Below are 54,790 nucleotides of genomic sequence, written 5' to 3'. Positions count from 1 at the left end.
GGCCGCGGCGGCCTGCTCGCGCTGGAACTTGCCGCCGCGGGGCGGTTTCGGACGCGCGTCGATGGCGGCCTTCTTCAGCCGCAGGGCGCGCTGGATCGGGGTCTCTTCGCTGGCCGGCGGGTCGTCGGGCATGGTCAATCCTTCGGATGGCCGGCGCGCAGGCTTCGGGTCAGCAGGGAAACCAGGCTGGGCGTGTCGGCGGTGTGGACGTCGCTGATCCGCCATTGCCCCTGAACGGCGACGAGATCGAGGCGCACCGTACGAGCTTCGGCGGAAATCCGGAAATGGGCGACTGCGCTGGCGCGCCCGCCGGCGCCGCCGGTGACCTCGACCGCGACGCCGCGCAGGCCGCCGGCGTCCTGGCAGTCGCAGATGGGGTCGCCGTCGAGGGCGCCCACGTCGCCCTGGGGCGTTTCGGCCGCATCGCGTCGGATCAGGGTCAAAAGCCTGGGCGCGAACACCTGCGGCGCCTGACGGCCCAGGTAGTCGGGGCCGTGGCCGTGATAGGCCGCGTAGAGGCCGACTACGAAGGCCCGCGCCCCGGCGGCGTCCTGGGCGCGCGCCGGGGCGGTCGCCAGCACGGCAAGGCCGGCAAACAGGGGGCCGAAACGGATCACAAGCCTGCGTAACACGGTTTGCAGAAGGTTAAGGTCCTGCGGCGCAGAATCGCCTCCATGGCACGCCGCCGTCAGAAGATATGGATCACCCGCGCTCAGCCCGGCGCGGCCGTCACCGCGGAGCGGGTGCGGGCGCTGGGCCATGAGGCCGTGGTGGCGCCGCTGCTGGCGGTGCAGCCGCTGGCGGATGTCCAGGTCGACCTGGTTGGGGTCGCCGCGCTCGCCTTCACCAGCGCCAATGGCGTGCGCGCCTTCGCCGACCTGTCTGCGGAGCGGGCGCTGCGGGTGTTCGCCGTCGGCGCGGCGACCGCTGAGGCGGCGCGCGCGGCGGGGTTCAAGCTGGTGCTGTCCGCCGACGGCGACGTCGAGGCGCTCGCCGCCGGCATCGGCCAGCGGCGCGGTGAGCTGCGCGGCGCGGTGCTGCATCCGGGCGCCCTTGAGCCCGCCGGCGACCTGGTCCGCGCCCTGGAGGCGCAGGGCGTGACCGCGCGGAGGCTGGTGCTCTATGAGACCCTCCCGGTGACGCTGGCGCCCGAGGCCGCCGCCCAGCTGGTGGCGAGCGACGCGGTGTTGCTGCATTCGCCGCGCGCCGCCCAGGTGCTGGCCGCGCTCCTGAAGGCCCATCCGGCGCCCGCCCTGCGCGCGCTCGGCCTGTCGAAGGCGGTGGTGCGGCCCCTGGCCCGCGCCAAGGTGGGCCCGAGGGTCTTTCCATCCATGCCCCTCGAAGGGGCCCTGCTGAATCTGATAGACCGCACCCCATGACCACGCCGCCCGACGCGCCGGAGTTCATCCCGCCGAAGGACCCGGCCGACTACCGGCCGCGCCCGCTGCTGGGCTTCACCTTCTGGGCGATGATGGTCCTGATGCTGCTCTGCGTGCTGGCCGGGGTCGTCATCGCCGAGTTCGGGCCTCGGCTGTTCAAGCCGCATCCGCCGGCCGCCAAGCCCGTGGCCGAATCGGCCGCCGCCAGCGCCGAGCCCGCCGCCGCGTCCGCCCTGCCGCCGCCCGCCGTCCCGGCGATGGCCGCCGGCCCCGGGGGGGCCTCGCCCGACGTGGCGCGGCTGAGCGCCCGGGTGACCACCCTGGAATCGGAGCAGACGCACGCCGCCCAGGCCGCCGCCGCCGCGCTCGCCGCCTCGGCGGTGGTGGAGGCGAGCCAGGGCACCGGCCCCTTCGCCGACGAACTTTCCAGCCTGCGGGGCATCTCGCCGCCTTCGCCGGAGATCCTGGCGCTCGCCCGTCTGGCGCCGCTCGGCGCGCCCAGCCGCACGGCGCTGGCGATCAGCTATCCGGACTACGCCGCCCGCGCCGCCGTGGCCGCCCGCCAGCCCGGCGGCAAGGCCGGTCTCGGCGGCAAGATCGTCTATGAGCTGTCGCGCGTCGTGACCTTGCGCCGGGTGGGCGACGTGGCCGGCGAGGGCGCCGACGCCCTCCTGACCCGCGCCCAGCGGCAGGTGGAGGACGGCGACCTCGACCGGGCGCTGCGCACCCTCGACCGCCTGCCGGCTGGCGCCCGCGACGCCATGGCCCCCTGGCGCGCCCGCGCCGAGCGGCGGGCGGAGATCGACCGCAACGCCTCGGCCCTGCGCGCCCGGGCCCTGCAGACCCTGGCCGGCGAGGCCAGGGGCGGCGCATGATCCGCGCCAGCCTGGTCATCCTGATCGTCGCGGCCGTGGCGGTCGCGGCGCTGGGCCTGAGCGGCGACGCCGGCCAGGCGAGTGTCACCTGGCTGGGCTGGCGCGCCGACCTGACCGCGGCCACGGCCATCCTGCTGATGCTGTTCGGCGCCCTCCTGGCCACGATCTTCTGGCGCACCCTCCTGTGGATCCTCGCCGCGCCGGCGCGAGCCGAGCGCAGCCGCGCCGAGATCCGCCGCCGGCAGGCCAATGAGACCCTGACCCGAGGCTTCCTGGCCGCCGCGGCCGGCGACGGCTCCGAAGCGCGCCGCCTGGCCCAGAAGGCCGCCGACCTCGCCGACGAGACGCCGGGCCTGGTGCGCGTGCTCGCCGCCCAGGCCGCCGAGGCCGCCGGCGACGTGACCGCGGCCCAGGCCGCCTATTCCGCCATGCTGGGTTTCCCGGAGATGCGGCTGGCCGGCCATCGGGGGCTGATGCAGCTCGCCCTCTCGCAAGGCGAACGCGAGACGGCGCTGCGCCACGCCCAGGAAGCCTTCAACGAGACCCGCAGCGCCCGCTGGGCCTGGCGCGTCCTGCTGGAGGCGCGCTTGGCCGCCGCCGAGTGGAGCGCGGGGCTGGAGCTGGTCCGCAGCGCCCTCGACCGCAAGATCGTGCCGCCGGTCACCGCCGAGCGGGCCCGCGCCGCCCTCCTGGCCGCGCTGGCCGCCCAGCTTGAGACCGCCGCCGAACCGAAGGCCCGCGGCCAGGCCCTGGAGAGCGCCCTGGAGGCGGCCAAGCTGCAGCCCGGCTTTCCGCCCGGCGCGGTCATGGCCGCGCGCCTCCTGGCCGCCGACGGCAAGCAGGGCCGCGCCGCCGCCCTGCTGGAAGCCGCCTGGAAGGCCCGGCCGCACCCGGCGCTGTGGCTCGCCTACCGCGACCTGCGCACCGACGAGACCCCCGCCGAGCGCGCCCGGCGGCTGGCGGAGCTGTCGGCCCAAAACCCCACTCACCGCGAAAGCCGCATCCTGGCCGTGGAGCGCGCCCTGATCGGCGGCGACGCGCCCGCCACGCGCCAGGCCCTCGAGCCGCTGGGCGCCGAGCCGGTGACCGCGCGCATCGCGGGCCTGCGCGCCCGGGTCGCCTTCGCCGCCGGCCAGCCGGACGAGGCGCGGCTCTGGCTGGCCCAGGGGATGAACGCCCCGGCTGAGCCGGACTGGTCGGACCTGGACCCCGAGGGCCGCGCCTTCGCCTATCCGCCCGCCGACTGGGCCCGGCTGGCGATCGCCTACGCCGAAACCGGCGACCTCATCCATCCGCGCTTCGAGCGGGGCGAGCGGGGCCTGAGCGAACTGCCGGAGCTGCCCATCGCCTACGCCGACGCCGCGGCCTTCCTGGGCGCGGACGGCCACGAACCCCTGCTCTATCCGTCGAGCGGCGAGGCCTACGATGAGGCCTATGACGAGGATGAACCCCCTCTCCAGACGCCTGCGCCTGCGCCCGCGCGACGCAGGGCCAGCCGCAGCCGCTTGGCGAGCGCCCCCAGAGCCGCTAAATAGGCCCGCCTTCGCGGCAGGGTTTCCTGCGGCGGAGGATTCTCAAGGCCCTTGTCCAGGGTTTAGGCCGCCATAGCTCAGCCGGTAGAGCGGCGCATTCGTAATGCGTAGGTCGGGTGTTCGAGTCACCCTGGCGGCACCACCCCTTCCCGATCCGGGTTCTCCATGCTGCGGGCGTGGTCGCGCGATCCCTGCGCGACAGGCGGCCAAAAGCGTGCCATTCGGAGCCGAATGTTCCAGTCAATTGAAGGTAGACCCATGAGGGCCTTGGCGAAATCGATGCTCGTGGCCCTGTTGATGGGGTCGGTGTCGTTGGGCTTGGCGCCGGCCGCCAGCGCTGCTCCCGCCGCGCCGGGCGCGGCTCCGGCCGCCAAACCCGCCGCCGCCAAGCCGGCCGCCGCCGGCCCGGCCAAGGTCGGCTCGCCCACCACCACCGACGATATCCGCTGCCTGCTCACCATGGCGGTGCTGGGCCGCGATCCGCAACGCCAGCAGGCTGCGCTGATCGGCGTCTACTTCTTCGCCGGCCGCCTCGCCGTCCGCGCGCCGGGCATGGACCTCGCCACGGCGATCAAGGCCGAGGAGGCCAAGATGGCGCCGACGGAACTGCCGGCCGAGGCCCAGCGCTGCGGGCCGATGGTCGAAGCGGCCGTGCACGGCCTGCAGGCGGCCTTCGAGGCGCCGGCCGGCGCCAAGCCGCCCGCCGCGCCGGGCGCCGCCGCGCCGCCCGCCGCCGCCCCGCCGGCCGGGACTCCGCCGAAGTAGGGGGCGAAGCGGGCCGCCGAAGCCGCCTCAGTTGGCCGGGGTCGCCTCGGTCATCGCCGGGCCGATCTCGTCGTGCAGCACGAGGTCGGCGTAGGCGTCGAGCTCGGTGGGCTCGCGGTTGACGATGGCCAGCGTCGCTCCGTTGCGCTTGGCCAGCAGCGGAAACCCCGCCGCCGGATAGACCACCAGGGACGAGCCCAGCACCAGGAAGACGTCGCAGTCGAGGCTGGCGGCCTCCGCGTGCGCCATGGGCCCGGCCGGCATGGCCTGGCCGAAGGAGATGGTGGCGGTCTTCACCAGCCCGCCGCAGCGGCGGCAGTAGGGGATCTCGCCGGCCTTCAGGAAGCCCTCCTTCAGGTCGGCCAGTTCGTGGCGCTCGCCGCAGTCCAGGCAGGTCGCGTAGCTGGCGTTGCCGTGCAGCTCGATCACCCGGTCGGCCGGCACGCCCGAGGCCTGGTGCAGGTTGTCGACGTTCTGGGTGATGACGTGGGTGGCCTTGCCGCTGGCGATCAGGCGGGCCACCGCATGGTGACCGGCGTTGGGCTCGCGCCCGGTCCAGCCGGCGCGGCCGGAGAAGGCGCGGCTCCAGGCCTCGCGGCGCTTGGCGGGGTCGGAGACGAACGCCTGGAAGTAGATCGGCTTCATGGTGCTCCACACCCCGCCGGGGCTGCGGAAGTCGGGGATGCCGGATTCGGTTGAGATGCCGGCGCCGGTGAACACCACCAGGCGGCGGGCGTCGGCGATCAGCCGGGCGAGATCGGCCCGTGTGGCTTTGGATGGGGCGGCGGCGGGCGGCGGCATGACGCTATCTGGCGCCAACCGGATCGCGCGGAAAGGGTGGAAAGGGGGAACCGGCCCGGCGGTTGGTCGGGGGGATGCCAGGGTGTCGCCGGGCCGGTCCGTGACCGCTCCAGCGGGGGGCAGCCGGAGGATCGCAGGGGTAACCGGCGTTGAGGCGATAGGTTCCGGCGAGGCCGCAGAAAGGTCGTGTCGCCCCTAGTGCAGGATCGAGATCAGCGGGCCGAACGCCAGCGGCAGCAGGTAGAGCCGGATGCCCTGGATGACCAAGAGGACGATGATCGGGCTGATGTCGACGCCGCCGATCGGCGGGATCACCTTCTGCACGGGCCGCAGCACCGGCCGCGTCACCGCGTCCAGGAAGCGCGCGACATTGTAGACGAACTGGTTGCGCAGGTTGATCACGTCGAAGGCGACCAGCCACGACAGGATGGCGCTGATGATGATGGCGATCACCAGGAGGCCCAGGAGGCCGTCGACGATGAAGTAGAGGAAGGATCCCATGACGCGGTTCTAGCGGGGTTTGCCGCCCTGGCAAAGTCAAGGTCGCCCGGGCTGCGGCGACGCATCCGCCGACGGCGGCTTGACAGAGGCGGCCCCAAAAGGGTTATTCCGCGCCTTCCTGGGCTCGCACCCTGGGGCCGTAGCTCAGATGGTAGAGCGCCTCGTTCGCAATGAGGAGGTCAGGGGTTCGATTCCCCTCGGCTCCACCAGGAGCCCTTTCCCGCTTCAGCTCGATGATTCCAGGGCCGCTTCCGGGCGGATCGGGCGGTAGAGGGCTTCCACGAAGGCGAAGGCGCCGAAGGCGATCAGGCCGAGGCCCAGGAGCGCCAAGACCGCGTCGCCGCCGGTCAGGCCGTGCAGGGCCCAGAGCGCGCCGCCGACCCCGCGCGCCTCGGCCGCCCGCTCGTGCCAGCCGGCGCGCAGCATGAAGAAGCCCACCGGCAGCATGGCCAGGCCGCGGCCGAAATAGCCGACGCGGGCGATCCAGCGCGCCCAGCGCCGCGTGCGGTGGTCGCACTCCAGCGTGCCGCCGAAGTCGTCGACGACCGCGCGGATGGCGTTGCCGGCCCCGCAGGCCAGGATGAAGAGCCCCAGCGCCATCACCAGGGCCGGCCCCAGCGGCCAGGCCATGACGCCGGCCACCCGCTCGCTGGTCTTCTCGAGTTCGGCGTGGCGCAGGTCGTGCAGGGTGTCGATGATCCCGAAGATCGAGACGGCCAGGGAGCCGTAGATGACGCCGCTCAGCGCCTGGCCGACGCGGCTGGCCCAGGCCTTGGGGCTCTTGCCCTGGCGGTCGGCGTCGAACACCGCCTGCAGGGCGCGCCAGCCGGCGAAGCCGTAGAGGCCGATCCCGGTCAGCCAGAGCAGGAGGACGCCCAGGCTCCAGTGCGACCAGGCCTCCAGGGCGCCGATCGGGCTCTTGGTGTGGGGCGCAAGGCCGGCGACGGCCAGCAGGGCGATGGTCCCGGTGCTGAGGTAGACCAGGCCCCGCGCCACATAGCCCATCCGCGCAGCCAGCTCGGCGCTGGCCGCCCAGGGCGCCTCGGCGAAGCGGCGGCGCACGCGTGCCACGAGCTTGCCGCCGGGCAGGGACAGGACGGTCGCGGTCGCCTCGCCGTCCATCTTGCCGTCTGCCTCCTAGTGGGCGTCGTCCCAGTTGGCCGCCGCGCGGGCGTCGACCACAAGGGGAACGGTCAAGGCGACCGCAGGCTCCGGCGCCTTCTCCATGATACGCTTGGCGACGGCGATCACCGCCTCGGCCTCGGCTTCCGGCGCCTCGAAGATCAGTTCGTCGTGCACCTGCAGCAGCATCCGGGCGGCGAGGCCGGCGTCGCGCAGGGCCTGGGGCATGCGGATCATGGCGCGCCGGATGATGTCGGCGGCCGCGCCCTGGATCGGGGCGTTGATCGCCGCGCGGTCGCCGAAGGACCGCTCGGCCTGGGATTTCCCCTGGGCGGCGGGGATGAACACCTTGCGGCCGAAGACGGTGGTGACGAAGCCCTCGGCGCGCACTTGGCGCTGCATGCGGTCCATGTAGGTGCGGATGCCGGGGAAGCGCTCGAAATAGGTCTTGATGTAGGCCCCGGCCTCCTCGCGCGGGATGGAGAGCTGGTTGGCCAGGCCGAAGGCCGAGATGCCGTAGACGATGCCGAAGTTGATCGCCTTGGCGCGCCTGCGCGTCTCCGCCGGCATGCCCTCGACCGGCACGCCGAACATTTCGGATGCGGTGAGCGCGTGGATGTCGATCCCCTCGGCGAAGGCCTTCTTGAGCTGTGGGATGTCGCCGATGTGGGCCAGCAGGCGCAGCTCGATCTGCGAATAGTCGGCGCTGATCAGTACATGGCCGGGCTCGGCGATGAAGGCCTTGCGGATCTTGCGGCCTTCCTCGGTGCGCACCGGGATGTTCTGCAGGTTGGGGTCGGAGGAGGCCAGCCGGCCCGTCGTGGCCGCGGCCAGGGAATAGGAGGTGTGCACCCGGCCGGTCTTGGGGTTGATGGCCGCCACCAGGTTGTCGGTGTAGGTGCCCTTCAGCTTCGAAAGCTGCCGCCAGTCCAAGAGGATGCGCGGCAGCTCGTGGCCCTGGGCGGCCAGGTCCTCCAGCATCGAGGCGTCGGTGGAGGCCGCGCCGGTGGCGGTGGTGCGGCCGGACGACAGGCCCATCTCGCCGAACAGCAGGTCGCCGATCTGCTTGGGGCTGCCCAGATTGAACGGCCGCCCGGCCACGCGGTGCGCCTCGGCCTCCAGCTCGCCCATGCGGATCGAGAAATCGTTGGAGAGCAGCCGCAGCCGTTCGGGGTCGACCTTGACGCCGGCCAGCTCCATCTCGACGAGCACCTGGGGCATGGGCCGCTCCAGGGTCTCATAGACCGTCAGCAGCTTTTCGTGGCTGAGGCGCGGGCGCAGATGCTGGTAGATGCGCAAGGTGACGTCGGCGTCCTCGGCGGCGTAGCAGGTCGCTGAGCCGAGCTCGACGTGCTTGAAGCTCTTTTGCGCCTTGCCGGTCCCGGCCACGGTCTTGAAGCTGATCGGCTCGTGGCCCAGCAGCCGCTTGGAGAGCTCGTCCATGCCGTAGCTCTTGTGCAGGCCGCCTTCGAGGGCGAAGGCGATCAGCATGGTGTCCTCGATGGGCCCCACCTCGATACCGTGGCGCGACAGCACCGCCAGGTCGTACTTGCCGTTCTGGGCGACCTTCAGGACGTGCGGCGCTTCGAGCAGCGGCTTCAGCCGCGCCAGGGCGTCCGCCAGCGGAATCTGGTCGAGCGCGGTGGGCGCCTCGAGTTGCAGGCCGCCCTCCTGCTCATGCTCGTGGCCGACCGGGATGTAGCAGGCCTCGCCGGGCGCCACCGCCAGGGACACGCCGCAGAGGTTGGCGGCGGAGGACGACAGCGCATCGGTTTCGGTGTCGAAGGCGACGACGCCGGCGGCGAAGGCGCGCTCGATCCAGGCGTCCAGGGTCGCAAGGTCGCGCACGCACTGATAGGCGTTGACGTCGACGGGCCCGTGGGCCGGCGCGACGGGCGCCGCGCGGCCGCCGTCGGCGGAGGGCGTGGGCGTGGCCGAGGGCGCATTGCCGCCGCCCTCGCGGGCCTCGGCGACGCGCCGGGCCAGAGTGCGGAACTCCATCTGGTCGAGGAAGGCCTGCAGGGCCTCGGCGTCCGGCTCGGCCACCGCCAGCTCGTCGATCGGCGAGGGCAGCGGCGTGTCGCAGTCCAGCCTCACCAGCTCGCGCGACAGGCGGATCTGATCGGCGAAGTCGATCAGGGTCTGGCGGCGCTTGTCCTGCTTGATCTCGCTGGCCCGCGACAGGAGCGTGTCGAGGTCGCCGTACTCGGTGATCAGGGCCGAGGCGGTCTTGATGCCAATGCCCGGCGCGCCCGGCACGTTGTCGACGCTGTCGCCGCACAGGGCCTGGACGTCGACCACCTTGTCCGGGGTCACCCCGAACTTGTCGAACACCTGCTCGGCGCGGATCACCAGGTTCGGCGTCTTCATGGTGTCGAGCATGGAGACCTGCGGCCCCACGAGCTGCATCAGGTCCTTGTCGGAGGAGACGATCACCACTTCGCCGCCGGCGTCGCGCACCTTGCAGGCATAGGCCGCGATCAGGTCGTCGGCCTCATAGCCGGGCAGCTCCAGGCAGGGCACGCCGAAGGCCCGCGTGGCGTCGCGCACCAGGGGGAATTGCGGGACCAGGTCCTCGGGCGGCGGCGGGCGGTGGGCCTTGTACTGGTCGTAGAGCTTGTTGCGGAAGGTCTCCTCGGAATGGTCGAACACCACCGCCAGATGGGTCGGGGCCTGGGCCTCCGCCTTCATGTCGACCAGCAGCTTCCACAGCATGTTGCAGAAGCCGGCCACCGCCCCCACCGGCAGGCCGTCGGACTTGCGGGTCAGGGGAGGGAGGGCGTGGAAGGCCCGGAAGATGAAGCCGGAGCCGTCCACCAGATAGAGCCGCACCTTCGGCCCGTCCTGGGTCGGCTCGCGTGGGATGTCGGCCAGGGTCTCGGGGGCGGCGTCGAGGGTGTCTGTCATGGGGAGAAGATAGGCGCGGGAAGGCCGCCGGTCATCCGTCACAAGCGCGCGAACTCGCGGGCTGCGGCTTAAATCTCATGGCGGCCAGTTTGCTTTGCGGTCTCGGCTTCTCAAGGACCGGCGAAGCCGGCCGCTCCGCGGCGCTGCCCAAGGGCAGCGTCCTTGACAAGCCGAGGCCGCAAAGCTCGCATCATCCATGAGATCCAAGGCGTGGTGGCATCTGGGAGATGGCCACACAGACCGCGCTTCCATTCCCTTCCGTGTCATCCCGGTTTCGCGGCGCGCGAAGACCGGGACCCATACGCGCCATGGCCGGTGAGGCGGCAGGGTGACCGAGCATCGAGCTTCCCCGGCATCGCAGGCGCGCATGGGTCCCGGACATCGGCTGCGCCGATTCCGGGATGACACTGCGAGTTGGCGCCACGACGGCGTTGCCTCCGCCGCGAACTTCACGCATGTCGGTCGGCGGAAACGCCAACGGAGGGACGCGACCCATGTTCTCGCACATCATGATCGGCACCAACGACCTCGACCGCGCCAAGTCGTTCTACGACAAGGTGTTGGGGACCCTGGGCGTGCCGGCGGGCTTCGTTGACCGCCACCGCGTGTTCTACCGCACGCCGACCGGCGTCTTCTCGGTGTCCCTGCCGATCGACGGCGCCCCGGCGACGGCGGGCAACGGCTCGACCATCGGCTTCGCCTGCGCCAACGCGGAGGAGGCCGAGGCTTTCCACAATGCCGGCCTCGAAGCGGGCGGCGTCTCCATCGAGGATCCCCCGGGCGTGCGCGAAGGCCCCGCCGGCAAACTCTACCTTGCCTATATCCGCGATCCGGACGGCAACAAGCTCTGCGCCCTGCACCGGATGCCGAGCTAGGCTCCGAACCGCGCGTTCAGGTTCCCAAGGCCCTCGGCGTTGAAGGCCGTGGCGTCGCCGTCGGCCAAGTAGGCGGCGATGGCCTTGGCGAGCGTGGCGTAGGCGCCCATGAACGGGGCGGCGCCGGAGCTCAGGCGCCGCACGCCCAGCGCCTGCAATTGCTCGGCCTTCGGCAGGCCGCGGACCAGCATGATGTTCAGCGGCAGCCGGATCTCGTCGGCCAGCCGGTCGATCAGGTCGGGATCGGAGGGGCCGGGCACGAAGACGCCGCTCGCGCCCGCGCCGCGGTAGAGCTCGGCCCGCTCGACCGTCGCCATATAGGCGGCGTGACCCTCGGCCAGCCGCTTCAGGAAGACGTCGGTGCGGGCGTTGATGAACAGGGGAACGCCGGCGCCGTCGGCGGCCTTGCGGGCGGCCTCGATCTTGCGGGCCTGCAGATCGGGGGCGCGATGGCCGTCCTCCAGGTTGATCCCCACCGCGCCGGCCCCGATCACCGCCTTGACCGTCTCGGCGAGCTCGGCGAGGTCGTCGGTGTAGCCGCCCTCGATGTCGGCGGTCACGGGGACCTTCACCGCCCGCGCCACCGTCTCGACCGTGGCCAGCAGCCTGGCGAGCGGCAGGGCGTCGCCGTCCGGATAGCCGTGCGCCCAGGCCACCGCCGCCGAGGAGGTCGCTACCGCCTTCGCGCCGGCGTCCTCCATCACCGCGGCGCTGGCCGCGTCCCAGGCGTTCGGCAGCACCAGGATCCGGCCGTCGTGGTGCAGGGCGTCGAACGCCTCGGCTTTCGTCTTCCCGTCCATGGTCATCCCTCCGCCGCGACTGAAGCTGAGACGTAGGGTGCGCTGCGGCTGTGACAAGCGCTCGCGGTTTCCGGACTCCGAGGCGGATCGCCCATCCGCTGTTTCGCCCCGCCGCGCGAAACCGGCTATGACCGCGCCCGTGACCGCCACGGCCCTCATCCGCCTGACCCTGACCGACTTCCGCGCCTACGCCCGGGCGGAGCTCGCCCTGGATGGCCGGCCGGTGTTCCTGGTGGGGCCGAACGGGGCGGGCAAGACCAACCTCCTGGAGGCGATCAGCCTGTTCACGCCTGGCCGCGGCTTGCGCGGCTCCAGCCTGGCCGAGGTCGGCCGCCGTCTGCCGGGCGAGGCCATGGGCCGCGCCTGGGCGGTCTCGGCCACGGTGTCGGCGGCGGGCGAGGAGACCCCGATCGGCACCGGTGTCGAGCAGGCGGGCGCCACGCGGCGTACGGTCAGGATCGCCGGCGAGACCGTGCCGCCTGGCCGCCTCGCCGACCACCTGCGCCAGGTCTGGCTGACGCCGGCCCAGGACCGGCTCTTCCTGGAGGGCGCGGCCGAGCGGCGGCGGTTCTTCGACCGGCTGGTGTTCGCCGCCATCCCGCGCCACGCCGCCCACGCCCAGGCCTATGAGCGGGCGCAGCGCGAGCGGATGCGGCTGCTCACCGACCAAGGCCAGCCGCCCGATCCGGCCTGGCTGAGCGCCCTCGAGGCGAGGCTCGCCGAGGCCGGCGCCCTGGTGGCCGAGGCGCGGGCGACCACCCTCGCCGCCCTGCAGGCTGAGATCGACAGCCGGGGCGAGCGGCCCTTCCCGCAGGCCCGGCTCGCGCTCACCGGCGAGTGGGAGCAGATGGCGGCCGCCGGGGCCGAGATCGCCGACATCGAGGCGAGGCTCGCCCGCGCGCTCGCCGAGGCGCGGCCCCGCGACGCCGCCGCCGGCCGCGCCCTGACCGGCCCGCACCGCGGGGACCTGTCGGTGATCCACGCCGAGAAGGACCGGCCGGCGGCGGAATGCTCCACCGGCGAGCAGAAGGCCCTGATCCTCAACCTGGTGCTCGCCCAGGCCGCGCGCCTGGCGCGCGCGGACTCCAGTCCCAGCCCGATCCTGTTGCTGGACGAAGTGTCCGCCCACCTGGACGCCCGCCGCCGCACGGCCCTGTTCGATGAGATCGAGGCCCTCAGCCTGCAGGCCTTCCTGACCGGCGCCGACGACCACCTGTTCGAGGGCCTCGGCGGCCGCGCTCAGGGCTTCCGGGTCGAGGGCGCGGCGCTGACCGCGCTCAGCTAGCCCTCCCAGGCCGGGGCCGCCGCGCCGCCGTAGCTGTCCACGGCCTGCAGCAGCGCGCTGATCAGCTCGCGCTCGGTCTCGCCGATCTCCGGGCGCCAGATGTCGAAGATCATCACCACCCGCAGGGCCGAGGGATTGCGGTTCCAGGCCTCGTGCTCGACGCTGTCGTCGAAGACGCAGGCCCGGCCCTCGGTCCAGGGCCTCGTCTCGGCGCCCACCCGCATGGCGCAGCCGTCGGGCACGATCAGCGGCAGGTGGCAGATGTAGCGGGCGTTGGTGAAGCCATGGTGCGGCTGGATATGCGCGCCGGGGCGCAGCAGGGAGAACAGCACCGAGGGCGTGCGGCCGGGGATCCGGCAGAGCGGCGCCTCCGCCAGCGCCTCCATCACCGAGGGACAGCGCGCCAGGTTCTCGGGCTGCGGAACGCCGCCCTTCCACAGATAGAAGGCGCTCCAGGCGGGGTTGCCCAGCATGCCGTGGGCGTCGTCGAACATCGGCCGGTTCGGTTCGGCCTCGATGTAGGGGGAAAAGGCGCCATCCTCCTCCAGCACCTGCTTCAGCTCGGCGCGGATGACGTCGGTCGCCGCCTCCACGCGGTCCAGCCAGGGGAACTGGTCGCGCTCGGCCCAAGCGATCTGCGGCAGGCCGGGGAAGTAGTAGTGCTTCGGCTCCTGCAGGTAGACCTGCGACTTGCCGAGCAGCAGGTCGAGGGACTGGCGTACGCGCCGCGCATCCGGCCGGTCCAGGGCCGGGCCGCCCAGCCGGCCGGTCAGGTGATCCTCGAACTCGCGAGTGTAGCGCTCCGCCATGCGCCGGGCGCGCTCGACTTCGGCGCGCAGGGTGGGGTCTGTGGGCGGCGCGGCGGCCGCGAGCCTCAGGGCCGCGTCGTAGTAGCTGACCGCCGCGCGGCCGTCGCCGGTCCGGCCGTGGCAGTCGCCGGTCATGATCAGGGCGCGCAGGTTGCGGGGCTCCAGCGCGAGCGCCTGCTGCAGGGCGGAAAGCTCCCCGGCGTTGTCGCCGAGCGCCTGCTGGGTCATCGCCACGCCCAGCCAGATGGCGGCGTTGACGCGCCCGCTGGCGATCACCCGGTTCAGGCAGGCGAGCGCGTCATGGGGCCGGTCCTCACGCAGCGCGCGCAGGCCGTCGCGCCAGGCGGCTTCGACCTCTGCGGGGGTGTCGGTTCGGGAGGATTCGCTCATACGTCTTGACGCCGATCGGCCTGCGGGACCAAGGACCCCATAGCGCATCCGCAAAGGGTGCGGAAAGGCCGCCTAAACCCTATATAGTCACTGAGAGATTCGGTCGCCGGCGACGCCCGGAAGACTACGGCGGGCCCCACACTCTTTTTGGGTGAGGCGGGACCCCAACTGGACGGAAAATGAGCGAACAGAACGATATCCCCGAAGGCGGCCCGGACTCGGCGCCGGAGTCGAACGGCCAGGCCGAGTACGGCGCGGAAAGCATCAAGGTTCTCAAGGGCCTGGACGCGGTGCGCAAGCGGCCGGGGATGTACATCGGCGACACCGACGACGGCTCGGGCCTGCACCACATGGTCTATGAGGTGGTCGACAACGCCATCGACGAGACCCTGGCGGGCTGGGCGACGCGGGTCGAGGTGATCCTCAACGCCGACGGGTCCTGCACGGTCACCGACGACGGGCGCGGCATCCCGGTGGACATCCACGAGGGCGAGGGCGTCTCGGCGGCCGAGGTCATCATGACCCAGCTGCACGCCGGCGGGAAATTCGACCAGAACTCCTACAAGGTCTCCGGCGGCCTGCACGGCGTGGGCGTGTCGGTGGTCAACGCGCTCTCCGACTGGCTGAGGCTGAAGATCTACCGCGGCGGCAAGGCCTATGAGATGGAGTTCCGCCGGGGCGACGCGGTCTCGCCCCTGGTGGTCACCGGCGACGCGCCGATGCGGCCGAACGGCGAGCCGCTGTCGGGCACCGAGGTCACCTTCCTGCCGTCCCTGGAGACCTTCGCCTTCATCGACTTCGACCTGAAGACGCTGGAGCACCGGCTGCGCGAGCTGGCCTTCCTGAACTCCGGCGTCACCATCTGGCTGAAGGACCATCGCGGGGCCGAGCCCACGGAAGAGGTCATGCACTACGAAGGCGGCATCGAGGCCTTCGTGCGCCACCTGGACAAGGCAAAGACGCCCTTGATCAAGGAGCCGATCGTGGTCCGCGGCAAGCGGGAGAACGTCGAGCTCGACCTCTCGCTATGGTGGAACGACAGCTACCACGAGAACGTCCTCTGCTTCACGAACAACATCCCGCAGCGCGACGGCGGCACCCACCTGGCGGCCTTCCGCTCGGCGCTGACCCGGATCATCACTGGCTATGCGGAGAGCTCCGGCGCGGCCAAGCGCGAGAAGGTCTCGGTCGGCGGCGAAGACGCCCGTGAAGGCCTGACCTGCGTCCTGTCGGTCAAGGTGCCGGACCCGAAGTTCTCCTCCCAGACCAAGGACAAGCTGGTCTCCTCCGAGGTGCGCCCGGCGGTCGAAGGGCTGGTCGGCGAGGGTCTCGGGGCCTGGTTCGAGGAACATCCCACCGAAGCCCGGATGATCGTCCAGAAGATCGCCGAGGCCGCCGCCGCCCGCGAGGCCGCGCGCAAGGCCCGCGAGCTCACCCGGCGCAAGTCGGCGCTGGATATCTCCTCCCTGCCCGGCAAGCTCGCCGACTGCGCGGAGAAGGACCCGGCCAAGTCGGAGATCTTCATCGTCGAGGGCGATAGCGCCGGCGGCTCGGCCAAGCAGGCCCGCAACCGCGACAACCAGGCGATCCTGCCCCTGCGCGGCAAGATCCTGAACGTCGAGCGCGCCCGCTTCGACAAGATGCTGGGGTCCGAGCAGATCGGCACCCTGATCACCGCGCTCGGCGCCGGCATCGGGCGCGAGGACTTCGATATCGAGAAGATCCGCTACCACAAGATTGTGCTGATGACCGACGCCGACGTCGACGGCGCCCACATCCGCACCTTGCTGCTCACCTTCTTCTACCGGCAGATGCCGCAGGTGATCGAACGCGGCTACCTCTATATCGCCCAGCCGCCGCTCTATAAGGCCGCCAAGGGCAAGTCGATCCGCTACCTGAAGGACGACGCGGAGCTGGAAATCTACCTGATCGACGAGGGCGTCGACGGGGCGACTCTGGACCTTTCCAACGGCGAGCGGATCACCGGCGGCGACCTCCTGGCCCTGGTGCAGACCGCCCGCGGGGCCAAGGCCAACGTCGAGCGCCTGGCCGCCCGCGCGCCGGCCTTCGCCATCGAGCAGGCCGCGCTCGCCGGCCTTCTGGCCGAGGGCGGCGATATCGCCCGGGCCGCGGCCCGTCTCGACCTCTACGCCGAGGAGGGCGACGGGGCCTGGTCCGGCGCCAAGGGCGATGGCGGCAGCTATGTGTTCAGCCGGGTGAAGCGCGGCGTCTCCGAGCGCATCGTACTGGACGAGCTCCTGCTGCATGCCGCCGACGCGCGGCGCCTGGCGGAGCGGTCGAAGGAGCTGGCGGAGATCTTCGCCGGCCGCGCCACCTTCACCCGCCGCGACCGCGCCACCGTGGTCCGCGGGCCGATCGACCTGGTCAATGCGGTGATGGACAACGGCCGCCGCGGCCTCTCCATCCAGCGCTACAAGGGCCTGGGCGAGATGAACGCCGACCAGCTGTGGGAGACCACCCTCGACGCCGAGGCCCGCACCCTGCTGCAGGTCAAGGTGACCCACGCCGAAGACGCCGGCGACATGTTCGCCCGCCTGATGGGCGACCTGGTCGAACCGCGCCGCGAGTTCATCCAGGAAAACGCCCTGGACGCCGAGGTGGACGTCTAACGCCGCCCGAGCTCCGGCGGATGGCGGGACTTCACATTCCGCGTCTGCGCGCTACGGTTGTCGCGCCGCGGGATCCTGGCGGGACGCGGCGGGGGCAGTTTCGTGGGCGTTCACAACCGTTTCAGGGTCTTCCTGGGGCTCGGCCTCGCTATGGCCGCGGGCGTGGTCCGCGCGGAGGAGGCGCAGCCCGACTACGGGCCGCCGCCGGCCTGGGTGAAGCCCCCGCCGCCGGACACCAGGCAGGCGCCGCCGGCCGGTGCGCTGCTCCAGGTCCTGATGCGCGACAGCCAGGCCAAGCTGGGGCCCGAGGGTGACGCCCAGTATCTTGAAACCCGTTTCAAGCTGCTGACGCCGGAAGCGTTGGACGCCGGCAACCTCAACCTGGTCTGGGACCCGCAGGTCGAGACGCTGGCGATCCACCGGCTGACCGTGACTCACGACGGCAAGGTCACGGACGTCCTCGCCGCCCAGAAGTTCACCGTCGTGCGCCGCGAGCAGGGCCTGGAGGCGGCGATGCTGGACGGCCGGCTGACCGCGACCCTGCAGATCCCCGGCCTGCAGGTGGGCGACGTCATCGACCTGGCGATCACCACGGGCAGCCACGACCCGCTGCTCGCCGGCCACAGCCAGTTCGTGGACCTCCTGCCGACGACCGCCATCGCGGGGCGGTTGCGCGAGCGTGCCACCTGGCCGGCGGCGTCCAGCATCGCCTGGCGCGCCAGCGACGACCTGCCGAAGAGCGCCGTGCGGCGCGCCGGCGGGGCCGTCGAGGCGCTGTTTGAGGCCGACGGCCTGCCCGCGCCGACCAGGGCCGACGGCGCGCCGGCCCGCTTCCGCGTGCGCCGCCTCGTGCAGGCGAGCGGCTTTGCGGACTGGCGGGAGATCTCCGCCCTCATGGCGCCGCTCTATGCCAGCGCCGCGACGCCGAAGCCGGACTCGCCCCTCAAGGCCGAGGCGGCGAAGATCCGCGCGGCCTCCGCCGACCCGGCCAAACAGGCGCTCGCCGCCCTGCAGCTGGTGCAGGACCAAGTCCGCTACGTCTATGTCGGACTGGACAGCGGCGCCTATCGTCCGGCGGCGGCGGACGAGACCTGGAGCCGCCGGTTCGGCGACTGCAAGGCCAAGACCGCTCTCCTGCTGGCCCTGCTGTCGGAGCTGGGGATCAAGGCCGAGCCGGTGCTGGCCAACGCATCGGGCCTCGACGGGCTGGACTACGCCCTGCCGCAACTGGGCGTCTTCAACCACGTGCTGGTGCGCGCCGAGGTGGGCGGCCGCACGCTCTGGCTCGACGGCACGCGCAGCGGCGACAGCAACCTCGTGGAGCTGGAGGTCTTCCCGTACGGGGTCGGCCTGCCGGTGCACGCGGGCGGCGGCGGCGACCTCGAAAAGCATCTTCCGCCCGTCCCGTTTCAGCCCGTCGAGGAGACCGTGGTGCAGATCGACGCGCGCGCCGGCCTGCATGCGCCGGCGCAGGTGACGGCGCGCTTCGTCCTGCGCGGCGACGAGGCCTTTTCCATCGACCGTGAGGTCGCTTCCGCGCCGCACGACGAGGCCGAACAGGTGCTCAAGAAGGCCGCCGTTGAGAATCTCTCCTGGTTCGAGCCGAAGTCGGTGACCTGGAGCTACGATGCGCGCCGGCGTCTGTTCCTCGAGGAGGTCCGCGGCGAGGGCAAGGTCGACTGGAGCAAGGACGCCAGCGGCGGCCACACCCTCTGGTACCAGATCCATGGCAGCGGCCTGGGGCCGATCAAACCCATCAAGCGCGACGCCGACCAGGACCAGACCGCGCCCTTCGCCGTCGCCTATCCCAGCTATTCGCGCTGGGTGACCACGATCCGGCTGCCGCAGGGGATCCAGACCGGCCGGCGCGGGGACAATGTGGCGACCACCCTGGGCGGGATGCGTTATGTCCGCCGGCTGTCCAGCCAGGGCGATACGGTGACGATGTACCATTCCCTGCGGTCCATGACGCCGGAGATCACCGCCGCCGAGGCCGCCGCGGACGAGGCGAAGCGCGCCGATTTCAAGCCCGGCGCGGCCTTCGTCTGGGCGGTCGACGCGCCGCCGAAGCCGGCTGTCACCCCTACCGCGCCGCCGCCGCCCGCGCCGCAGGACGCCAAGGCCTTGCTGGCCGCCGGCTACGCGGTGGGCGCGGAGCGCCGCTATGACGAAGCCCTGGCGCTCGCGGACCGTGCGCTCGCCGCCCAGCCGGGGTGGGCTGACGCCCAACGGCTGCGGGCCTTGGTACTGGTGGAGCTGAAGCGCTGGCCCGAGGCGGCGGACGCCTATGCAGCGGCCGTCAGCGTATCCGAGAAGCCCAACGCCGCCGATCTGCGCGGACGCGTCCAGGCCCTGACGCACGCCCGGAAATTCGACGAGGCGGAGAAGGCGGCGGACATCTATGTGCTGGCGTTCCCGCGGACCGTGGACGCCTATGAAGCCCGCGCCGGGATTTTCGAGGCCCGGCAGGACTACGACCGGGCCCTGGCCGCGACGGACGACGCGCGGCAGGCCGGCGTCGATGAGGCTGCCATCCTGCGCGTGCGGTCAAACATCCTATGGGCCGCCCACCGCCGCGAGGACGCCCTGGCCGCCGCCGAGGCGGAAATCAAGCTCGACCCCGACAGCGCCACGGCGCTGAGCTGGCGCGGGCTGATGGAGGCGCGACTGAAACGGTTCGACGCGGCGCGCGACGACCTGCGGGACGCCGAACGGATGAATCCGGAGAACGAGACGACGATCATTCGCCTCGCGGAGCTGGAGGAATTCCAGGGCCGCTACGCCCAGGCGGTCGCGATCTTCGACGCAGCCCTGGCGCGCTGGCCCAAGTCGGCGGTCCTGCTGAACGGGCGATGCTGGAGCCGCGCCCTCTGGGGTGAAAAGCTCGATCTCGCCGCCAGGGATTGCGACGACGCCCTGGCGGTGAACAGCACCCTGCCGTCCGCCCTCGACAGCCGCGCCTTCGTGAGCTTCCGCCAGAAGAACTACGCCGACGCGGTCACCCGCTATAACGCCGCTCTGGCGGAGCGGCCGGAGTCCGCCGCCTCGCTCTATGGCCGCGGCCTCGCCAAGCTGCGCGCCGGAGACAAGGCCGGCGGCGAGGCGGACCTCGCCGCGGCCCTGAAGCTCGATCCCGACGCCGCGGAAAGCTATCTGGCCGCCGGCCTGAAACCCTGATCGGGATAAAGGCGGCGTCTGGCGCGAATCCCGAAGCTTCACCATATGCAGCCTTGGGAGCGCACCATGAGATCGATCGCCGTCGCCTGTCTGTCCGCCGTCGCCCTGTCCGCCGTCGTCCTGTCCGCCGTCGTCCTGGCCGGCCCCGCGCTTGGCTCGCCGCCGCCGCCGATACCGGCCGCCGCCGCGCCGCCGCCGTCGGATGCGGTCCTCGCCGCCAAGCTGGCGACCGCTGAGGAGCTGGCCGACCAGGCGCGGCGGAGCGCCGCCCTGAATGTCGAGATCGCCCGGAAGAACGCCGCGGTCGACGCGCGCAACGCCGCCAGGCGCGCGGCCTATGAGCAGGCGGTGGCCGACTACAAGGCGGGCCTCGCCCGGCAGGACGCCGCCAACGCCAAGGTCAAGGCGGACTACGACAAGGCCATGGACGCCTGGCGCGCCGACGTGGCCGCCTGCAAGGCGGGCGAGGTGAAGCGTTGCGCTGCAACGGCGCCCGCGGCTCCGGCCTTCAAGGCCGCCACGCCCTAGCCGGCGAAGCCGGCCACCACCTCCAGCACGGCCGCGCCATAGCGGGCGAGCTTGCCTTCGCCGACGCCGTTGACGCGCTCGAGCGCGGCGCGGGAGCCGGGCTTCACCGCGGCGATCTCGGCCAGGGTGCGGTCGTGGAAGATGACATAGGGCGGCACGTGCTGGCCCTTGGCCTCGCGGGACCGCCAGGCGCGCAGGGCCTCGAACAGCGCCTTGTCCGATGGCGCCGTCGCCAGGGTCTCACGCCCCTTCCGGGCCTTTCGGACCCGGCCGGCGGGTTCCTCGGCGCGGGTCTGGATCGCCACGCGCCGCTCGCCGCGGAACACCGCGCGCACGGCGTCCGCATCGCCCACGCCCACCAGCGGGCGGCCGTCGTTGGGGTCCTCGCGCAGCAGGCCCTCGAACAAGAGCTGCTCGACCAGGTCGCGCCAGGCGCTGGCGGAGAGCTCCTGGCCGATGCCCCAGGTCGACAGCGCCGCCTCGGAGTCGCTGACGTCCTTGGTCTTGCCCAAGAGGTGGTCCACCAGCCGGCCGCGCCCGAAGCGGCCGCCCAGGCGGTGGGCCGCCGACAGGGCCTTCTGCGCGGCCTCGGTGGCGTCGGAAAGGTCGATCCGGCCGGTGCAGAGGTCGCACTGGCCGCAGGCCTCGACGCCCTCCTCGCCGAAGTAGCGCCGGACCGTCGCCGCCCGGCAGCCGGTGCCGTCCAGCAGGGCGTAGAGCTGGCGCACCTTGGCCGTCTGCGCCTGCTTCACCACCGGATCGACATCGCGCTCGCCGATGCGGCGCAGCGCCCAGCTCATGTCGGCCGCGCCATAGAGGGTGATGCCCTCGGCCAGGTCGCCGTCGCGCCCGGCGCGGCCGATCTCCTGCCAATAGGCCTCGATGGAGGCCGGGGCGTCGGCGTGGATCACGAAGCGCACGTCCGGCTTGTCGACCCCCATGCCGAAGGCGATGGTCGCCACCATCACCGCGGCGTCCGCCTGCAGGAACTGCTCCAGCCGGTCGGAGCGCAGCTGCCGTTCCAGGCCCGCGTGGTAGGCCAGCGCCGGGACGCCGGCGTCGCGCAGGGCCTGCGCGATCTGCTCGGTCTTGTCGCGGGAGCCGGCGTAGATCACGCCCGAGCGGTCCGGCCGCGCCGCCACCAGCTCCACGACGCGCTTCAGGGCCGAGCCGCGCTTGCGCTCCGCCGACAGCACCAGTTCCGGCCGCGCGAAGCTGTCCACGAACTCCGGCGAAGCCTCCAGGTGGAGCTCGGCGCGGATGTCGTCGCGGGTGCGGGCGTCGGCGGTGGCGGTGACCGCCAGGCGCGGCACGCCGGGGAACAGCTCGGCCAGGCGCCCCAGCATCCGGTACTCGGGGCGGAAATCGTGGCCCCACTGGCTGACGCAGTGGGCCTCGTCGATGGCGATCAGCGCCAGGGGAACCCGCGCCAGCCGCTCCAGCATCCAGGGCTGCATCAGGCCTTCCGGCGAGACGTAGAGCAGGTCGAGCTCGCCGGCCTCGATCCGCCGCCAGGTGTCGGCCTTCTCCTGCGGGTCGATGTTGGAATCCAGACGCGCCGCCGCTACGCCCGACTGCTGCAGGCCGGCCACCTGGTCGGTCATCAGCGCGATCAGCGGCGAGACGACGAGGCCCAGGCCTGGGCGCATCATGCTGGGGATCTGATAGCAGACGCTCTTGCCGCCGCCGGTGGGCAGCACGGCCATGGCGCTGTTGCCGGCCAGGACTTCGGCGATGACGTTGGCCTGCAGGCCGCGGAACTCGGCGTGGCCGAAGGTGCGGCGCAGGATCGCGCGGGCTTCGTCCAGCGGATCGGCGGGCGCTTCGGCGACGGCGGAGGGCATGGGGGCTTTATGGGGGCGACTCACCGCGATTGCCATGCGGCGAACGCACATCCCTCCTCTTCGGGGAGGGACAGGTTAGGGGAGGGACAGGCCGCGTGGCGGCCAGGGTGGGGAGTCGCGTTCAGGCGGTCAGCTCTCAGTCTGGCCCACAAACCCCCGCCCGACCTCGGCTTCGCCTCGGCCACCCTCCCCTGAAGAGGGAGGGATGCCGCGCCGCCTATTCCGCCGCCAGCGCCGCCGGCGTGGCTTGCGCCCCGCGCAGCAGGCGGCCGGGCAGGGCGTCGGTGGGCTCGCCGTCGCGGTAGGTGACCTGGCCGGCCACGATGGTCGCCACATAGCCTTCCGCCCTCTGGATCAGCCTCCGGCCGCCGGTGGGCAGGTCGTAGGCCACCTGCGGCGCCTTCAGCGTCAGGCGCGGATAGTCGATGACGTTGAGGTCGGCGCGGTAGCCGGGCGCCAGCAGGCCGCGGTCGAACAGGCCCACGGTCTCGGCGGTGTCGCGGCACTGGGCCTTGACCATCTTCTCGACGCTGAGCCGGGGGCCGCGGGTCCGGTCGCGGGTCCAGTGGACCAGGTTGGTGGTCGGGAAGCTGCCGTCGCAGATCATGCCGACGTGCGCGCCCCCGTCCGACAGGCCGGGGACCACGCAGTCGTGCTGCAGCATGGTGAGCACGTGGCTGAGATCGGCCCCGGCGTAGTTGAGCAGCGGCAGATAGAGCATGCCGCGCCCGCCGCCCGCCCCGCCGTCCAGCATGTGGTCCAGCGCCAGCGCGCGCGGATCGGCCCCCCGCGCCTCGGCCAGGCCCCCGATCGACTGGTCCGGCGTCGGTTCGTAGTCGGGGCTGTCGAGGCCCATGGGGAAGATCCGCTCCCAGGCGCGGGCCGGCGACAGGCCGGGCGCGCGGCCGCTGTCGGGCTCGTCGGCCAGCAGGCGCGCGCGGAAGGTGGGATCGCGCAGCCGCACGACGCGCTCGGCCAGGGTCAGCTTCGCGATCTCGCGGTAGGTCGGGTAGGTGCTGAAGGGATTGGCGGTCAGCTCCAGGCCGAACAGAACGCCCACCGGCCGCGTGGCCACCTGGGCGCGCATCTGCAGGCCGGCGGCCCGGGCGTCGCTCATCTGGTCGAGCATCAGCCGCCACTGCTCGGGGTCGCGCGGGCTTTGCAGCAGGGAGAAGCTCAGCGGCCGGCCCGAGGCCTCGACGACCCGCCGCAGCATGGCGAACTCCTCGACGGGATCGTTGAAGTCGCTGACCACCTGCAGGACGCCGCGGCCCGCGCCGTTCCCAGCGGCGGCCATGCCGAGCGCGATGCCGGTCAGCTCGTCCTCGCCGGCGGTCAGCGTGGCGATCGGCGAGCCGTCGGAGGAGCGGTGGTTCAAGGTGCGCGAGGTGCCGAAGCCGATGGCGCCGGCGTCCATGGCCCGTTGCGCGATGGCCGCCATCGCGTGGATGTCGGCCTCGGTCGCCGGCTCGCGGTCGACGCCGCGCTGGCCCATGACGAAGACCCGCAGGGCCGCGTGCGGCAGCTGGCTGGCGATATCGACGTCGAAGCGGCGCTTCGCCAGGCTGTCGAGGTAGTCGGGATAGCTTTCCCAGGTCCACGGCAGGCCCTCGGCCAGCACCGGGAACGGGATGTCCTCGACGCCCTCCATCAGCCGGATCAGCCGGTCGTGGTCGGCGTCGCGGCAGGGGGCGAAGCCCACCCCGCAGTTGCCCATGACCACGGTGGTGACCCCGTGCCAGGACGACGGCTGCATGCGCGCGTCCCAGGTCGCCTGGCCGTCGTAGTGGGTGTGGATGTCGACGAAGCCCGGGGTGACCATCAGGCCGCGCGCGTCGATCTCCTCGGCGCCGGCGCCGGCCACGCGGCCCACCCCGGCGATGACGCCGTCCTTGACCGCCACGTCAGCCTCGAAGGCTGGCCGGCCGGTCCCGTCGATGACGCTGCCGCCCCGGACGACGAGGTCGTAAGCCTTTTCCATCGCGCGCTCCCTGTGGTGAGCTTGTCCGCAGTCTTCGCGGCCTGCCGGACACTTTGCCGCCGCCGGACGCGTGCGGGCAAGGACAGACTGGCGGCCAGGGCCGGCCGCCGCCGCACCCTGACTCCCCGCAGCTTGACCGGCAGCTTGACTCTGGGAACCCGCCGCCGCGCCCGGGCTTTTCTCCACCGCGACAAGCTTGAGGCGACCATGACCGAGACCCCGACCCAGACCGAGACCCGCGCCGCCCGCGCGCCCCTCGACCTGAAGGCCGTCCTGGCCCTGGTCGCCGCCGCAGCGATCGCCGTGGGCTTCGTCCTGCCCGGACCGCATGTGAGCAAGGCCGCCGGCCACTCGCAGTTCCAGACCCTCGAACTGCAGCACGGCTGAGCCGCGCCGCCGCCCTCGACCTGACCGGCTATTTCACCGGCGCCGGCGGAACGCCTTTCGAGCCTGCCGGGCCGCCGCAGCCGCTGAGCGGGGTGTCGTCCGGCATGTCGACCTCAGCCACGAACGGGAAGATCCGGCCGGTTTCGGGATCCGTGCAGGGGCTGGCGTAGAGGGTCACCTTCATCGTCTGGCCGTTCGGCAGGGTCCCGAGCCAGTTCGCGGAATGCGGCTGGATGTCAGCGCCGGGCGAGGTCGCCGTCGCGTCGGCCTGGGCGTAGCGGGTCACGCTGAGCGCCGTCCCCCGCACCTTCAGGCTCCAGGCCGGCGAGGCCCCGTGGGCGTCCAGCGGCTGGGCGAAATTGCTGGCCGTGTCCGGCGGCGGCGGCTTGGCCTCGCTCTCGTCGCCGCCCTTGCCGCCACAGGCGCTGAGCGCCGGCAGCACGAGCGCGAACGCCGCCGCCGCCGCCCAAGGCCCGTGTCCCGGTGAAAGTCCGCGTCCGGGTCTCGCCGGGGTTTTGGGCATGAAGGTCCCTCGTGGCTGGCAAATCAGGGTACGAAGCATATCCGTGAGCGGCCCGGGCTACACCTTCTACGAATTCTTCGCCGGCGGCGGCATGGCGCGCCTGGGCCTGGGCGAAGCCTGGGCCTGCGCTTTCGCCAACGACTTCGACCCTGTCAAGGCGGCCACCTACCGGGCGAACTTCCCCGACGCGGCGGAGCATTTCCACGAGGGCGACGTCTGGCGGCTCTCGGCGAGCGGCCTGCCGGGCCACGCCGACCTCGCCTGGGCCTCCAGTCCCTGCCAGGACTTCAGCCTGGCGGGCGCACGGGCCGGGCTCTCCGGCGGGCGGTCCTCGGCCTTCTTCGGCTTCTGGCGGCTGGTGGAGGGCCTGGCCGCCGAGGACCGTGGCCCCCGGAGCATCGTCATCGAGAACGTCAGCGGCCTGCTCACCTCGCATGGCGGGCGCGACTTCGCCGCCCTCGGCCAGGCCTTGGCGGACGAGGGCTACAGCTTTGGCGCGCTGGAGATCGACGCGGCGGGATTCCTGCCGCAGTCGCGGCCGCGGGTCTTCGTGGTGGCCACGCGCGCGCCGCCGCCGCCTGCGCTCACCGGCGACAGTCCCTTCCACACCCGCGCGGTGAAGGCCGCCGCCGCCGGTCTGCCACCGGCCCTGGCCGCGCGCTGGGTCTGGTGGCGGCTGGCCGCGCCGCCCGCCCGCAACGCCGACCTTGCGGCCCTGCTGGAGCCGGACGCCGACGTCGCCTGGCACCCGCCGGAGCGCACCGAGCGCTGGCTGGCGCTGATGGCCCCGCTGCACCGCGTCCGCCTGGAGGCCCTGCGGACGCGCCGCGAGCGGCAGGTCGGCGCGGTCTACCGGCGCATGCGCACCGAGGATGGCGTGCGGGTGCAGCGGGCCGAGGCGCGGTTCGACGGCCTGGCCGGCTGCCTGCGCACCCCGCGCGGGGGCTCCTCGCGCCAACTGATCGTGGTGGCCGGCGAAGGACGGGTCCGCACCCGCCTGCTCACCCCGCGCGAGGCCGCCCGGCTGATGGGCCTCCCGGAGGCCTACCGCCTGCCGCCGGCGGCCACCTCGGCCCTGCATGTGGCCGGCGATGGAGTGGCCGTTCCGGTGGTGCGTTGGCTGGCCGCCCAGCTCCTGGAGCCGCTGCTGGCTGAGCCCGCGGTCATCTCCGCCGAATGGGCCGCCGAATAGCCGACGGCGCCGCCCGACGGGGCCTTCCAATCCCTCGCGGAACCCTTAGGTTCGCGGCCAAAGGGCGAAGCTCGGAAAGGCCTAGAGGCATGGATTCCACCCCGGACAAGATCTACGACGCCGCGCGTTTCCAGCGCGCCGGGCGCGGCAAGATCTTCGACTCCATCTTGGACACCGTGGGCGACACCCCGCTCGTTCGGTTGCCGCGGCTGACAGCGGCGCTGAAGCCCAAGGGCGAGGTGGTCGCCAAGCTGGAGTTCTTCAACCCGATCGGCTCGGTGAAGGACCGCATCGGCGTGGCCATGGTCGAGTACCTGGAGGCCCAGGGCCTCCTGAAGCCGGGCGGCATGATCGTTGAGCCGACCAGCGGCAACACCGGCATCGCGCTCGCCTTCGTGGCCGCAGCCAAGGGCTACCGGCTGACCCTGGTGATGCCCGAGAGCATGTCGATCGAGCGGCGCAAGATGCTGTTGATCCTGGGCGCCAAGCTGGAACTCACCCCCGCCGAGCGCGGCATGGCCGGCGCGGTCGCCCGCGCCCGCGAGATCGTCGAGGCCACCCCCGGGGCGGTGATGCCGCAGCAGTTCGACAACGTCGCCAACCCGCTGATCCACCGGGTCTCCACCGCCGAGGAGATCTGGAACGACACGCAAGGCCGCGTGGACGCGGTGATCAGCGGCGTCGGCACCGGCGGCACCATCACCGGCGTCGGCCAGGTGCTGAAGGCCCGCAAGCCCTCGGTCAGGATGATCGCCGTCGAGCCCGAGACCTCGCCCGTCCTCTCCGGCGGCCAGCCGGGACCGCACAAGATCCAGGGCATCGGCGCGGGCTTCGTCCCCTCGATCCTCGACCGCGGGGTGATCGACGAGGTGGTGCAGGTCGGCAACGACGACAGCTTCGCCATGGCCCGGCGCGTGGCGGCGGAAGAGGGCATCCCGGTGGGCATCTCCTCCGGCGCGGCGCTCACCGCGGCCTTCAGCGTGGCGGCGCGCGACGACATGGCCGGCAAGCTGATCGTGGCCATCGTGCCGTCCTTCGCGGAACGCTACGTCTCGACGGCGCTGTTCGAGGGGTTGTAGGCGGAGCCGCGGCTCGGGGCGCCAAGGCTCGCACCAACCATGGCATCAATGACCGGAAATCGCCTCACGGTGCTCCCAAACTCCGCTCATCCCCGCGGACGCGGGGACCCAGGCTTTTTCCGGCAAACGGCGCCGTGACCGACGTCTACCCACCCGAAAAGCGCTCGGCCGTTATGCGCCAGGTCAAGGCGCGCAACACCACGCCCGAGCTTACCGTCCGCAAGGCGCTCACCCGGCTCGGCGCCCGCTACCGCCTGCACCGCAAGGACCTGCCCGGAAACCCCGACATCGTCCTGCCGGGCCGCAGGCTGGCCCTCTTCGTCCACGGCTGCTTCTGGCACGGCCACGACTGCGCCCGCGGCGCGCGGGTGCCCAAGCAGAACCGCGACTACTGGGTCGGCAAGGTCGGCCGCAACCGCGCCCGCGACGCCAGGGCCCGCGAAGCCCTGGCCGCCCTCGGCTGGCGCGTGGAGACGGTCTGGGAGTGCGACCTGAAGGATGCGGGCGCACTGGCGGCGCGGCTACGGGCGCTTCTCGCCGGCTAGGTTGGCCAGCCACTCGGCCTTCACGTCTTTCGCCACATAGCGCACGGCGACGGGCGGCAGCATCAGCGCCGGCGCGGGTTGGCCGGCCGTCACCAGCACCTGGTCGATGGGGATCGTGTCGTCGGCCTCCCTGGCGACGAAGGCCTGCACCAGGCGGACGCCGGATTTCGGCAGCAGCGACGGCGGGATCGGCCGGGGCTTGCGGCCCATCTGCGCCAGCCAGCCGGGGCGGCCGTCGACCGTGGCGCTCTGCGGGTGGATCACCTGCAGATCGATCGAGCCCGCCAGCAGGCCGACCGTCAGCGGCTTTCCATCGCGCATCAGGACCACCGAGCGGCCATGCGCCTTTCGGACCGCAATACCGTAGAGGTCCGCATTCGACCGGTTCATGGGCAGGGGCGTGAGCCCGCCCTGGTCGATGGTCAACGGATCGATCCCCGTGGCCTGCTTGAGCCGCTGGGCCATCCATTCGGCCTGGCCGCCCTCGATCGCGATGGGGCGCTTGGCGAGGTGGTGCTCGCCCGAATAGATCAGGATCTTCGCGTTCGGATATTTGCGCACCGCGCGCCGGACCAGGTTGTCGGTCTGGTCCTGATCCCGCTGCGCCTCGCTGACGAAATCGCCGCCGAACTCGTAGGAGACCAGGCGATAGCCCAGGGCCAAGGACTGGCGCAGGAAGTCGGCGAACACCGGATCGTCCAGGTAGTAGCCGCTGGACTGGCGGACATAGCCGTCGGCGGAGAGCTTATCCATCTTCGCCTGCACCTCGCCATCGTCGGCGCCGCGGTGCAGGGCTTCGGCGGCCAGCACCGTGTAGCCGAGGGGCCGCAAGGCGCGGGCGACCTGAAGCCCGAAGGCCCGGCTGCGGGGTTCGAGGTGGTTCTCGTCGAGGATGACGATGCGGGTCTTGCGGGCGCGCCGGACGATCTCCGGGATGGCGGCCACGCCGGTCGCCGCGCGCAGGTCGGCGACCTGGCTTTCCGAAACCTGGAAATCGGGTCCCTTCGCCGGGTTGAAGGTCGCCATTCCGGTCATGGTCGACATGACCTGGGCCCACTGGTCGAACACGTCCGGGTCCTTGATCTCGCTGGCCGAGGCGACGCCGAGGTTGGCCAGCAGACCGAAGGAGGCCTCCAGATAGCGGCCGTGGCTGGCGTCCTGGACGGACTGCGCATTGGCGGCCTGCACCCGCTCGGCCGCCTTGGCCGCGGGGGTCTTGGCCGCGGCCGGCGCGACTGGTGGCTGCGCCCGTCCCGCGCCGGCCATCGCCACACCCATACCGATCAGGACGAGGAGGGTGGTAAGTGGTCGCATAACCCAACTCCATAGTACGATTCGTACTATCGACGCCGCCGCGGGGGAAAGCAACGATGAACCAGACCAGGAGGCTCAGCGAGCTGGAGGGCGCGATCCTTTCGGAGGTCGAGCATTGCGGCCAGACGACCGCCTTCCAGGTCCGCCGGGCCTTCGCCGACTCCTTCTCTCTGGAATGGAAGGGCAGCGCCGGCGCGGTCTACCCGGCGGTGCGGCGGCTGGCGCAGGACGGCCTGCTCGACGCCTCGGCAGCGCAGGGTGGGCGCGCGACCCGCCGTCTGTCGATCACTGACGCCGGCCGCCAAGCGCTCACGGCCTGGGCCTGCGACGCGGCGCGCGCCACCAGCAGCGGCGTCGACCCGTTCCGGCTGCGGGCGGGCATCTGGTCGTTGCTGCCTGCGTCGGAACGCCAGGCGCTGTTCCGGGAGCTCGACGCCCGGATCGCCGGCAACATCGAGGAAATGGAGGCCCATCTGGGCCGGATGAACACCGTGGAGCGGCCGCGGGTGGCGCTGGCGATCGCCTTGCAGCAGTCGCGCCGGGATTTGCTGGCGGACTGGGCCGACCGGGACGCCGTTGCGCCTCGTCTCAGTGAAACGCCCGCCAGATGAGCCAGACGTAGGCGCCCAGCGTCGGCAGCGCGGTCACCACCATGCCGAAGGCGCGGCCCAGAGGGTGGATCAAGTATCCGATCCAGAACGCCGCGCAGCCGAATGCGAAAAGTCCGGCCATGGCCGGGATCAGGGCCAGCGCGCCGTGCGGCAGGCTGAGCGCCAGACCAGCCCAAGCGATGGCGGCCAAAACCACCTGTTCCAGGGTATTCTGATTGTAGCGCAGATTGATCTCCAGCGCGTGGTTCGCCGGCGTACGCGTGCCGTCGATGGCCTCCGGCACAAAGCCTCTTCGGGCGGCGACCTGGATGCCGGCCAGGAGCGTGAGACCGGGGACCAGCAACCAGCGCACCGCGAACGCCAGGCGGTCGCCGGCATCGTCGGCCGGCAGACTCACGTGCGCGGCGAGCACACCGGCTTTCAGCACCACCCCGGCGACAAGCAGGACTCCGAGCAGGGCGCCGAGGAGGAGGATGAGCTGCTTGCGGCGCACCGGCCGGCCTAGACGCCGCCGACCAAGGCTTCCTCCACCACGATCTCGGTCTTCACCGAGTTGGCGATGAAGCAGATCTCGTGGGCGCGGTGGTGCATGTGGTGGGCGCTGGCCGCGTCGGGGCTGCGGCCGGCGTAGGCGATCTCGGGGCGTAGGGTCACGCGGCTGACCCACATCTCGCCGTCGTCGCGCTTCTCCATCACGCCCTCGGCGGTATCGCGGTAGTGCGTCACGCTGAATCCGGCCTCGCGGGCGACGTGCAGGAAGCTCAGCATGTGGCAGGTCGCGATGGCCCCCACCAGCATCTCCTCCGGATCGAGGGCGCCGGGGACGGACCACCTGTTCCCCACCACATGCGGCGAGGCGGTGCCGGGCGCCTCGAAGCCCGAGCCGAACACCACCGAATGGCCGCGGCTGTAACGGCCTGTGGCGAAGTCCTCGCCGTCCTTCAGGCTCCAGTCGGCGGTGGCGCGATAGGTGGCCATGGGGTGGCTCCTTTGCTTCAGAACGCCTCGGCGGGCAGGGCCATCATGGTCTCCGCCCCGGTCTTCAGCTTGGCCAGGTGGGCCGCGGTCTGCGGCAGGACCCGGGCCATGTAGTAGCGGCCGACCGTCAGCTTCTCGGCATAGATGGGGTCGGCAGCCCCGTCCGCGATCTTGGCCTGGGCGGTCCGCGCCATCTTCGTCCACATGTAAGCGAGCGCCGTCAGGCCGAAGAGGTGCAGGTAGTCGGTGGAGGCCGCGCCGGCGTTGTCCGGGTTGGCCAGGCCGTTCTGCATCAGCCACAGGGTGGCCTCCTGCAACTCGCCCTTGGCCTTGGCCAGGCCCTCGGTGAAGGGCTTCAGCTCGTCCAGGCCCAGCGCCTCGGTCTCGGCGACATAGCCGTCCAGTTCGGCGAAGAAGCCCATCACCGCGCGCCCGCCGTCGGCGGCCAGCTTGCGGCCCACCAGGTCGAGGGCCTGGATGCCGTTAGTGCCCTCGTAGATCAGGGCGATGCGGCAGTCGCGCAGGTACTGGCTGACCGGGAAATGCTCGGTGAAGCCCGCGCCGCCGTGCACCTGCATGGCGTCGGAGCAGACCTGGAAGCCCTTGTCGGTGAGGAAGCCCTTCAGCACCGGGGTCATCAGCGCCATGTAGTCGTGGCCCTTCTGGCGCGCCGCCTCGTCGGGGCTGGCTTCGGCCAGGTCGCCGTGCAGGGCGGTCCAGAACAGGAAGGCGCGGCCGCCTTCGATGATGGCGCGGGAGTCCATCAGCATCCGGCGGATGTCGGGATGGACGATGATCGGGTCGGCCGGGCCGTCGGGGTTCTTCGGCCCCGTCAGCGAGCGGCCCTGCAGCCGCTCCTTGGCGAAGGCGGCGGCGGCCTGGTAGGCGGCCTCGGCCTGGGCAAGGCCCTGCATGCCGACTCCCAGTCGCGCCTCGTTCATCATGATGAACATGATCGAGAGCCCACGGTTCTCCTCGCCGAGCAGCCAGCCGGTGGCCTCCTCGTGGCTGATCACGCAGGTGGCGTTGCCGTGGATGCCCATCTTCTCTTCCAGGCCCAGGCACTTGACGGAATTGCGCGCGCCCGGCGCGCCCTCTGCGTCGGGCAGGAACTTCGGCACGATGAACAGGCTGATGCCGCGGGTGCCGGCCGGCGCGCCTTCGATGCGCGCCAGCACCAGGTGGACGATGTTCTCCGTGAGGTCCTGCTCGCCGCCGGAAATCCAGATCTTCTGGCCGGAGATCTTGTAGGTCCCGTCGCCGTTCGGGACCGCCTTGGTGCGCAGGAGACCCAGGTCCGTGCCGCAGTGCGGCTCGGTCAGGTTCATGGTGCCGCCCCACTGGAACGACGCCAGCTTGGGCAGGTAGAGGTCCTTCTGCTCCGGCGTGCCCGCCGCCAGGATCGCCGAATAGGCGCCGTGGGTGAGGCCCGGGTACATGGAAAAGGCCATGTTCGCCGAGGAGCTCATCTCGGAGAAGGCCAGGTTGACCACATGCGGCAGGCCCTGGCCGCCGTAGGCCGGGTCCGAGCCCAGGCCGGGCCAGCCGCCGGCCACCAGCTGCTCGTAGGCCGCCTTGAAGCCCTTGGGCGTGGTGACCGAATTGTCGGCCGCCCAGTGGCAGCCTTCCTTGTCGCCGACGCTGTTCAGGGGCGCCAGCACCTCGGCCGTGAAACGGGCCGCCTCGTCCAGGATCTGGTCGACGGTCTCCATGGACGCATCGGCGAAGGCCGGCAGGTTGGCGTAGCGCTCGAGCTCCAGGAGATCGCGCAGCAGGAAGGCGTGGTCGCGGACAGGCGGCTGATAGGGCATCGCGGTCTTCGTCTCCGAAAGCCGCGAGGAAGCCCGCGGCTATTTGACTTCGCTATGTTCCACGCCGTCGAGGCGTCGGCGCAACATCTGATCGTAGTCGGCCGCGCGGGGAAGCAGGTCCGGCCGGGTTTCGGCGAGGCGTTTCTCCATCGCTTCGCAGCCCGCCTTCAAGGTGCGGATCTGTTCGTCGACGTCGATCCTCTGCTGTTCCAGCGCCACGATGCGCTCCTGGAACTTGCGCAAGCTCTTGGCCGCCTGCTGGGCGCCGCCATCATCGACTTCGTAAAGGTCGAGGATTTCGCCGATCTCGGCCAGGGCCAGGCCCACGCGCTTGCCTTGCAGGATTAGCTGCACCCGGGCGCGGTCCCTGTAGGAATAGACCCGGTTCATGCCGTCGCGGGCGGGCGAGAGCAGGCCCTTGTCCTCATAGAAGCGCAGGGCGCGCGGGGTGCATTTGAACTCCTGGCAAAGCTGCCGGATGGTGAAGGTGCGGTTAGGGCGGCGCAGGTCCATGGGCGTCAGGTCCTCTGGGGGCGCGATCGACGGATGAGATTATTGACACTGTAAAACTATGCTTCCGTGAGGGTCAAGGCGGCTGACCTTACGTCGCCCTGGTTTCGGGCGCCGGGGGCGGAGGGCCTGAATTTGCGTCCGGGACGGCTTGGCCGTGGCCGCCGCCTGCGCCTAGTCTGGCGCCTGTCGATGTCGGGGGATGTGAAGTTGAAGCGTGCATTGTTCGGGGCCGCGGCCGCCGTGATCCTGTTGGCGGCCGGCCCTTCGCTGGCGTTCCAGGATCGTCCGCCGGCCGACGCGGTGGCGGGCCTGACCCGCCAGGACGGCCTCCTGCCCACCTACGTCGACAAGGCCAAGGGCCGCATCCTGGTCGCCCTGCCGGCGCCGGACGCCGAAGGGGTGAGCGGCCGCTTCCTCTATGTGACCGCGCTGAAGACCGGCCTGGGCTCCGCCCCCGTGGGCCTCGACCGCGCCCGCATCAGCCAGAGCCGGATCCTGGTCTTCCGCAGGTTGGGCGCCAAGGTGATCGCCGAGTACGAGAACCCGCGCTTCGTGGCCAAGGGCGCCTCGGCCGACGAGCAGGCCGCCGCCCACGACGCCTTCGCCGTCTCCACCGTCTGGGCCGGACGCGTCGAGGGGACCACCGCCGACGGCCGTATCCTGGTCGACCTCTCGAGCTTCCTGACCCGCGACGTGGAGGACATCGCCGGCGACCTGCAGCGGTCCGGCGAGCGCGGCTACAAGCTGGTTCCGGATCTCTCCGTGGCCGATCCCGCCGCGGTGAAGGTCTTCCCGCTGAACCTGGAGTTCGAGGCCCGCCAGACCTTCACCTCCGACACGCCCGGGCCGGAGGTGCGCAACATCGCTCCGGACCCGAAGCTGATCACGCTCACCGTCCGCCACAGTTTGATCAAGCTGCCGGACCCCGGCTATCAGCCGCGCGAGTTCGACCCGCGCACCGGCGGCTTCGACTCGATCGTCTATGACTACGCCGCCCCGCTGGACAAGGACCTGGCGGTGCGCCTGGCCCACCGCTTCCGGCTGGAGAAGACCGATCCGACCAAGGCCGTGTCGCCGGTCAAGAAACCCATCGTCTACTACGTCGACCGCGCCGCGCCGGAGCCGGTGCGCACCGCCCTGCAGCAGGGGGCGGCCTGGTGGGCCAAGGCCTTCGAGGCGGCGGGCTTCAAGGACGCTTATCGCGTGGAGATCATGCCCGAGGGCGCGGACCCCCTGGACGTGCGCTACAACGTCATCAACTGGGTGGACCGCGCCACCCGCGGCTGGTCCTACGGCCAGTCGATCACCGACCCGCGCACCGGCGAGATCATCAAGGGATCGGTGCTGCTGGGCGCGCTCCGGGTGCGCCAGGACATGCTGATCTTCGAGGGCCTGGTGGGCGCCGACCAGGACGGCAAGGGCGGGCCCAACGATCCGGTGCAGGTCTCGATCACCCGCCTGCGCGAGCTGGCGGCGCACGAGGTCGGCCACACCCTGGGCTTCGCACACAACTTCGGCGCCTCGACGCAAGGGCGCACCTCGGTGATGGACTACCCGCCGCCCCGGGTGAAGCTGACGGGCGGCAAGATCGACCTCTCCGACGCCTACGGAAAGGACATCGGCGACTGGGACAAGTTCATCGTCGACTGGCTCTACGCCGACGTGCCGCCGGGCGAGGCCGGCAGGAAGGCCCTGGCCGACAAGGCCCGCGCCGGGGCGGAGAAGCTGCGCTTCGTACAGGACGACGACGCCCGGCCCGTGGACTCCGGCCATCCGGCGGGCGCGATCTGGGACGACGGCGCCGATCCGATCGCCGAACTCGACCGGATGATGGCGGTGCGCAAGGTCGCCCTCGATCAGTTCGGCGAGAAGGCGCTGCGTCCCGGCGAGGCGCTGGAGGCGCTGCGCCGCAAGTTCGCGCCGATCTACCTGCTGCACCGCTACCAGGTGGAGGCCGCCGCCAAGTCGGTGGGCGGCGTCGACTTCGGCTACGGCGTCAAGGGCGACAAGAACGCGGTGGCCGTCGTGGTCCCGGCGGAGCGCCAGCGCGCGGCCATGGCCGCGCTGTTCGCCGCCATGACGCCCGAGGCGCTGGACACGCCCGAGCGGCTGGCGGGTCTGCTGTCCTCCGGCCAGGCCGGCCGGCCCGACCGGCAGACCGCCATCGAGATCATCCCGATCGACGGGGGGTCGATCTACGACAGCCTGGCGGCGGCGGATGTGGGCGCGACCGTGGTGCTGGACGCGCTGACCGCGCCGGCCCGCCTCAACCGCCTGGTCGACCAGCACCGCCGCGACGCCAGCGAACCGGGCGTCGGCGAGCTCACCGGCCGCCTGCTGGACGCGGCCTTCAGGCCCGCGACCGGCCGCTACGCCGAGATCGCGCGGCGGGTGCAGACCCGCACGGTTCTGGAACTGGCCGGCGCGGCGCGCATGGCCGCCACCTCGCCGGGCGCGGCGTCCGAAATCGACCAGGCGCTCGACGACCTCGCCGGCAAGCTGAAGGCCCAGCCCGGCGCGGACGCAGAGGAACGCGCCCACCGCCTGCATCTGGCGGCCCTGCTGGAGGACAAGGACGAACTGCGCCGCGTCCTCGCCGACCCCAAGATGAAGGTCGAGGTCCCGCCCGGCATGCCGATCGGCGAAGACGACGACGGGGACTTCTAGAAGAGGGCCACGGAAGACACGGAAGCCGGCCAACCTATCTCCCGAGCGTCCCGGCGTTCGCCGGGACTCTCGGATCAGGGGTGGGCGCCCTTCCGTGAATTCCGTGTCTTCCGTGGTTCAGAAAGCCTGGGTCCCCGCTTTCGCGGGGATGAGCAGATGAAAATCAGGCCACGACCAACTCGCCGGCCAGCGCGCGCTCGATCAGCGCCACGGTCCGCTCGACGCCGAAGATGGCGACGAAGGAGCCGAAGCGCGGGCCCTGGCTCTGGCCCAGCAGGACCTCGTAGAGCGCCCCGAACCAGGCGCGCAGGGGCTCGAAGCCGGCGGCCTTGCCGACCTCGAACACCTCGTTCTGGATCGCCTCGGCGTCGGCGCCGGCCGGCAGGGCCTTGAGCTTCCCCACGAGGGCTTCCATCGCCGCGCGTTCCTGATCCGTCGGCGCGCGGAACCGCTTCGAGGGCTTCACGAAGTCCTCGTAGTAGTTGATCGCATAGCCGGCGAGCTGGTCGAGCACCGGCTCGCTGGCCGGGGTGGCGCCGGGGATATAGCGCTCGATGAAGCCCCACAGGATGTCCTTGGTCGAGGCGTCCGCCGCCGAGACCAGGTTCAGCAGCAGCGAGAAGCTGACCGGCGATCCGCGCTCCGGCGGCGCCCCGCGGTGGACGTGCCAGGCGGGGTTGTCGATGGCGGGCGCGTTGGCCCGGTCCGCCCGCGCTTTGTTGAAGGCGTCGAGCTGCTGCAGGTATTCGTCCGTCGCCTTGGGGATAACGTCGAAATAGAGCCGCTTCGCCGACTTCGGCGACTGGTACATGTAGTAGGCTAGGCTCTCCGGCGTGCCGTAGCGCAGCCATTCCTCCATGGTCAGGCCGTTGCCCTTGGACTTGGAGATCTTCTGGTTGTTCTCGTCCATGAACAGCTCGTAGTGGAAGGCCTCCGGCGGCTCGCCGCCTAGGGCCTTGCACACCCGGTTGGACACGCGGACCGAGTCCACCAGGTCCTTGCCGCTCATCTCGTAGTCGATGGAAAGCGCCGTCCAGCGCGCCGCCCAGTCCGGCCGCCATTGCAGCTTCACATTTCCGCCGGTCACCGGGACCTCGGTCAGGGTCCCATCCTCGTCGGCGAAGACGATGGTCCCGCGGTCGAGATGGCGTTCCAGGGTCGGCGTCTGCAGCACCCGGCCCGACTTGGGGCTGATCGGCAGGAAGGGCGAATAGGTGGCGCGGCGCTCTTCGCCCAGCGTCGGCAGCATGATCGCCTGGATGGCCTCGAACCGCTCCAGGATGCGCAGCAGCACCGCGTCCAGCCGGCCGGACCTGTAGGTCTCGGTCGAGCTCATGAAGGTGTAGTCGAAGCCGAAACCGTCGAGGAAGGCGCGCAGGCGGGCGTTGTTGTGCGCGCCGAAACTCTCGTACTCGCCGAAGGGGTCGCGCACGGAGGTGACCGGCTTGTCGCGGTCCTCCTCCAGCATGGCCTTGTTGGGCACGTTGTCGGGGATCTTCCGGAAGCCGTCCATGTCGTCGGAGAAGACGATAAGCTCCGTCGGGATGGCGTCCTCGGTGAGCGCGCGGAAGGCGGTGCGCACCATGGTCGGCCGTGCGGCCTCGCCGAAGGTGCCCATGTGCGGCAGGCCGGACGCGCCATAGCCGCACTGGAAGATCACCGGCTTGGCCAGCGCCGGCAGGGTCGCGGCGGCCTCCGCGAACTTGCCCTGGGCGAACAGGACCGCGGCCAGGTCGCGCTCGGCGTCGCTGAGCCGCAGGCGCAGGACGCGCTCGAGCAGCAGGCGCGCCTGTTCGAACGGCCAGCTCCTGGCCTCGCGCGCCTGGGCCGAGAGGCCATGCAGGTTGGGTTGGGACGACATGGCGCTGCGGGTAGCGCCCGTAGGCGGTGGGCTCAAGCGGAGTTTGTGCATGGGGTGCACATCTTGGCCTTGCCGGAAGCCACAAGCTCGCAATCAACCATGGAGTTGAGGGCTTTCATCATCCCGGGGGATGCCGGACTCTCGCCCTCAACTGGACTTGCCGACGCAGCGCAAAAGCTGCGCTACTGCCGTCCATGATCCGCACAGCCCGCCGCCTCGCCCCGCTCCTCGCCGTCCTGGCCCTCGCCGGCTGTTCCAAGCCGGCGGACAAGGCCGAGGCGCCGAAGACGCTGACCTTCTCCATCGTCTCCACCGAGGCGACCCAGACCCAGATGCAGGAATGGGGGCCGTTCCTGAAGGACATGGAGAAGGCCACGGGCATGACCGTGAAGCCCTTCTTCGGGTCCAACTACTCAGCCCTGGTCGAGGCCATGCGCTTCAAGCAGACCGACCTCGGCTGGTTCACCAACCAGTCGGGGCTGGAGGCCGTGCGCCGGGCCGGCGGCGAGGTGTTTGCGCGCACCACCCACCCCAACGGCAAGGACGGCTACCAGGGCGTGATCATCGTCAAGAAGGGCTCCGGCGTCACCCTCGACAAGCTCCTGAAGTGCGGCCAGACCCTGGACTTCGGCATGGGCGACGCGAAGTCGACCTCCGGTACGCTCGCGCCCAACACCTTCCTGTTCGGGCCGCGCGGCATCGACCCCGTGAAATGCTTCAAGACCGTCCGGTCGGCCAGCGCCGAGGCCAACCTCTACGCCGTGGCCTCCGGGGTCCTGCCTGCCGCCACCGACAACACCCGCTCCATGGACCGGCTGGAGGCGATCAACACCGATCAGTCGAAGAAGGCGCTTGCCGCCCTGCAGGTGATCTGGACCTCGCCGACCATCCCCGAGGACCCGATGATCTGGCGCGCCGACCTCGATCCGGCGGTGAAGAGGAAGGTCGCCGACTTCATCTTCAGCTACGGCGTGGGCGACACTGACGAGGCCAAGCGGCAGCGCGCTATCCTCGAGCGCATCCAGACCGGCGCCTTCAGGCACGCCGACAACACCCACCTCCTGCCCGTGCGCGAGATGGAGGCCACCGGCGATGTCGTCCAGGCCAAGGCCAAGGGCGACCAGACGGCGCTGACCGCCGCCCAGGCCAAGCTCGACCAGGTGAAGAAGGAAGAGGCGGCCCTGCCGAAGGGCTGACCTCAGTCCTCGCCGCGCAGCAGGAAGTGGCCGCGCAGGGCCGCGAAGGGCTTGTCGCGGTCCTCCTGCCAGGCCTCGACGTGGACGTTGGCGATCCGGCGGCCGACCTTGCGCAGGTCGGCGCGGGCGTAGGACGTCAGGCCGCCGCGGCCGGGCCGCAGGTATTCGATGGTCACGTCGATGGTCTTGGGCAGCCGCCGCGTCGGCTCCGCCACCGAGAGCTGGGCCAGCGCGGTCATCTCCAGGAAGGCCCCGATCACCCCGCCGTGCAGCGCCGGGATGAAGGTGTTGCCGATCAGGTGCGGCGAGGCCGGCAGGATCGCGGTCATCTCGTCGCCTGCCAGCTCGGCCTGCATGCCGAGGAAACGGATGTAGGGCACCCGGCTCAGGAAGGCCTCGAGCTGTTCGGCCGCCGCGGTCGTCATGCGTTCGGCCGGTTCAGGATGAAGGCCGCCTGGGCGGTGGCCACCAGGTCCGAACGGTCCACGTCCCAGGCCTCGGCGCGGACGAAGCCGATGGAGCGGGTGATCTTGTAGCAATGGGCTTCGCAGGTGACGCCGGTCCGGGGCGCGGCGGCGCGCATGTAGTCGATCCGCAGGTCCAGGGTCGCCGTGGAGAAAGGCTCGGTCCCGGCCGCCGCCGCCATCGCCAGGCCGCAGGTGTGGTCCAGCAGGGTGGTGACCACGCCGCTGGCGATCACGCCGGTGTCGGGATCGCCGACCAGGTCCTCCCGCCAGGGCGCCTCCAGCGAGCCGCGCGCGGGGGCGACGGAGACGAACCGCAGGCCAAGCGCCGCCGCCTGGGGCGTCACCTCGACCATGCGCTCGGCGATCTCGCGGAATGCGGCGGGGACTTCGTTCATCCGGCAAGGCGGTAGGACCGCGCCCGCGTCCGGTCAATCTGCCTTGTTCGAGCGGAGCCTTGCGGCGCGCACTACATTCCCTCCCGATGACCCGTCCACAGGACCTGCTCTGCCCGAAGCCCGAGGGCCTCTATTGCGCTCCCGGCGACTTCTACATCGACCCCGTGCGGCCGGTGGCGCGCGCGGTGATCACCCATGGCCACGCCGACCACGCCCGCGCCGGCCACGGGACCGTGCTGGCGACGCCGGAGACCCTGGACATCATGGCCGAGCGCTATGGCCTGGGGTTCGCGGCTTCCACGCAAGCAGCGGCTTACGGCGAGGCGTCGGCCCGCGACGACGTCGAGGTGACCCTGGTCCCGGCCGGCCACGTGCTGGGCTCGGCCCAGGCGGTGGTGCGCTGGAAGGGCCTGACCATGGTCGTCAGCGGCGACTACAAGCGCCGGCGCGACCCGACCTGCCCGGCCTTCGAGCCTGTGCCCTGCGACGTCTTCATCTCCGAGGCCTCCTTCGGCCTGCCGGTGTTCCGCCACCCCGACGACCGCGAGGAGATCGCCCGCCTGCTGCGCTCGGTGGCGCAGTTCCCGGAGCGCTGCCACCTGGTCGGCGCCTATGCGCTCGGCAAGGCGCAGCGGATCATCCGCCTGCTGCGCGAGGCCGGCTGGGACGCGCCGATCTATGTCCACGGCGCCCTCGAGCGGCTGAACGCCCTCTACGAACGGCACGGGATCGACCTTGGGCCGCTCGCGTCGGCGACCGCCGGCAAGAAGGCCGACTTCGAGGGCCAGATCGTCATCGCCCCGCCGTCGGCGACCCAGGACCGCTGGAGCCGCCGCTTCCCCGATCCGGTCACCGCCTTCGCCTCCGGCTGGATGCAGGTCCGCGCCCGCGCCCGCCAGCGGGGCGTCGAGCTGCCGCTGGTGATCTCCGACCACGCCGACTGGGATGAGCTCACCGGCACGGTGGACGAGCTGCGCCCCGGCGAACTCTGGATCACCCACGGCCGCGAGGAGGCCCTGGCCCGCTGGGCTCAAATGCACGGCGTCCCGGCGAGGGCCTTGGCGCTGGTGGGCTATGAGGAGGAGGACGATGGCTGAGCGTTCTCCAACCCCCGTCATCCTCCGGTCGCGCGAAGACGCGATCCGGGGGACCCAGACGGCCTTGCCCTGTTCTGCACCTCAGCTTGGGTCCCCCGGATCGGCTTGCCGCCGACCGGAGGATGACAGGCGGCTTTAGTGCGCGCCTTCGCCGAACTCCTCGACCGGCTGTCGCTGACCGCGTCGCGCAACGCCAAGCTGACCCTGGTGCGCGACTACCTGCGCCAGACGCCCGACCCGGACCGCGGCTGGGCGCTGGCGGCGCTGACCGGCGACCTCTCTTTCGATGCGGCCAAGCCCGCCTTCATCCGCAAGGCGGTGGAGGAGCGGATGGACGCGCAGCTCTTCTGGTGGTCCTACGACTATGTGGGCGACCTGGCGGAGACAGTGGCCTTGGTCTGGCCCGCGCGGCCGGGCGCCAACCGCGAGCCGGAACTCTCGGAGGTGGTCGACGCGCTCAGGGGCGCGAGCCGCGCGGAGGTCCAGCGGCTGATCGAGGGCTGGCTGGACGCGCTCTCGCCCACCGGCCGCTGGGCGCTGCTGAAGCTGATGACCGGCGGCCTGCGGGTGGGCCTGACCGCCCGGCTCGCCAAGCGCGCGGCGGCCGAGATGGGCCCCGAGCCCGTGCCGGTGGCCGAGGTGGAGGAGCTCTGGCACGCCCTGCACGCCCCCTACGAGGACCTGTTCGCCTGGCTGGAGGGCCGCGGGGAGCGGCCGTCGTCGGAGAACCCTGGACGCTTCCGTCCCGCCATGCTGGCCCAGGCGATCGACGAGGCCGTCGACTTCGCCAAGCTCGACCCCGCCGACTACGCCGCCGAATGGAAGTGGGACGGCATCCGCGTCCAGGCGGTGAACGAGGGCGGCATGCGCCGGCTCTACACCCGCACCGGCGATGACATCTCCAAGACCTTCCCCGACGTCGTGAACGCCTTGCAGGCGGAGGGCGTGATCGACGGCGAACTCCTGGTCATGCGCGACGGCCAGGTGGCGAGCTTCGCCGACCTGCAGCAGCGGTTGAACCGAAAGAGCGTCGACGCCAAGCTCCTGGCGGGCTTTCCGGCCGGCGTCCGGGCCTACGACCTCCTGGCCGAGGGCGCGGAGGACACCCGTGTCTTGCCCTTCGCCGAGCGCCGCAGGCGCCTGGAGGCCTTCGTGGCGAAGGAAGCCAGCCCGCGCATCGACCTGTCGCCGATGCAGCCCTTCGAGAGCTGGCCGGACCTTGCGGCCCTGCGCGCCGATCCCCCGGCGGGCGATCCGCAGATCGCCGAGGGCCTGATGCTGAAGCGCTGGGACTCGATCTACGAGGCCGGCCGGCCCAAGGGGCCGTGGTTCAAGTGGAAGCGCGACCCGTTCCTGATCGACGCGGTGCTGATGTACGCCCAGCGCGGCCACGGCAAGCGTTCCAGCTTCTACTCCGACTACACCTTCGGGACCTGGACTCTGGATGAGGCCGGCGCGCGCGTCCTGACGCCGGTCGGCAAGGCCTATTTCGGCTTCACCGACGAGGAACTGAAGCAGATCGACAAATACGTCCGCGACAACACCATCGAACGCTTCGGCCCGGTTCGTTCCGTCCGCGCCGAGCCGCATCACGGCCTGGTCTTCGAGGTGGCCTTCGAGGGGCTGCAACGCTCCACCCGCCACAAGTCCGGCGTGGCCATGCGCTTCCCGCGCATCAACCGCATCCGCTGGGACAAGCCGCCGGGCGAGGCGGATGAGCTCGCTACGCTGGAGGCGATGTTGGCTCGGATGGAGGGACGCTGATCCCGTCGGGAACGCCATTGGTCATCGGCGGCGCGGCGCAAAGGCCGGCGCGAGCCTGCACCACATAGAAGAGTGCGCGGCCGGCGGTGTAGGTGCTGTGCTCGGCCAGCGGCGTGGTCGGCTGGCCGGTGGTCAGGCTGTCGGCCTGCAGGTCGGAGCCCGGCTGGGCGAGGGTCTGGCGGTTCCACCGGGCGAGCTGGGTCATGCAGGCGACAACCGAGGCCTGGGCGACGGCGCCCGCCGGATCGTGCGACGGCGCCAGGGCGTAGGCCCAGCGGCGCACGCATTCGTCCACCGGGGCGGCCCCGGGATCGAGCGTCGCGGCGGGCGAGGCCGTGCCGGGCTTGGCCGAGGTCTTGAAGTCCGCGCAGACCTTTGGATTGGCCGCGAGGTCATGGCGCCGGTCGCAGGCGCTGAGCGCCATCGCGCCGGTCAGCACGGCGACCAGGGCGGTCGCAACGGAAGTCCGCGTCATCGGTCGGCCTCGCTTGGGTGTCAGCGGCTGTAGGCGGGCGGTGGCGGGACCACGGCGTTGCCGTACTGGTCGTAGTAGATGGGGCGCGTGGGCCCATAGGCTTGCGTGGCCGCGTAGCGGTTACGCCCGTTGCGATAGTCGGCGTGGCGCGAGGGGCCGCAGCCGCCCTTGGCGATCTCATGGCCCAGCACCGCGCCGCCCAGGCCGCCCAGGATCGCGCCGCCGCCGCCGCGGGATATCGAATTGCCGATGAGGGCGCCGCCCACCCCGCCTACGAGCGTGCCGGTGTTCTTCCGGCTCTGGCACGAGGCGCTGGCGTCCGTCGACCCCACGATCAGCGGGACTGAGATGGCCGCCGCGAGTGCGGCGAGGGCGATGGTCTTGCGCATTTGACGGGCTCGATTCTGTCGTTCTGCCTACGACAACGCTTGAGCCCAGTGTCGGGATGCAGACTTAAGCGCGCGCCGGCGTTCGCGGGCCTCAACCGGGCAGCAGCGCCTCGTCCGCCAGGAACTGCATCAGGTCGCCGCCCGCGAACAGGGCCGCGCGCACGCCGGCCCGTTCCGCCGCCTCAAGATCGCTGGGCTTGTCGCCGATCAGGAGCGAGGCCTCGCGGTCGATGGGCCAGTCGGCCAGGGCGCGCAGGATCATGCCGGGGTTGGGCTTGCGGTCCGGCGGGTCGGGATGGCGGTAGGCTTCCACCGGCGCCTCCGGATGCTGCGGCGCGTGGTAGACGGCGTCGATATGGCCCCCGACGGCGGCCAGGTCCTCGGCCATCCGGGCGTGCAGGGCGTGCATGGCGTCCTCGGTGTAGTAGCCGCGCCCGACGCCCGACTGGTTGGTCACCACGATCACCAGCCAACCGGCGCGGTTGAAGGCCGCCACCGCCTCCCGCGCGCCGGGGATCCAGCGGAAGTCCTCCCAGCGCGAGACATAGCCGTGGTCCTCGTTCAGCACCCCGTCGCGGTCGAGGAACAGGGTGGGCCGAAGCGGCGGCGTCTGTGGCGGTCTGGATTCGGTGTCGGACACCGCGTCACTATATCGGCCAGGACGGTTACGGGGCGATTTCAAAACGCTGAGCGAGGTCTCGGGCCGGCCGCCGCCCGCCGAATTCGACCCGCCCTTCGAAGCGGCCTAAAGACGCGCCATGGCGAAGATCACCCCTGTCCTGATGTCCGGCGGCGCCGGCACGCGGCTGTGGCCGCTGTCCACCCAGGCCCGTCCGAAGCAGTTCCACGCCCTGGGCGGCGACCACACCCTGATCCAGGAAACGGCGCTCAGGTTCGCCACCGAAGCCTTCGCCCGGCCGATGGTGATCGGCAACGCCGCCCACGCCGACCTGACGCGCGCCCAGCTCGCCGAGGTCGGCGTGACGGCCCAGGCCCTGATCCTGGAGCCCGCGGGCCGCCACACGGGCGCCGCGGCCATGGTCTCGGCGCTGTTGGCCGCCGAGATGGAGCAGGATCTCGTGCTGCTGCTCTCCGCCGACGCGCGCATCGCCGATCCCGCCGCCCTGCGCGCGGCGGTGGCCCTGGGCGCGCCGGCGGCGGAGGCCGGGTCGCTGGTGATCTTCGGCATCACGCCGACCGCGCCCGAGACCGGCTACGGCTACATCCGCGCTGAACCCGGTGAGGGGCCGGTGCGCAAGGTCGCCGCCTTCGTGGAGAAGCCGGACCTGGCCACCGCCCAGGCCTATCTCGCCGACCCCGCCTACAGTTGGAACGCCGGCATCTTCCTGTTCCGCCCCGACGCCTTCCTGGCCGAGGCCGAACGCACCGCGCCGGATCTGCTCGCCGCCGCCCGCGCGGCGTTGGCGCAGGCCGCGCGGGAGGGCGACACGGTCCGCCTGGGCGAGGCCTTCGGGCGCGTGCCGTCCCTGCCGGTGGATATCGCGGTATTCGAGCGCACAGACAAGGCCGTGGTGGTGGCCGCAGACGTCGGCTGGAGCGACGTGGGCGCCTACGACGCCCTCTGGGCCGAGGCGCCGAAGTCCTCCACGGGCGAGGTGCTGCAGGGCCCGGCGCTGGCCGTCGACAGCCGCGATTGCCTGGCGATCTCCGATGGGCCGCTGGTGGTGCTGGCCGGGGTCGAAGACCTGGCGGTGGTGGTCGAGGGCGGGGTGGTGCTGGTCACCCGCAGGGACGCCCCCGGGGCGGTGCGCGCAGCAGTGGAGGCGGTGCGCCAGGCCGGCCGCGGTGACCTGCTCTAGCGCCCCCTAGACATGCTGCGTTGCGGCAGAGGCGGCCCGCCGCTAGGTTGCGCGCCTTTTTGAAGCCCTGCCATTTCAGATCGCGTCCGCCATGACCCTCGCATTCGAAGACATCCTCGCCGCGCAAGAGCGGTTGAAGGGTCATATCGAGCGCACCCCGTGCCGCCGGTCGCGGACGTTGTCGGAGATCACCGGCGCCAACGTCTGGGTGAAGTTCGAGAATCTGCAGTTCACCGCCGCTTACAAGGAGCGCGGCGCGCTGAACAAGCTCTTGCAGCTCACCGAGGCGGAGAAGAAGCGCGGCGTGATCGCCGCCTCGGCCGGCAACCACAGCCAGGGCCTCGCCTACCATTCCGCGCGCCTGGGCATCCCGGTGACCATCGTCATGCCGCGCGGCACGCCCTTCGTGAAGGTGCAGCAGACCCGCGCCCACGGCGCCGAGGTGGTGATCGACGGCGATGGCTATGACGAGGCCTCGGCCTTCGCCATGCGGCTGCGCGACGACCGCGACCTGGTGTTCGTCCACCCCTTCAACGACCTCGACGTCATGGCCGGGCAGGGCACGGTGGCGCTGGAGATGCTGGAGGACGCGCCGGACCTGGAGGTGCTGCCGATCCCGATCGGCGGCGGCGGCCTGATCGCCGGCATGGCCACGGCCGCCAAGCACATCAAGCCGGATATCCGCATCATCGGCGTCGAGCCGGCCATGTACCCCTCGTTCACCGCCCGGATGCGCGGCGTCAACGCCGGGGTCACCACGGGCGGGGCGACCATCGCCGAGGGCATCGCGGTCAAGCAGGTCGGCGACCTCAGCTATTCGGTGGTCCGCCCGCTGGTGGACGAGGTGCTGCTGATCGAGGAGCCGTTCTTCGAGCGCGCCGTGGCCCTTTACTGCAACGTCGAGAAGACGGTCACCGAGGGCGCGGGCGCCGGGTCGCTCGCCGCCCTGCTGGGCTTCCCGGAGCGGTTCCGCGGCAAGACCTGCGGCCTGGTGATCACCGGCGGCAACATCGACACGCGCCTCCTGGCCTCGGTGCTGACCCGCGAGCTGGTCCGCGAGCAGCGGATCGTCAGTCTACGGATCATCGGCGACGACCGCCCGGGCCTCCTGGGCACGGTCTCGGCGATCATCGGCAAGCTGGGGGCCAACATCATCGAGGTGGCGCACAACCGCCTGGCCCTCGACGTGCCGGCCAAGGGCGCGGAGTTCGACATCCTGATCGAGACCCGCGACGCCCAGCACACCCAGGAGATCATGGACGCGCTCCGGGAAGCGGGCTACCCGCCCCGCGCGGTCTGAACAGAGGTAGGCTAGATGTTCCGTAAGCTGATGATTGTCGCGGCCGTGCTCTCGCTCGCAGCCTGCAGCCGAGGCGCCCCGGTCCAGCCTGGCCCCGACTCCAAGGACGCCCAAGGCCCGGTGGCCGGCGACCAGTCCAAGGCCTCGGCGGCCTTCATGGCCAAGAACGCCAAGGAGCCGGGCGTCGTCACCCTGCCGGACGGCTTGCAGTACAAGATCGTCAGCTCCGGCCCGGCGACCGGCAACAAGCCGCACATCAATGACGAGGTGAAGGTCAACTACGAAGGCAAGCTGGTCGACGGCACGGTCTTCGACTCGTCCTACGAACGCGGCCAGCCGGCGGCCATGCCGCTGAAGGGCTTGGTGAAGGCCTGGCAGGAAGCCCTGCAGAAGATGCGCCCGGGCGACGTCTGGATGCTCTACGTCCCGCCCGAGCTTGGCTATGGCGCCGAGGGCCAGGGCCCGATCCCGCCCGGCTCGGCCCTGATCTTCAAGATCGAACTCATCGACTTCCTGCCGGGCCCGGGCAGCGTCGAGCAGGGGTGACGTTCCAAGGCCGCGTCTCAGAGCGTCCGCTTCATCCCCACGTGGGTCTTCGCAAACCCCAGCCGCTCGTAGAACCGGTGCGCGTCGGCGCGGCTCGCGTGGCTCAGCAATTCCATCTGCCGGCAGCCGCGCGCGCGGGCCTCGTCCATGGCCCAGGCCATCATCCGCTCGCCCAGCCCGCGTCCACGCAAGGCCGAGTCCACCCGCACCGCTGAGACCAGCGCCAGCTCCGCGCCCTGGTTCGAGAGGCCGGCGATGAAGGTGAGCTGCAGGGTCCCGATCACCGCGCCGGCCTCATCCTCGGCGACGGCCAGCAAGGCGCGCGGATTGGCCGTGATCTTGTCGAAGGCGTCCAGATAGGCGGCCGAGGGCGGATCGCTCACCTGATCGCGCTGGGCGCCCAGGGCGTCGTCGGCCAGCAGGCGGACGATGGCCGCCACGTCCTCGCGGCGAGCGGGACGCAGGGTGATCGCGGGCGCAGCATCAGGCATGGCGCTTCCTAGCATGCGGCGGCTTTCCGTTGAGGCGCCCGCGCGGCGGGTCTATGCCGTGGGGCCATGAACGACCTCGGCGCGGCCCGCGATATCCTTGAGACCCTGATCGGGTTCGACACCACCTCGCGCAATTCCAACCTGGCCCTGATCGAATGGGTCGAGGCCTATCTCGACAGCCATGGGGTGGCGCACCGGCGGGTGCCGAACGCCGATGGCCGAAAGTCCAACCTGCTCGCCACCATCGGCCCGGACATCGAGGGCGGCGCGGTGCTGTCGGGCCATACCGACGTGGTGCCGGTGGACGGCCAGCCATGGAGCAGCGATCCCTTCAAGGTCATCGAGCGCGACGGGCGGCTCTACGGGCGCGGGACCTGCGACATGAAGGGCTTCCTGGCGCTCGCGCTCGCCGCCGTGCCGGACATCGCCGCGGCGCGTCCCCGGCGGCCGGTGCACCTGGCCTTCTCCTACGACGAGGAGATCGGCTGCCTGGGCGCGCCGGCGCTGATCGAGGTGATCCGCCGCGAGCTGCCGAAGCCCGCCTTCGTGGTGGTGGGCGAGCCCACCGACATGGTCGCCGTCAACGGCCACAAGGGCATCGCCAACTTCGAAGTCACCGTCACCGGCCGCGAGGCCCATTCCAGCCAGACCCAGCAGGGCGTCTCGGCGATCATGGAGGCGGTCGGGCTGATGGCCTCGCTGAAGGACCTGGCGGCGCGGCTGGAGCGTGAGGCCGATCCCGCCTCGCCCTTCACGCCCAAGGGCGCGACGCTGACCATCGGCATCGTCCATGGCGGCACGGCGGGTAACATCCTGGCGCGCGAGTGCAGGTTCATGTTCGACCTGCGCGCGCCGCCGCCGCTCGACGCGCAACAGCTGCTCGCGGGGTTCTTCACCGAGGCGAAGGCCCTGGACGCGGCGCTGAAAGCCCGCGCCCCTGAGGCTGGCGTGACGGTGGAGATGCTCTCCAACGTCCCCGGCTTCGCGCCGGAGCCGGACGGGGCGGCCGAGGCCTTCGCGCGGCGGCTGGCCGGCGACAACGGCCCGCCGCGCGCGGTCTCCTTCGCCACCGAGGCCGGCCAGTTCCAGCGGGCGGGCCTCTCGACCATCCTCTGCGGTCCGGGCTCCATCGCCCAGGCGCATCAGCCGGACGAGTTCGTCGAGATCTCGCAGATGGAGCGCGGCGTGGCCTTCATGCGCCGGCTCACGGAGTGGGCCGCTTCGGCTGGATGAAGGCCCGGCGCAGGAAGAGGTCGAGCGGGTTCCAGGTCATGGCCCGGGCGATCGCCCAGGAGCCCACCTTGCGGGTGGCCTGAGCCTCCCGCCGCGCCGCCAGCGCCACGCCGATGTGGCGGATCGCGAAGGCCAGGCCCTTGATCGGGGTCGCGACCTCGCCGCGCGTGGCGTGGCGGGCGAACAGCACCACGGTCGCGGCGATATGCAGCGGCAGGGTCAGCCAGAACAAGACCGGCGGGGTGTCCTTCACGAAGACCCAGAAGCGGTTGCGGGTGCCATGGAACACCGCGAAGTCGCTGCGCCGCCCGCCGGTGGAGGCCGACCCCACATGGCGCACCACCGCGTCGGGGACCAGCAGCGTCGGCTCGCCGATCAGCCGCAGGCGATAGCCCAGGTCGACGTCCTCGCAGTAGCAGAACAGCCGCTCGTCGAAGCCGCCGACGCTCAGGAACAGGTCGCGCGCGATCAGCATCGCCCCGCCGCAGGCCGAGAATACCCAGCCGGGGTCCAGCGGCCCGGGGTCCTTGTGGGTGTAGCCGCCGCGGAACGGATAGCCGGCCAGCGCCATGACGTCGCCCAGTCCGTCCAGCCGGCTAGGGTCCTCGGCCATGAGCTGGCGGGAGGTGAAGCAGTGGACCGCCGGGTTGGCCTCGGCCGCCGCCATCAGCCGCGCCAGCCAGTCCGCATCGGCGAAGGCGTCGGGGTTGAGCAGCGCGAGCCAGCGCCCCGCCGCCGCCCGCGCGCCCTGGTTCACGGCGGCCGCGAAGCCCAGGTTGTCGGCGTTCTCGATCAGCCGGATGGCCGGGTCGGCCGCCTTCGCCGCCTGGGCGGTGCGGTCGGACGAGGCGTTGTCGACCAGGATCAGCTCATAGTCGGAAAAGCTCTGCGCCCGGACGGCGGCCAGGCATTCGGCGAGGGTCGGGCCGGATTCGTAGACCACCACGACGATGCTGATGGCGGGCGCGGCCGGGACCTCAGAAGGCTTGCCATCCGCCGCGCGCCGGGCCATCCGAAAGGTCACTCCGCAACATCCGAGCCGACATGACGACGATCACGCCCCTGGCCCTCGCCGAGGTCCTGCTTATCACGCCCAAGCGCCATGGCGATGCGCGCGGCTGGTTCGCCGAGACCTGGAGCCGCAAGGCCTTCGCCGCCCACGGCCTCGACCCGGTCTTCGTGCAGGACAACCAGGCCTTCAGCGCGCGCAAAGGCACCCTGCGCGGCCTGCACTTTCAGAAGCCGCCCTTCGCCCAGGCCAAGCTGGTGCGGGCGCTGAAGGGCGCGATCTTCGACGTGGCGGTGGATGTGCGCCCGGGCTCGGCGACCTACGGCCAGTGGGTCGGCGCGACGCTGACCGCCGAGGGCGGCGAGCAGATCTGGGTGCCCCGCGGCTTCGCCCACGCCTACATGACGCTCACCGACGACACCGAGATCTTCTACAAGGTCGACAACGACTACGCGCCTGGGAGCGAAGGCGGGGTGATCTGGAACGACCCGGACCTCGCCATCGCCTGGCCGCTCGACGTCGAGCCGGTGCTCTCGGACAAGGACAAGGTCCTGCCGCGGCTGAAGGATATGCCCGCGACGGGCTTCTAGGCGCCGCCGCCCAAGCCTCAGAAGTCGAGGTCGTCGTAGTGGCGGGCGGGCGTCAGGCCCGGCCAGCGGTCCGCCAGCAGCGGCCGGAAACACGGCCGCGACTTCAGCTTCATGTACCAGGTCTTCACCGCCGGGAAGTCCGGCCAGGGCATGTCGCCGCAATAGTCGATCACCGACAGGTGGGCGGCGGCCGCGAAGTCCGCCAGCGACAGCCTGCGCCCCGCCAGCCACTCGCGCTCCTGCAGCAGCTTGTCGATGTAGAACATGTGGGTGCGCAGGCCGTCGCGGCCCTGGCGCAGGTTGGCGAGGTCCGGCGCGCCCAGGCCCAAGAGGCGCTTCTCCATCTTCTCGTGCAGGATGTAGCCGCCGGCCTCGTACTCGAACTTGCGGTCGAACCAGCTCAGCAGCCGGCGCGCCTCGGCCCGCTCGGCGGCGTCGCGGCCCAAGAGCGGCGGCTCCGGCACGGTCTCTTCCAGGTGGTCGAGGATGGCGCGGGCCTCGCACAGCACCAGGTGGCGGCCGAGGTCGGGGTCGGTCTCCTCCAGCACCGGGATCAGGCCGGAGGGGTTCATCGCCGTCAGCGCCTTGGGCCGTTCCCAGTAGCGCACCTGCACCTCGGTGAAGGCCAGCCGCTTTTCGCCCAGCACCAGGCGCACCTGGCGCGAGGCCGGGTCCAGCGGGAAATGGTGCAGGGTGCGCTGAAGGCTCATGTCCGGCTAACGCGGGGGATACGAATCGGTCGCCCCAATGGACGCCGGACCCCTTAAGGGGCCGTTTACTACGAAGAGCTCGCGGCGGCCTCGGCGAAGGCTCCGCCGTGCGGTTCGGCTCGGCCGCGCGGATCGGCGTGGATGATGATGTCGGCGGACGGGAAGGCGTCCAGCACCCGCTTTTCCGCCGCGACGATCACCTGGTGGGCGGCCTCCAGGGTGAGCTCGGGGTCGAGGTCGATGTGCATCTGGATGTGGACGTAGGGCCCCGCCGCGCGGGTGCGCAGCTGGTGGACGTCGGTCACCCGGCGGTCTTCCGTCATCAGGTCGACGATGCGGGCGCGCACCTCATCCGGCAGCTCATGGTCCATCAGCTGGCCGGACGCCTCGCGGAACACGCCCACCGCGCCCCAGAGCAGCAGGGCCGCGATAGCCAGGGCGGCCAGGGCGTCGAGGCTCCTCCAGCCCAGCCAGGCGGCCAGGCCGATGCCGGCCAGCGCGATCAGGTTGGAGGCGAAATCGGCGGCGTAGTGAGCCCGGTCGCCGGAGACGGCGACGGAGGAGGTCTGCTTCAGCACCCGGCCCTGGGCGGCGATCAGCCCGCCGGTCATGACGAGGGAGACGCCCATCACCGCCAGCGCCCAGCCGCCGTCGGCGATCGGCCGCGGGTGCATCAGGTCGACGATGGCCTCCTGACCGATCAGCGCGGCCGACGCGAACACCAGGCCCGCCTGCACCAGGCTCGCGAACCCCTCGGCCTTGCCGTGGCCGTAGCGGTGCTCGGCGTCCGGCGGCGTCACCGCGAACCGCACCGCGTAGAAGGTCGTCAGGGAGGCCAGCAGGTCGAGGCCGGAATCGGCGGTCGACGCCAAGAGCGCCACGGAGCCCGACGCCAGCCAGGCGGCGAGCTTGATCGCCACCAGCACCGCCGCCGTCGCCACCGAATAGAGCGTCACCCGCCGGGTCAAGGCGGCGGTCTGGGCGGGCGTGAGGGCGTGGAGATCGGTCATGGCTAGAAACTAGGGCCCTCGACGCGGCATGCCAGCGAGAACGACTCTCAAGCCACCTCCTCCCACAAGGGGAGGAGGATGGCGCAGGGATTGCCGCGCCTGTCGCCTGGTCCCACCCGTCAAACGCACGTCCGGCCCGCCCGGACCGACCGTGGCATTGACCCCAAGGCTCGCCTCAACCATGAGATGAAAGTCTCTCCAGCGGTCTGGAAGACGGCCGGCTAGACCGGCATAGCTTCCAAGCTAGAGGCGAATGTCCGGTAGGTGCCGGGAACCCAGTGGCCGATTTCGACCCATTGCGGACCTTCGGAGCGCGGCAGTTTAGTAGGTCCACTGGAATGCTAGGTAGTAGGTCGTGGCGTGGCGGCCCACGGCTCCCGTGTCCACCGCGAACGCCTGGCCACCCTCGCCGGCCGAGAACAGCAGGTGATAGTGCTCGGTGAAGTCGTATTGTCCGCCGAGGTTGAATCCCGTCACCCCGTCGCGGCCGACCTGGCTGGACGAGGTGTGGAAAACCTCGCCGCCGAGTGCCAGCTTGTCGGTGACCTGGCGCTGCAGCAGCCAGCCGGTGAACCAGTAGTCACGGTTGCCCGGCCCCGGATTGATCCAATAGCCACCGCCGCCATAGGTGGTCCACTTGCCGAAATCCTTTTGGAGCCAGATCGGAAAGAAGGCCTGGACCTGCCCAGCGCCCAGGCCTCGATGCGCATCACCCGTCGGGACTTCCAGTAGTGGGAAGATGCCGACCTGTGGGAACCAGTCGTCCTTGTCCGGGGTGATGAAGCGGTACTTGAAGCCCAGCTCAGTGTCGCCGAGACCCATGGTCGTTGGGCCGCCAGGCGGCGCGTCGTAGGCGAAGGGCGCGATCAGATGGAGTTGAAGGTTGGGCGCGGCCCCATAGTTCACTTCGAGCGCAGGCCCCTGGCCGGTAGCACCGTGGCTATCGAAGGCGCCGGCTGAAAAGGCGTAGATCTCCCAGTGATGTAGATCGACCGGCTCGGGGTCGTCGGTGATGAACGGCGGCCCAGCCCTCGCCGCGCCGGCGCCCAAAAGGGCCAAGATTGCGATCGTCGAGGCCCAAGCGTTCCGCGCTCCCGACCGTTTCGCCATCGCCTTTCGCACTCCCCTCGCCGCGGGCCTTCACTTGCCCTGCAGGAAATCCATGAAGGGCGGGAACGTCAGCAGGAGCCCGCCCACCAGCAGCGCCGCCGATGAGGCGCCGACCACGCCCAGTTTGACGTCACGGTCCCGCCAGCGACGGCCCAGCACCAGCCAGACAACCAGCCATGCGACGATCGCGACCGTGGTCACGCCGGACAGCCCGCCGGTCGGTTTCCAGAGGGTGAGCGCCCGCTTCACGCTGGGAACGGTGTCTCCCGCTAGGGCCAGCACCCCCAGCACGAACCAGCCGATGGCGGCCGCCAGGACTGCGGCGGCGCCGGACCCATTCGGGCCGCCTGCCGTTTCAGCGCTCGTCACCGGTTTCCCCCTTCATCAAGACGATCTCGCCGCCGCCCCGCACCGGGGCGAACTTGTTGAGCATCGCGCCGAAGAAGCCGGCCACGCAGGTCGCGGCGAATGCGGTCAGCACAAGCCCGAGCAGCAGGTTCCGCAGACCCTTCATGACCCGCAGGCGCCCGCCGTAGCGGCGGAAGATCCAGGCGCAGGCCGTCAGGCTGATCGGCGCTAGCCACGCCACATGCTCTTTCCACTCCATGCCGATGTCGTGCCACTCCGTCGTCGTCGGGCTGGACATCAGGAACCGCTGCGGGAATCCCGCGAGGTCAGCGCCCGTCGGCGGGACGGCGCGATACCAGGGATAGATCACGTAGGCGCCGAAAAGCACCGCGAGCCAGGCCAGCCCGGCCAGCAGGGTTAGATAGAGTGAGAGCGCCTTCTCGCCTCGGGCCTGCGGCTTCCAGGGATCACCCGCGGCCGACATGGCGCAGATGGCGACGACCGCCCCGGAATAGCCGAGCAGGAGCAGGCCGCCGAACACCATGCCGTGAAGGACGGTCAGGGCGTCCCGAACCGTGAGTTCCATTCCCCTTGGGCCTCCCCCACGCTTGCTTGTAGTTTTCGCCCAGGCCGGTGGGCAGATAACAGAGTCCGGCGCTGGCTATAGGAAGACAATATCGAAAGCCGATTATGGAGCAACTCGAAAAGGCCCGGCTTCCATGAAGGCTCAGGAGCTGGAGCATCAGGACCTGCTGTCCGGATTCATCCGTATGCACATCCTCCACCACGCGGCCGAGGACGGAATCTACGGTCAGTGGATGATCGAGGAGCTGGCGGAGCACGGCTACCGCATCAGCGCGGGAACCCTCTATCCGATGCTCCATGCGATGGAGCGCCGAGGCTACCTAAGTTCGTCCAAGACGCGGCTCGGTCGCACCTATCGCCGTGTCTACGTCGCGACGGATCTAGGCCGAGACGCCCTCGCGCAGGCGAAGCTCAAGCTGCGGGAGCTGTTCCGCGAGATCGTGGAAGAAGCTCGCCACTCCTAGGACAGGGTCCGCTTCCCACCCATGACGGACATCGGGAAGGTTCGTCCGACAGGTTGGATCGAAGGTGCGCGCTCCTGCGAGCCCACGGTCCCAAAATCCTTGACTTTCC

General features: G+C 71.2%; 53 protein-coding genes and 2 tRNA genes (1 of these 55 cut by a window edge). 26 read left to right on the top strand and 29 right to left on the bottom strand.

Annotated elements, in window-relative coordinates; genetic code table 11:
- Together E8A49_RS20245 and E8A49_RS20240 are read right to left on the bottom strand one after the other, a co-directional pair.
- Positions 1–132: the 5' portion of a hypothetical protein gene (locus tag E8A49_RS20245; RefSeq protein ID WP_293385899.1), read on the bottom strand. 39 nt of this gene lie to the left of the window's left edge; the window shows 132 of its 171 coding nt (coding positions 1–132); the start codon lies at positions 130–132; its stop codon lies off the left edge, out of view.
- 2 nt (positions 133–134) lie between these two features.
- Positions 135–617 (bottom strand): hypothetical protein, encoded by a 483-nt coding sequence (locus E8A49_RS20240; RefSeq protein ID WP_293385897.1) that lies wholly within the window; start codon positions 615–617, stop codon positions 135–137.
- Between the two features lie 57 nt (positions 618–674).
- On the opposite strand from E8A49_RS20240, the gene E8A49_RS20235 reads away from it, so the two are divergent.
- The 5 genes from E8A49_RS20235 (at position 675) to E8A49_RS20215 (ending at position 4,551) form a co-directional block, all read left to right on the top strand.
- Positions 675–1,379, top strand: a complete 705-nt coding sequence (locus E8A49_RS20235) for a uroporphyrinogen-III synthase (RefSeq protein ID WP_293385895.1) — start codon at positions 675–677, stop codon at positions 1,377–1,379.
- A complete protein-coding gene (locus E8A49_RS20230; protein WP_293385893.1) occupies positions 1,376–2,254 on the top strand; it encodes a hypothetical protein in 879 nt (292 codons plus the stop codon). The genes E8A49_RS20235 and E8A49_RS20230 overlap by 4 nt, the downstream gene beginning before the upstream one ends.
- Positions 2,251–3,789 (top strand): heme biosynthesis HemY N-terminal domain-containing protein, encoded by a 1,539-nt coding sequence (locus tag E8A49_RS20225; protein ID WP_293385891.1) that lies wholly within the window; start codon positions 2,251–2,253, stop codon positions 3,787–3,789. Before E8A49_RS20230 ends, E8A49_RS20225 begins: the two co-directional genes overlap by 4 nt.
- A 63-nt stretch (positions 3,790–3,852) precedes the next feature.
- Positions 3,853–3,928: transfer RNA gene (locus E8A49_RS20220), tRNA-Thr, on the top strand.
- A gap of 137 nt (positions 3,929–4,065) precedes the next feature.
- Positions 4,066–4,551: a hypothetical protein gene (locus E8A49_RS20215; protein ID WP_293385889.1), complete on the top strand. Its 486-nt coding sequence runs from the start codon at positions 4,066–4,068 to the stop codon at positions 4,549–4,551.
- 27 nt (positions 4,552–4,578) lie between these two features.
- Here E8A49_RS20215 and E8A49_RS20210 read toward each other — a convergent pair whose 3' ends face one another.
- Positions 4,579–5,352, bottom strand: coding sequence for a Sir2 family NAD-dependent protein deacetylase (locus tag E8A49_RS20210; RefSeq protein WP_293385887.1), 774 nt, complete (start codon positions 5,350–5,352; stop codon positions 4,579–4,581).
- A gap of 195 nt (positions 5,353–5,547) precedes the next feature.
- Positions 5,548–5,853 carry a YggT family protein gene (locus E8A49_RS20205; protein ID WP_293385885.1) on the bottom strand — a complete coding sequence of 102 codons (306 nt, stop codon included), beginning with the start codon at positions 5,851–5,853 and terminating at the stop codon, positions 5,548–5,550.
- A 133-nt stretch (positions 5,854–5,986) separates the two neighbouring features.
- Here E8A49_RS20205 and E8A49_RS20200 point away from each other — a divergent pair.
- A tRNA-Ala gene (locus E8A49_RS20200) sits at positions 5,987–6,062 on the top strand.
- Between the two features lie 16 nt (positions 6,063–6,078).
- On the opposite strand, the gene E8A49_RS20195 is transcribed toward E8A49_RS20200, so the two are convergent.
- On the bottom strand, positions 6,079–6,975 hold the full coding sequence (locus E8A49_RS20195; protein WP_293385883.1) for a DUF1206 domain-containing protein: 897 nt from the start codon (positions 6,973–6,975) through the stop codon (positions 6,079–6,081).
- 15 nt (positions 6,976–6,990) lie between these two features.
- Positions 6,991–9,882, bottom strand: a complete 2,892-nt coding sequence (gene polA, locus E8A49_RS20190; RefSeq protein WP_293385881.1) for a DNA polymerase I — start codon at positions 9,880–9,882, stop codon at positions 6,991–6,993.
- Positions 9,883–10,376: 494 nt separating this feature from the next.
- Here polA and E8A49_RS20185 point away from each other — a divergent pair, with 494 nt between their 5' ends.
- Positions 10,377–10,757 (top strand): VOC family protein, encoded by a 381-nt coding sequence (locus E8A49_RS20185; protein WP_293385879.1) that lies wholly within the window; start codon positions 10,377–10,379, stop codon positions 10,755–10,757.
- Here the strand turns inward: E8A49_RS20185 and E8A49_RS20180 are convergent.
- A complete protein-coding gene (locus E8A49_RS20180) occupies positions 10,754–11,557 on the bottom strand; it encodes an isocitrate lyase/phosphoenolpyruvate mutase family protein (protein WP_293385877.1) in 804 nt (267 codons plus the stop codon). The genes E8A49_RS20185 and E8A49_RS20180 overlap by 4 nt on opposite strands.
- A gap of 139 nt (positions 11,558–11,696) precedes the next feature.
- Here E8A49_RS20180 and recF point away from each other — a divergent pair, with 139 nt between their 5' ends.
- Positions 11,697–12,842 (top strand): DNA replication/repair protein RecF, encoded by a 1,146-nt coding sequence (recF, locus tag E8A49_RS20175; RefSeq protein WP_293385997.1) that lies wholly within the window; start codon positions 11,697–11,699, stop codon positions 12,840–12,842.
- Here recF and E8A49_RS20170 read toward each other — a convergent pair.
- Complete coding sequence (locus tag E8A49_RS20170; protein ID WP_293385875.1) at positions 12,839–14,041, bottom strand: aspartyl/asparaginyl beta-hydroxylase domain-containing protein; 1,203 nt, start codon at positions 14,039–14,041, stop codon at positions 12,839–12,841. The two genes, recF and E8A49_RS20170, sit on opposite strands and share 4 nt — an antisense overlap.
- A gap of 179 nt (positions 14,042–14,220) precedes the next feature.
- Here E8A49_RS20170 and gyrB point away from each other — a divergent pair, with 179 nt between their 5' ends.
- The 3 genes from gyrB to E8A49_RS20155 all read left to right on the top strand — a co-directional run bounded on the left by gyrB (position 14,221) and on the right by E8A49_RS20155 (position 20,376).
- Positions 14,221–16,671 carry a DNA topoisomerase (ATP-hydrolyzing) subunit B gene (gyrB, locus tag E8A49_RS20165; protein WP_293385873.1) on the top strand — a complete coding sequence of 817 codons (2,451 nt, stop codon included), beginning with the start codon at positions 14,221–14,223 and terminating at the stop codon, positions 16,669–16,671.
- Between the two features lie 102 nt (positions 16,672–16,773).
- The gene (locus E8A49_RS20160; RefSeq protein WP_293385871.1) at positions 16,774–19,848 is read left to right on the top strand and encodes a DUF3857 domain-containing protein; all 3,075 of its coding nucleotides are present in this window, start codon (positions 16,774–16,776) and stop codon (positions 19,846–19,848) included.
- A gap of 66 nt (positions 19,849–19,914) precedes the next feature.
- On the top strand, positions 19,915–20,376 hold the full coding sequence (locus E8A49_RS20155; protein WP_293385869.1) for a hypothetical protein: 462 nt from the start codon (positions 19,915–19,917) through the stop codon (positions 20,374–20,376).
- Here E8A49_RS20155 and recQ read toward each other — a convergent pair.
- Positions 20,373–22,220 carry a DNA helicase RecQ gene (gene recQ / locus E8A49_RS20150; protein ID WP_293385867.1) on the bottom strand — a complete coding sequence of 616 codons (1,848 nt, stop codon included), beginning with the start codon at positions 22,218–22,220 and terminating at the stop codon, positions 20,373–20,375. The genes E8A49_RS20155 and recQ overlap by 4 nt on opposite strands.
- A 217-nt stretch (positions 22,221–22,437) precedes the next feature.
- The gene (locus E8A49_RS20145; protein ID WP_293385865.1) at positions 22,438–24,201 is read right to left on the bottom strand and encodes an amidohydrolase family protein; all 1,764 of its coding nucleotides are present in this window, start codon (positions 24,199–24,201) and stop codon (positions 22,438–22,440) included.
- Positions 24,202–24,408: 207 nt separating this feature from the next.
- Here E8A49_RS20145 and E8A49_RS20140 point away from each other — a divergent pair, with 207 nt between their 5' ends.
- Entirely contained in the window at positions 24,409–24,588 is a 180-nt protein-coding gene (locus E8A49_RS20140) for a hypothetical protein (RefSeq protein WP_293385863.1), read from the top strand.
- Positions 24,589–24,616: 28 nt separating this feature from the next.
- Here E8A49_RS20140 and E8A49_RS20135 read toward each other — a convergent pair whose 3' ends face one another.
- On the bottom strand, positions 24,617–25,111 hold the full coding sequence (locus E8A49_RS20135; protein ID WP_293385861.1) for a hypothetical protein: 495 nt from the start codon (positions 25,109–25,111) through the stop codon (positions 24,617–24,619).
- 37 nt (positions 25,112–25,148) lie between these two features.
- On the opposite strand from E8A49_RS20135, the gene E8A49_RS20130 reads away from it, so the two are divergent.
- The 3 genes from E8A49_RS20130 to vsr all read left to right on the top strand — a co-directional run bounded on the left by E8A49_RS20130 (position 25,149) and on the right by vsr (position 27,927).
- Complete coding sequence (locus tag E8A49_RS20130; RefSeq protein ID WP_293385995.1) at positions 25,149–26,303, top strand: DNA cytosine methyltransferase; 1,155 nt, start codon at positions 25,149–25,151, stop codon at positions 26,301–26,303.
- A gap of 89 nt (positions 26,304–26,392) precedes the next feature.
- The gene (cysK, locus tag E8A49_RS20125; RefSeq protein ID WP_293385859.1) at positions 26,393–27,382 is read left to right on the top strand and encodes a cysteine synthase A; all 990 of its coding nucleotides are present in this window, start codon (positions 26,393–26,395) and stop codon (positions 27,380–27,382) included.
- Positions 27,383–27,516: 134 nt separating this feature from the next.
- Positions 27,517–27,927, top strand: a complete 411-nt coding sequence (gene vsr / locus E8A49_RS20120; RefSeq protein ID WP_293385857.1) for a very short patch repair endonuclease — start codon at positions 27,517–27,519, stop codon at positions 27,925–27,927.
- Here the strand turns inward: vsr and E8A49_RS20115 are convergent.
- Complete coding sequence (locus E8A49_RS20115) at positions 27,904–29,241, bottom strand: hypothetical protein (protein ID WP_293385855.1); 1,338 nt, start codon at positions 29,239–29,241, stop codon at positions 27,904–27,906. The genes vsr and E8A49_RS20115 overlap by 24 nt on opposite strands.
- Positions 29,242–29,297: 56 nt before the next feature.
- On the opposite strand from E8A49_RS20115, the gene E8A49_RS20110 reads away from it, so the two are divergent.
- A complete protein-coding gene (locus tag E8A49_RS20110; RefSeq protein WP_293385853.1) occupies positions 29,298–29,852 on the top strand; it encodes a PadR family transcriptional regulator in 555 nt (184 codons plus the stop codon).
- Here E8A49_RS20110 and E8A49_RS20105 read toward each other — a convergent pair.
- From E8A49_RS20105 to E8A49_RS20090, 4 genes are read right to left on the bottom strand one after another with little or no spacing between them, the layout of a single operon-like run.
- Complete coding sequence (locus tag E8A49_RS20105; protein WP_293385851.1) at positions 29,830–30,345, bottom strand: hypothetical protein; 516 nt, start codon at positions 30,343–30,345, stop codon at positions 29,830–29,832. The genes E8A49_RS20110 and E8A49_RS20105 overlap by 23 nt on opposite strands.
- A gap of 8 nt (positions 30,346–30,353) precedes the next feature.
- Positions 30,354–30,830, bottom strand: coding sequence for an OsmC family protein (locus E8A49_RS20100; RefSeq protein ID WP_293385849.1), 477 nt, complete (start codon positions 30,828–30,830; stop codon positions 30,354–30,356).
- A gap of 17 nt (positions 30,831–30,847) precedes the next feature.
- Positions 30,848–32,641, bottom strand: coding sequence for an acyl-CoA dehydrogenase C-terminal domain-containing protein (locus tag E8A49_RS20095; RefSeq protein ID WP_293385847.1), 1,794 nt, complete (start codon positions 32,639–32,641; stop codon positions 30,848–30,850).
- Between the two features lie 39 nt (positions 32,642–32,680).
- The gene (locus tag E8A49_RS20090) at positions 32,681–33,154 is read right to left on the bottom strand and encodes a MerR family DNA-binding transcriptional regulator (protein ID WP_293385845.1); all 474 of its coding nucleotides are present in this window, start codon (positions 33,152–33,154) and stop codon (positions 32,681–32,683) included.
- A gap of 207 nt (positions 33,155–33,361) precedes the next feature.
- Here E8A49_RS20090 and E8A49_RS20085 point away from each other — a divergent pair, with 207 nt between their 5' ends.
- Positions 33,362–35,821, top strand: coding sequence for a zinc-dependent metalloprotease (locus E8A49_RS20085; protein WP_293385843.1), 2,460 nt, complete (start codon positions 33,362–33,364; stop codon positions 35,819–35,821).
- 163 nt (positions 35,822–35,984) lie between these two features.
- On the opposite strand, the gene E8A49_RS20080 is transcribed toward E8A49_RS20085, so the two are convergent.
- The gene (locus E8A49_RS20080) at positions 35,985–37,682 is read right to left on the bottom strand and encodes a lysine--tRNA ligase (protein WP_293385841.1); all 1,698 of its coding nucleotides are present in this window, start codon (positions 37,680–37,682) and stop codon (positions 35,985–35,987) included.
- Positions 37,683–37,876: 194 nt separating this feature from the next.
- On the opposite strand from E8A49_RS20080, the gene phnD reads away from it, so the two are divergent.
- Complete coding sequence (gene phnD, locus E8A49_RS20075) at positions 37,877–38,878, top strand: phosphate/phosphite/phosphonate ABC transporter substrate-binding protein (RefSeq protein ID WP_293385839.1); 1,002 nt, start codon at positions 37,877–37,879, stop codon at positions 38,876–38,878.
- Positions 38,879–38,880: 2 nt separating this feature from the next.
- On the opposite strand, the gene E8A49_RS20070 is transcribed toward phnD, so the two are convergent.
- The gene (locus E8A49_RS20070) at positions 38,881–39,303 is read right to left on the bottom strand and encodes a PaaI family thioesterase (RefSeq protein WP_293385837.1); all 423 of its coding nucleotides are present in this window, start codon (positions 39,301–39,303) and stop codon (positions 38,881–38,883) included.
- Complete coding sequence (locus tag E8A49_RS20065; protein ID WP_293385835.1) at positions 39,300–39,740, bottom strand: PaaI family thioesterase; 441 nt, start codon at positions 39,738–39,740, stop codon at positions 39,300–39,302. The genes E8A49_RS20070 and E8A49_RS20065 overlap by 4 nt, the downstream gene beginning before the upstream one ends.
- A gap of 86 nt (positions 39,741–39,826) precedes the next feature.
- On the opposite strand from E8A49_RS20065, the gene E8A49_RS20060 reads away from it, so the two are divergent.
- Both E8A49_RS20060 and E8A49_RS20055 read left to right on the top strand, forming a co-directional pair.
- Positions 39,827–40,837, top strand: coding sequence for a ligase-associated DNA damage response exonuclease (locus tag E8A49_RS20060; protein WP_293385833.1), 1,011 nt, complete (start codon positions 39,827–39,829; stop codon positions 40,835–40,837).
- 138 nt (positions 40,838–40,975) lie between these two features.
- Complete coding sequence (locus E8A49_RS20055; protein WP_293385831.1) at positions 40,976–42,601, top strand: cisplatin damage response ATP-dependent DNA ligase; 1,626 nt, start codon at positions 40,976–40,978, stop codon at positions 42,599–42,601.
- Here the strand turns inward: E8A49_RS20055 and E8A49_RS20050 are convergent.
- From E8A49_RS20050 to E8A49_RS20040, 3 genes are all read right to left on the bottom strand, one after another.
- Positions 42,561–43,076 carry a hypothetical protein gene (locus tag E8A49_RS20050; RefSeq protein WP_293385829.1) on the bottom strand — a complete coding sequence of 172 codons (516 nt, stop codon included), beginning with the start codon at positions 43,074–43,076 and terminating at the stop codon, positions 42,561–42,563. The two genes, E8A49_RS20055 and E8A49_RS20050, sit on opposite strands and share 41 nt — an antisense overlap.
- A gap of 20 nt (positions 43,077–43,096) precedes the next feature.
- Complete coding sequence (locus tag E8A49_RS20045) at positions 43,097–43,465, bottom strand: hypothetical protein (RefSeq protein WP_293385827.1); 369 nt, start codon at positions 43,463–43,465, stop codon at positions 43,097–43,099.
- A gap of 91 nt (positions 43,466–43,556) precedes the next feature.
- The gene (locus E8A49_RS20040; RefSeq protein ID WP_293385825.1) at positions 43,557–44,105 is read right to left on the bottom strand and encodes an HAD family hydrolase; all 549 of its coding nucleotides are present in this window, start codon (positions 44,103–44,105) and stop codon (positions 43,557–43,559) included.
- 118 nt (positions 44,106–44,223) lie between these two features.
- Here E8A49_RS20040 and E8A49_RS20035 point away from each other — a divergent pair, with 118 nt between their 5' ends.
- The 3 genes from E8A49_RS20035 (at position 44,224) to E8A49_RS20025 (ending at position 47,131) form a co-directional block, all read left to right on the top strand.
- Positions 44,224–45,285, top strand: a complete 1,062-nt coding sequence (locus E8A49_RS20035; protein ID WP_293385823.1) for a mannose-1-phosphate guanylyltransferase — start codon at positions 44,224–44,226, stop codon at positions 45,283–45,285.
- A gap of 91 nt (positions 45,286–45,376) precedes the next feature.
- Positions 45,377–46,585 (top strand): threonine ammonia-lyase, encoded by a 1,209-nt coding sequence (locus tag E8A49_RS20030; protein ID WP_293385821.1) that lies wholly within the window; start codon positions 45,377–45,379, stop codon positions 46,583–46,585.
- 15 nt (positions 46,586–46,600) lie between these two features.
- A complete protein-coding gene (locus tag E8A49_RS20025) occupies positions 46,601–47,131 on the top strand; it encodes an FKBP-type peptidyl-prolyl cis-trans isomerase (RefSeq protein WP_293385819.1) in 531 nt (176 codons plus the stop codon).
- 17 nt (positions 47,132–47,148) lie between these two features.
- Here the strand turns inward: E8A49_RS20025 and E8A49_RS20020 are convergent, their stop codons facing one another.
- Positions 47,149–47,622: a GNAT family N-acetyltransferase gene (locus tag E8A49_RS20020; RefSeq protein WP_293385817.1), complete on the bottom strand. Its 474-nt coding sequence runs from the start codon at positions 47,620–47,622 to the stop codon at positions 47,149–47,151.
- Positions 47,623–47,688: 66 nt separating this feature from the next.
- Between E8A49_RS20020 and argE the strand changes: the two genes are divergently transcribed.
- Positions 47,689–48,855 (top strand): acetylornithine deacetylase, encoded by a 1,167-nt coding sequence (gene argE / locus E8A49_RS20015; protein WP_293385815.1) that lies wholly within the window; start codon positions 47,689–47,691, stop codon positions 48,853–48,855.
- Here the strand turns inward: argE and E8A49_RS20010 are convergent.
- A complete protein-coding gene (locus tag E8A49_RS20010) occupies positions 48,827–49,867 on the bottom strand; it encodes a glycosyltransferase family 2 protein (RefSeq protein ID WP_293385813.1) in 1,041 nt (346 codons plus the stop codon). The genes argE and E8A49_RS20010 overlap by 29 nt on opposite strands.
- A 32-nt stretch (positions 49,868–49,899) precedes the next feature.
- On the opposite strand from E8A49_RS20010, the gene rfbC reads away from it, so the two are divergent.
- Positions 49,900–50,454: a dTDP-4-dehydrorhamnose 3,5-epimerase gene (rfbC, locus tag E8A49_RS20005; protein WP_293385811.1), complete on the top strand. Its 555-nt coding sequence runs from the start codon at positions 49,900–49,902 to the stop codon at positions 50,452–50,454.
- Between the two features lie 17 nt (positions 50,455–50,471).
- Here the strand turns inward: rfbC and E8A49_RS20000 are convergent, their stop codons facing one another.
- The 5 genes from E8A49_RS20000 to E8A49_RS19980 form a co-directional block, all read right to left on the bottom strand.
- Positions 50,472–51,164 (bottom strand): glutathione S-transferase family protein, encoded by a 693-nt coding sequence (locus E8A49_RS20000; protein WP_293385809.1) that lies wholly within the window; start codon positions 51,162–51,164, stop codon positions 50,472–50,474.
- A 68-nt stretch (positions 51,165–51,232) separates the two neighbouring features.
- On the bottom strand, positions 51,233–52,174 hold the full coding sequence (locus tag E8A49_RS19995; RefSeq protein WP_293385807.1) for a cation diffusion facilitator family transporter: 942 nt from the start codon (positions 52,172–52,174) through the stop codon (positions 51,233–51,235).
- 321 nt (positions 52,175–52,495) lie between these two features.
- Positions 52,496–53,233: a hypothetical protein gene (locus tag E8A49_RS19990; protein ID WP_293385805.1), complete on the bottom strand. Its 738-nt coding sequence runs from the start codon at positions 53,231–53,233 to the stop codon at positions 52,496–52,498.
- An 81-nt stretch (positions 53,234–53,314) separates the two neighbouring features.
- Complete coding sequence (locus E8A49_RS19985) at positions 53,315–53,653, bottom strand: hypothetical protein (RefSeq protein WP_293385803.1); 339 nt, start codon at positions 53,651–53,653, stop codon at positions 53,315–53,317.
- On the bottom strand, positions 53,640–54,218 hold the full coding sequence (locus E8A49_RS19980) for a hypothetical protein (protein ID WP_293385801.1): 579 nt from the start codon (positions 54,216–54,218) through the stop codon (positions 53,640–53,642). The genes E8A49_RS19985 and E8A49_RS19980 overlap by 14 nt, the downstream gene beginning before the upstream one ends.
- Positions 54,219–54,366: 148 nt before the next feature.
- Between E8A49_RS19980 and E8A49_RS19975 the strand changes: the two genes are divergently transcribed.
- Positions 54,367–54,681 carry a PadR family transcriptional regulator gene (locus tag E8A49_RS19975; protein WP_366928843.1) on the top strand — a complete coding sequence of 105 codons (315 nt, stop codon included), beginning with the start codon at positions 54,367–54,369 and terminating at the stop codon, positions 54,679–54,681.
- Positions 54,682–54,790 lie beyond the last annotated feature (109 nt).

This window comes from Phenylobacterium sp., assembly GCF_004799515.1.
GTDB lineage: Bacteria > Pseudomonadota > Alphaproteobacteria > Caulobacterales > Caulobacteraceae > Phenylobacterium.
The sequence above is the reverse complement of the archived record's forward strand: the minus strand, read 5'-3'. Positions and strand labels throughout refer to the sequence as shown.

Excerpts from the sequence above, each read along its gene's own strand:
- E8A49_RS20065 (WP_293385835.1), bottom strand. The coding sequence starts at position 39,740 with ATGAACGAAGTCCCCGCCGCATTCCGCGAGATCGCCGAGCGCATGGTC.
- E8A49_RS20010 (WP_293385813.1), bottom strand. The coding sequence starts at position 49,867 with ATGGCCCGGCGCGCGGCGGATGGCAAGCCTTCTGAGGTCCCGGCCGCG.
- gyrB (WP_293385873.1), top strand. The coding sequence starts at position 14,221 with ATGAGCGAACAGAACGATATCCCCGAAGGCGGCCCGGACTCGGCGCCG.
- E8A49_RS20115 (WP_293385855.1), bottom strand. The coding sequence starts at position 29,241 with ATGCGACCACTTACCACCCTCCTCGTCCTGATCGGTATGGGTGTGGCG.
- E8A49_RS20140 (WP_293385863.1), top strand. The coding sequence starts at position 24,409 with ATGACCGAGACCCCGACCCAGACCGAGACCCGCGCCGCCCGCGCGCCC.
- polA (WP_293385881.1), bottom strand. The coding sequence starts at position 9,882 with ATGACAGACACCCTCGACGCCGCCCCCGAGACCCTGGCCGACATCCCA.
- E8A49_RS20035 (WP_293385823.1), top strand. The coding sequence starts at position 44,224 with ATGGCGAAGATCACCCCTGTCCTGATGTCCGGCGGCGCCGGCACGCGG.
- E8A49_RS19980 (WP_293385801.1), bottom strand. The coding sequence starts at position 54,218 with ATGGAACTCACGGTTCGGGACGCCCTGACCGTCCTTCACGGCATGGTG.
- E8A49_RS20215 (WP_293385889.1), top strand. The coding sequence starts at position 4,066 with ATGCTCGTGGCCCTGTTGATGGGGTCGGTGTCGTTGGGCTTGGCGCCG.
- E8A49_RS20000 (WP_293385809.1), bottom strand. The coding sequence starts at position 51,164 with ATGAGCCTTCAGCGCACCCTGCACCATTTCCCGCTGGACCCGGCCTCG.
- E8A49_RS20145 (WP_293385865.1), bottom strand. The coding sequence starts at position 24,201 with ATGGAAAAGGCTTACGACCTCGTCGTCCGGGGCGGCAGCGTCATCGAC.
- E8A49_RS19995 (WP_293385807.1), bottom strand. The coding sequence starts at position 52,174 with ATGACCGATCTCCACGCCCTCACGCCCGCCCAGACCGCCGCCTTGACC.
- argE (WP_293385815.1), top strand. The coding sequence starts at position 47,689 with ATGAACGACCTCGGCGCGGCCCGCGATATCCTTGAGACCCTGATCGGG.
- cysK (WP_293385859.1), top strand. The coding sequence starts at position 26,393 with ATGGATTCCACCCCGGACAAGATCTACGACGCCGCGCGTTTCCAGCGC.
- E8A49_RS20030 (WP_293385821.1), top strand. The coding sequence starts at position 45,377 with ATGACCCTCGCATTCGAAGACATCCTCGCCGCGCAAGAGCGGTTGAAG.
- E8A49_RS20205 (WP_293385885.1), bottom strand. The coding sequence starts at position 5,853 with ATGGGATCCTTCCTCTACTTCATCGTCGACGGCCTCCTGGGCCTCCTG.
- phnD (WP_293385839.1), top strand. The coding sequence starts at position 37,877 with ATGATCCGCACAGCCCGCCGCCTCGCCCCGCTCCTCGCCGTCCTGGCC.
- E8A49_RS20020 (WP_293385817.1), bottom strand. The coding sequence starts at position 47,622 with ATGCCTGATGCTGCGCCCGCGATCACCCTGCGTCCCGCTCGCCGCGAG.
- E8A49_RS20185 (WP_293385879.1), top strand. The coding sequence starts at position 10,377 with ATGTTCTCGCACATCATGATCGGCACCAACGACCTCGACCGCGCCAAG.
- E8A49_RS20180 (WP_293385877.1), bottom strand. The coding sequence starts at position 11,557 with ATGGACGGGAAGACGAAAGCCGAGGCGTTCGACGCCCTGCACCACGAC.
- E8A49_RS20045 (WP_293385827.1), bottom strand. The coding sequence starts at position 43,465 with ATGCGCAAGACCATCGCCCTCGCCGCACTCGCGGCGGCCATCTCAGTC.
- E8A49_RS20110 (WP_293385853.1), top strand. The coding sequence starts at position 29,298 with ATGAACCAGACCAGGAGGCTCAGCGAGCTGGAGGGCGCGATCCTTTCG.
- E8A49_RS20095 (WP_293385847.1), bottom strand. The coding sequence starts at position 32,641 with ATGCCCTATCAGCCGCCTGTCCGCGACCACGCCTTCCTGCTGCGCGAT.
- E8A49_RS20070 (WP_293385837.1), bottom strand. The coding sequence starts at position 39,303 with ATGACGACCGCGGCGGCCGAACAGCTCGAGGCCTTCCTGAGCCGGGTG.
- E8A49_RS20230 (WP_293385893.1), top strand. The coding sequence starts at position 1,376 with ATGACCACGCCGCCCGACGCGCCGGAGTTCATCCCGCCGAAGGACCCG.
- E8A49_RS20100 (WP_293385849.1), bottom strand. The coding sequence starts at position 30,830 with ATGGCCACCTATCGCGCCACCGCCGACTGGAGCCTGAAGGACGGCGAG.
- E8A49_RS20050 (WP_293385829.1), bottom strand. The coding sequence starts at position 43,076 with ATGACGCGGACTTCCGTTGCGACCGCCCTGGTCGCCGTGCTGACCGGC.
- E8A49_RS20155 (WP_293385869.1), top strand. The coding sequence starts at position 19,915 with ATGAGATCGATCGCCGTCGCCTGTCTGTCCGCCGTCGCCCTGTCCGCC.
- E8A49_RS20235 (WP_293385895.1), top strand. The coding sequence starts at position 675 with ATGGCACGCCGCCGTCAGAAGATATGGATCACCCGCGCTCAGCCCGGC.
- rfbC (WP_293385811.1), top strand. The coding sequence starts at position 49,900 with ATGACGACGATCACGCCCCTGGCCCTCGCCGAGGTCCTGCTTATCACG.
- recQ (WP_293385867.1), bottom strand. The coding sequence starts at position 22,220 with ATGCCCTCCGCCGTCGCCGAAGCGCCCGCCGATCCGCTGGACGAAGCC.
- E8A49_RS20170 (WP_293385875.1), bottom strand. The coding sequence starts at position 14,041 with ATGAGCGAATCCTCCCGAACCGACACCCCCGCAGAGGTCGAAGCCGCC.
- E8A49_RS20060 (WP_293385833.1), top strand. The coding sequence starts at position 39,827 with ATGACCCGTCCACAGGACCTGCTCTGCCCGAAGCCCGAGGGCCTCTAT.
- E8A49_RS20090 (WP_293385845.1), bottom strand. The coding sequence starts at position 33,154 with ATGGACCTGCGCCGCCCTAACCGCACCTTCACCATCCGGCAGCTTTGC.
- E8A49_RS20135 (WP_293385861.1), bottom strand. The coding sequence starts at position 25,111 with ATGCCCAAAACCCCGGCGAGACCCGGACGCGGACTTTCACCGGGACAC.
- E8A49_RS20210 (WP_293385887.1), bottom strand. The coding sequence starts at position 5,352 with ATGCCGCCGCCCGCCGCCGCCCCATCCAAAGCCACACGGGCCGATCTC.
- E8A49_RS20025 (WP_293385819.1), top strand. The coding sequence starts at position 46,601 with ATGTTCCGTAAGCTGATGATTGTCGCGGCCGTGCTCTCGCTCGCAGCC.
- E8A49_RS20195 (WP_293385883.1), bottom strand. The coding sequence starts at position 6,975 with ATGGACGGCGAGGCGACCGCGACCGTCCTGTCCCTGCCCGGCGGCAAG.
- E8A49_RS20080 (WP_293385841.1), bottom strand. The coding sequence starts at position 37,682 with ATGTCGTCCCAACCCAACCTGCATGGCCTCTCGGCCCAGGCGCGCGAG.
- E8A49_RS20225 (WP_293385891.1), top strand. The coding sequence starts at position 2,251 with ATGATCCGCGCCAGCCTGGTCATCCTGATCGTCGCGGCCGTGGCGGTC.